The organism is Citrobacter telavivensis (assembly GCA_009363175.1).
Lineage (GTDB): Bacteria > Pseudomonadota > Gammaproteobacteria > Enterobacterales > Enterobacteriaceae > Citrobacter_A > Citrobacter_A telavivensis.
In genome coordinates, this window is record CP045205.1 from 4,372,682 (window position 1) to 4,429,868 (window position 57,187).

Genomic DNA, 57,187 nt, shown 5'->3' on the forward strand with positions numbered 1-57,187 from the left:
TTTCCTGCTAACTATTCAGCAATTGAATATTAACTGGTATTAACACTGACGTGTTGGCGGGTTTTTAATGATTTGTGCCGTTAAACAGCGAGGGGTTATCAATTTATGCTACTAAGAAAGTACGCGCCAGCATAAAAACCGGCGCGTCATTATCACGGAGTTAAACAGTAAACTGGCGGAACAATGCTTTCCCTTTCAGGAGACGGATACCGAGCCAGCCACCGCAAAGGGAAAGTAAAAGCGCACCACAGACCGGCAGGATAATCCACAAGCGCCAGTCAGGTTCCCACGGGAAGTCAAACACCCGGGTTTGCAGCACCGCCAGCGCGGTTTCTGCGCCAATGGACGCCACCAGCCCGGAGACCATCCCCAGCATGGCGAATTCGCACCACAGCGTAGTACGCAAGAGTTTCTTACCCGCGCCTAATGTACGCCAGACCACCAGTTCCTGATGGCGCTGACGCATACCGACCTGCACCTGCGCCAGTAACAGCAGCATGCCGCAGGCGGTCACCAGCACGACCATCACTTCCAGCGCCCGACTGACCTGCTCCAGCACCTGCCCCACCTGTTTAAGGATCGCGCCGATGTCTAACAGGCTGATGGTCGGGAACTCACGGTTAAGCTGCGTCAGCATGCCGTTGCCGTTCTCCCAACGAAAGCTGGTCAGCCAGCTCTGCGGCTGTCCATCCAGCGCGCCGGAGGGGAAGATAAAGAAAAAGTTAGGTCGCAGGCTCTCCCAATCCACCCGACGCAAACTGGTTACCTTTGCGCTGAACTCCTGGGTGTCGCCCATAAAGGTTACGCTGTCGCCAAGTGAGATGTTCAGTCGTTTTGCCAGCCCCTCTTCCATCGACACCTCGCCTTTTGCTGGCGGCCAGTTGCCGGCGGTAATCGGGTTGTGGTCAGGACGACTCTCCTGCCAGGTCAGGTTCAGTTCGCGATTCAGGGACTCATCCTGCCCGCCTTCGGTTGGCGTATTGTTTATCGCCGTCAACCGCGCCCGCACAATCGGATAGAACGCTTCCGGGATCACCTGATGCTCTGAGAGAAAGGCCTTCACCTGTGGCACCTGTTCAGAGGCAATGTTGATCAGAAAATAGTTGGGACTTTCCGGCGGAAGCTGCTGCTGCCAGCGATCCAGCAGATCGCCGCGTAATACCAGCAGCAGCGCCAGCAGCATAAACGACAGTGAAAACGCCGACAGCTGGCTCAGGGTCGACCACGGCTGACGCAGCAGGCGACTGACCGCGAGGCGGAGCGGCAGCGCCGATAGCGTCATTCCACGCAGAACGTTCAGCAGCATCCAACCCAGCACGCCACACAGCAGCGCCAGTACCACTGCTCCCGCCAGCACCGCCCACAGCAACGGACTTCCGCCCATTAATCCGGCCAGTAACAGCACCACCACTACGGTCACGATCGGCAAATAGAATTTCAGCGGCCAGACGTTTGCCACCACGTCACGACGCAATACGCGCAGCGGTTGGGTGGCGAGCAACAAGCGATACGGACGCAAACCGACCAGCAGTGAGATCACCGTCATGGTCCCCAACGCCCAGATCCACGGCCAGAAACTGGCAGGCGGCAGCGCGGCAGGCAGCACCGGTTTGAGCAGCACCATCAGCATCTTTTCAAATAGCAGGCCGATCGCCCCACCCGTCACGGCGGAAAGGACCAGCACCATTAGCCACTGCCCGACAATCAGTTTTCGCAGTTGCGCCCTGCCCGCACCGAGCGTTTTCAGAATCGCCACCAGATCGTAACGGCTGCGACAGTAGTGATTCATCGCCACCGCTACCGCAGCGACGGCCAGCAACAGCGTTAATAGCGCCGAAAGGAGGAGAAACTGTTGCGAACGCTCGAGGGATTTCCCCAGTGCGCCTTCATCCTGCTCAAGTCCGTACCAGCGATGTTCCGGCTTCAGCTGCGGTAGCAACCACCTTTCGTAGCCATCAAGCTGTTGCGGCGTACCGCCAAATTTATAGCGCCATGTAACGCGACTACCAGGCTGTACGGCACCGGTTTTTGCAACGTCCGCCGTATTCATTAACAGGCGCGGGGCCATCTGGAAGGGGTTAAAGCCGGAGTCCGGCTCCTGCACCACTTCACCGGCAATGCGCAGCGTGGCGTCGCCGACATCAATGGTGTCGCCGGTTTTCAGATTCAGCAACGCCATCAACCGCGGTGCCAGCAGTACCGTTCCCGGCAGCGGTTTGAGTCCCGGAGGGTTGGTTTCCAGCTCGCCGTACATCGGATAGATGTCATCGACCGCTTTGACATTCGCCAGCTGTGGCGTGTCACCGGCAAAGGTCATCGTGGCAAAGGTCAGTTGCTCTCCCACCTTCAGACCGCGCTTACGCGCTTCATCAATCCACGCCTGCGGCACCTCGCGCGAGCTGCGCAGTGCCCGGTCGCCCGCCATAAACTCACGACTTTGCTGACTTAGCCCTTTTTCCATACGATCGCTGATATTGCCCAGCGCCAGCACGCAGGCCACCGCCAGACTCAGTGCCAGCCAGACAATCAACAGCGATGGCGAGCGCCATTCGCGCCAGAACCAGCGTGCGATCATGCCTCCTCCTGCAACTGTCCGTTCACCAGCCGCAATCGTCGGTTACAGCGCGCCGCCAGTTGCGGATCGTGAGTCACCAGGATGAGCGTGGTGCCATGCTCGCGGTTAAGCGAAAAGAGCAGATCGGCAATTTTCTCGCCGGTCTGCCGGTCGAGGTTACCCGTCGGCTCATCGGCAAACAGTACGTCCGGGCGGCCATTAAAAGCGCGCGCCAGCGCCACGCGCTGCTGCTCACCACCGGAAAGCTGTGCCGGAAGATGGTCCAGACGCTTACCCAGTCCCAGTTGCTCAAGCAGTGCTTTCGCCCCCGCTTTACTTTGTCCGCTGTTTTCGCCGCGCAGCAGTGCGGGAAGTTCGACGTTCTCCAGCGCGTTCAGCGTGGGAATCAACATAAATGACTGAAAGACAAAGCCAACATGCTGCGCGCGCAGTTGGGCCCGGGCCTCCTCATCCATCTGGTGTAACGGTTTACCCACCAGATTGACTTCGCCGTCGGTACCGTCATCCAGTCCAGCGAGGATCGCCAGCAGCGTGGATTTCCCTGAACCCGACTCGCCAATCAGCGCAATGGTCTCAGCGCGTTTGACAACCAGTTCAACTCCGGTAAGGATGGAAAGCTCGTGCTCCCCCTGACCGACGGACTTCTTAAGATGATGAACTTCAACAATGTTTTCCGCTGGCATTTGCCTATCCTGTTCCTGATCCTGTTTACCTGTCGGGCCGCTGCGGCTGACACGTTGTTAATTCTCGGCGACAGCCTGAGCGCCGGATACCGAATGTCCGCCAGTGCCGCCTGGCCTGCGCTGCTCAACGATAAATGGCAGAGCAAAACCACCGTGGTGAACGCCAGCATCAGCGGCGACACCTCCCAGCAAGCGCTGGCGCGTCTGCCTGCGCTGCTCAAGCAGCATCAACCGCGCTGGGTGCTGGTTGAGCTGGGCGGCAACGATGGGCTGCGCGGCTTTGCGCCGCAACAAACCGAACAGACGCTGCGTACCATCGTGCAGGACGTTAAGACAGCGAACGCCGAGCCGCTACTGATGCAAATTCGCCTGCCCGCAAACTACGGTCGTCGGTATAATGAAACCTTCAGCGCGCTCTATCCAAAGCTCGCCAAAGAGTTTGATATTCCTCTGTTACCCTTTTTTATGGAAGAGGTCTATCTAAAACCGCAATGGATGCAGGATGATGGTATTCATCCTAACCGCGACGCCCAGCCGTTTATCGCCGACTGGATGGCGAAGCAGTTGAGTCCTTTAGTAAAACACGAGTCTTAATTCAACGGAGATCCTGACAGGTAAAGTTATGCAAAAATCGGTCTTAATAACAGGATGTTCCAGCGGCATCGGCCTGGAAAGCGCGCTTGAGCTAAAGCGTCAGGGCTTTCAGGTTCTCGCCGGCTGCCGTAAACCCGACGATGTCACGCGCATGAATAACATGGGATTCACCGGCGTATTGATCGACCTCGACTCTCCCGAGAGTGTGGATCGCGCCGCTGACGAGGTGATCGCCCTGACCGATAACTGCTTATACGGGATCTTTAACAATGCCGGATACGGCGTTTACGGTCCGCTGAACACCATCAGCCGCGCACAGATGGAGCAGCAATTTTCCGCCAATTTCTTTGGCGCGCACCAACTCACCATGCGCCTGTTACCGGCCATGCTGCCACACGGCGAAGGTCGGATCGTGATGACCTCCTCGGTGATGGGGTTGATCTCAACGCCTGGGCGCGGTGCCTACGCGGCCAGTAAATACGCGCTGGAAGCCTGGTCAGATGCGTTGCGCATGGAGCTGCGTCACAGCGGAATTAAAGTCAGCCTGATTGAACCCGGCCCCATCCGCACGCGTTTTACCGAAAACGTTAACCAGACCCAGAACGACAAACCGGTGGAAAACCCTGGTATTGCCGCACGTTTTACGCTCGATCCTGAAGCTGTCGTCGCCAAAGTGCGCCATGCTTTTGTCAGCGATAAACCCAAACTCCGTTATCCGGTCACGCTGGTGACCTGGGCCGTCATGCTGCTCAAACGCCTGCTGCCGGGACGCCTGATGGACAAAATTTTGCACGGATGAGTTGAAGCGTGCGCGTCAGCCCCCATGTAAAAAAGAAATCGACACAAGAGAGTGACTCCATGTCCACACAGAATATTGTCAACATTAACGAATCGAACCTGCAGCAGACCTTAGAACAGTCGATGACCACGCCGGTCCTGTTCTACTTCTGGTCAGAACGCAGCCAGCACTGCCTGCAGTTGACGCCGGTGCTGGAAAGCCTCGCTGCGCAGTACAACGGTCAGTTTATTCTGGCGAAACTCGACTGCGACGCCGAGCAGATGATCGCCTCTCAGTTTGGTCTGCGCGCCATTCCGACCGTCTATCTGTTCCAGAATGGTCAGCCGGTTGACGGCTTCCAGGGACCGCAGCCGGAAGAGGCGATTCGTGCCCTGCTCGACAAAGTGTTGCCGCGTGAAGAAGAGTTGAAAGCGCAACAGGCCATGCAACTGATGCAGGAAGGCAACTACATTGAAGCGCTGCCGCTGCTCAAAGATGCCTGGCAACTCTCTAACCAGAATGGTGAAATCGGCCTGCTGCTGGCGGAAACACAGATCGCCCTCAACCGCTCCGAAGACGCGGAAGCCGTGCTGAAAACTATTCCGCTACAGGATCAGGACACCCGCTATCAGGGGCTGGTTGCGCAGATTGAACTGTTGAAACAGGCGGCGGATACGCCGGAGATTCAGCTATTGCAACAGCAAGTGGCGGAAAATCCGCAGGATGCCGGACTGGCAGCGCAGCTGGCGCTGCAACTGCATCAGGTCGGACGCAATGAAGAAGCGCTGGAACTGCTGTTCAGCCATCTGAAGAAAGATCTCGCCGCCGCAGACGGTCAGGCGCGTAAAACGTTCCAGGAAATTCTTGCCGCGCTCGGTACCGGCGATGCGCTGGCGTCAAAATATCGTCGTCAGTTGTACGCGTTGTTGTACTGATCTTTGTTGCCCGATGGCGCTACGCTTATCGGGCCTACAACCCGAACGCATCCGTAGGCCGGATAAGGCTTCAGCCGCCATCCGGCACTCTCCGTCACGATTTCCTCAAATGCGTCACCACCAACTGGTGGCGCGCGTTGTAAAACTTCCGATAGGTTAAATAGCAGGCAATAATGGTCGACAGACTCGCCGTTGAAAGCAGCATAAACGTCACCATGATCTGATATTTAATGGCCTTGACCGGATCGATACCGGCAAAGATCAGCCCCGACATCATCCCCGGCAAACTCACCAGTCCGACCGTTTTCGCGGAGTCGATCGTCGGGATCAGCGAGGCGCGAATGCTGTCGCGGATCAATCCGGCAGACGCCATTTTCGGCGTCGCGCCGAGGCTGAGTTTCTCCTGAATCTGCTGCTGTTCGCTGCTGAAACGCTGACCGAGATTGTTGTAGCACAATCCGACGGCCACCATCGCATTACCGGCGATCATCCCGGAGATGGGGATCACCTGCATCGGGATAAATTCGATCGAACCCGACAGCACCAGCACCGCCAGTGTTAACCCCGCCCCCGTCGTGATGGCAATAAACGAAGAAAGAAACGCTTTATCAATATACTTACTGCGTTTCTGCGCGTTATAGGCGGCGTTAAAACAGATAAACAGCACCATCAGTAACGTCAGGACGGCATGGTTAACCGCGAAGATATATTTCAGTACATAGCCGACAATAATAAGCTGAACGACGGCACGCGCGACGCTCCAGAGAATATCTTTCTCCAGCGCCAGTTTCTCTTTGTGGCTTATCAGCATCGCCACCACCACCAGCATCATCGCTAATGCCAGTGACTCGTTGGTAATATTATGTTCATTCATTTCGTGCTTCCTGCATTTCTCCGGCATGCGGCATCAGGGTGATTATTTCATCCGCATGATTAATTTCGTCTTTATCGTGAGTCACCCACAGTACGCCTGTCTGCTTATCGCGAGCATAGTGATGAATAATCTCATTTACATTGCGCTTATTGCTTTCATCCAGCGCGCTGGTGATTTCATCAAGCAGTAAAACCTGCGGCAGAAACTGTAAATTACGGATCAGGGAAATGCGCTGCTTCTCCCCGCCGGAAAGTTCGTTGATATTTTTCGCCAGAATCGTCTCCGGCAACTGAAAGCGGGCCAGGTCAGCAAGAAAAGCCCCGGCGTCAGGACGCTGATGCCGGATCTGCCAGGGAAAGATCAGATTATCGTAAACGGTATCGCCAAACAGCGCGGGCGTCTGGGCGCAATACGAGACGTGCTGGCGGTAGTTTTCCGGGTTAAGCGTGGTGATGTCCTCCCCGGCAAAGAGGATCTCGCCGCGAGTCGGGCTGAGCAACGACGCGATAATCTTCAGTAAAGTACTTTTTCCGCAGCCGGAAGGTCCGGTTATTAATTTAAATTCACCAGGGCGTAAGTTAAAACTGATGTTATTCAGAATGTTCGTTGTCCCGACCTGGTAACCCACATTGTTTACCTGCAACAAAATGCTATTTTCACGCATTGTCTATCCTGTTTTCGCGTTTTATCGCAAAATAGTGTATCCCTCTAATTAACGAGAGGGGAACTCTCTTTAATGAATCAGGTATAATTTCAAGAGTAACGTCGCCAGTCACGACATCATGGACAGTTCAACAGGAGGTTTTTCAATGCTTATCGTTATTCCTATTCTCATTTTTGTCGCGCTGGTGATAGTCGGTGCCGGCGTGAAAATTGTCCCCCAGGGATACCAGTGGACGGTGGAGCGTTTCGGACGCTACACCCGCACGCTGCAGCCAGGCTTGAGCCTTGTCGTTCCGTTCATGGACCGTGTTGGTCGTAAAATTAATATGATGGAACAGGTGCTGGATATTCCCTCGCAGGAAGTTATCTCGAAAGATAACGCTAACGTTTCGATTGATGCGGTCTGTTTTATTCAGGTCATTGATGCGCCAAAAGCCGCGTATGAAGTCAGTAACCTGGAGCTGGCTATCATCAATCTGACCATGACCAACATCCGTACTGTACTGGGCTCCATGGAGCTTGATGAAATGCTCTCCCAGCGCGACAACATCAATACGCGCCTGCTGCATATTGTCGATGAGGCCACCAACCCCTGGGGAATCAAAATTACCCGTATTGAAATTCGCGACGTTCGTCCCCCGGCTGAACTGATCGGCGCAATGAACGCGCAAATGAAAGCGGAACGTACCAAACGTGCCTATATCCTTGAAGCCGAAGGGGTCCGCCAGGCGGAAATCGTCAAAGCCGAGGGTGAAAAACAGTCGAAAATTTTGATCGCCGAGGGCGACCGTCAGTCGGCATTTTTACAGGCAGAAGCCCGCGAACGTTCCGCCGAAGCGGAAGCGCGCGCCACCAAAATGGTGTCTGAAGCGATCGCCTCCGGCGATATTCAGGCGGTGAACTACTTTGTGGCGCAGAAATATACCGAAGCGCTACAGCAAATCGGCTCGTCCAGTAACAGTAAAGTGGTGATGATGCCACTGGATGCCAGCAGCCTGATGGGCTCCATTGCCGGGATCGCTGAACTGATCAAGGACAGCGCCAGCGAACGGAAAAAATAATGATCGAGATGATTGTGGGATATCCCCATATTTTCTGGCTCAGCCTCGGCGGTCTGCTTCTGGCCGCTGAAATGCTGGGCGGCAACGGCTATCTGTTATGGAGCGGCGTAGCAGCAGTCATTACCGGCATTCTGGTCTGGCTATTGCCCGTCAGTTGGGAATGGCAAGGCGTTATCTTTGCCGTCCTAACGCTGCTTTCCGCCTGGCTTTGGTGGAAGTGGATGGCGAAACGCGTTCGCGAACAAAAGCCAGCGGATAGTCAACTTAACCAGCGCGGCCAGCAACTGGTTGGTCGCCGGTTTGTGCTGGAATCCTCGCTGGTTAATGGCCGTGGACACATGCGGGTTGGCGACAGTTCGTGGCCGGTCAACGCCATTGAAGACTTGCCCGCCGGAACCCACGTTGAAGTGATCGCCGTTGAGGGCATCACGCTCTATATCAGACCCCTTCCCCGATGAAACAGATGACAGGAATCGCATGATGGTCAGGAAGACGCCTCTGGCATTAAGCTTTTGCGCATTACTGGCGAGTGCCCCGCAGGTATTCGCCTCGTTTGATATGGCAGACTGTACATGGAGCGACGCGCGCTGCCTGCTAAAAGGCGACCCTATTCTGACGCCTGATAATGATTCCCGTGACAACCTGTTGCGCCTGCTGAGTGAAGCAAAGTCACTTGCAGTGCCCGTTCAGTCGATGCCTGCCGATATCACCCGCTCACGCGATTTCTATTTTGCCTATCACCCGCAGTGGGATGACATTGATGTCCGGACAGACTCTCCGGCACAAACGCAGAACGCAGCAGACCCGATCGTCCAACAAATGGCCACGCTGCAGGTGGAGCCAATCGAATTCAAGCACGACGGTGAGCAGGAAAACCGTTTTGTCTCCAATAATGCCGACAGCGTCAGCCAGTTTTTTGCCGCGCTGCTGAACGATGACGCGCTAACGGCGGAACAAAAGCAGTCGCTGGCACAGGCGCGTCTGGGGCTCTATTCCGGGGCCAGCGCAGAGCAAATTACGGGGTCCCTCGCCACGCTCCCGGCAGATTCACCTGCCCCGCTGTATAAAACCTACCTGACCGGAGCGGCCCATTTTTACGCGGGCGAGTACGACAGCGCGACGCAGGCCTTCACGCCACTGCTCACCAGCGATCGCCCGTGGCTGGCGGAAACCGCGCAATATATGCTGATGCGCACGGCGCTGAACAAAAGCAGCCAGAACAGCGTCGGCGAATATGGCGACTTTGATATCGCGCGAATAAACCGTGAAGACGCTTTACTTGCGCAAAAAGAGGCGCAGACCTATCTCCAGCATTGGCCAGAAGGCCGCTATGCGGATTCCGCGCGTGGCATGCTGCGCCGCATCCATTGGTATTTGCAGGACTGGACAACGCTTGCAGGATTATATGAACAGGCGTTCCAGCAGGTCACCGATGCGCAAGCATTGCGGGAGCGGGTTATTGAATACGATAACGTCTATGGCATGCAGTTTTACGATCAATCCGTTCAGGATGCGTTCGCCGATGCCCCCCTCGTCAGCTACACCGAGATGCTGCGCGCCCTTCGCCTGAACAGCTACCGAAAGCCAACCCTGACGCAGGCCAAACTTGACGCCAGCAAACCGGTTTTTGACAAGCGCGGAAAACTGCCGCTGTGGCGCAATTTACAACTCAACCTGTGGCTGGCGACAGATAACTATGCCGCTATTCTTCAGGCAGTCACTCCGGCGAAAAAACTGCCGCCTCACGATATCCTCGCCTTCAGCGAACAGGTGCTCTACGGCGACGCGCTGATGGGACAAAAGCAGTGGTCAGCGGCGCGCGATTTCTGGTCGACGCTACTGAAGCTCAGCCAGGATAACGAACAGCAGCAGTATGTGCAGGCAAAACTGGCGGCCACGCTGGTTTACAGCGGCAACGTGGCGGCGATTTTTGCCCCGGACAGCGCGGTCACCAGTTTGCGCTACCGCTCCCGGGTACTGAAAACTGTGGCTACACCTGAACAGTTGCGCCAGCAGGTCAGCCAGGGGCCGAATAACGAAGAGCGCACTATTGCGCTGCATACGCTGCTGGTGCGCGATCTCACTGAAAACCGCTTTAGCGACTGGCTAAAAGACCGAAAACTCGCCAGCGCCATCACGCAACCGGTTATCGGTGAGGCATTCGACGATGTCAATCTGAGTACGTTTGACTGGAACGGCGACGCCGCTGAAGCCGGTTACGTGTGCCGCAGCCTCAATGACACCGTCGGCACGCTGAGCAAGACGCCCGACGACGCCCATGCGCTGAACTGTCTGGGCGAGTTTTTCCGTACCTCGCAAACGCATGTCGACTTGTGGAAAGACAACGCAGGCAACGGCGAGCTGGAAACCGCTATCCAGCAGAAAGACCCTGTCGGACAGTTTAACCGCCAGCGTTATTATCAGCAGGTCATCGCCTCGCCGAAGGCCGAGCACGAAGACAGAAGCTATGCGCTGTATCGGGCTATCATGTGTTACGCCCCGTCCGGATCGAATGAGTGTGGCGGAGAAGAGGTGGACAAACAGCAGCGTAAAGGCTGGTTCACACAATTGAAAACGCAGTATCCGGGCAGTCCGTGGGCGCAAAAACTCAAATACTACTGGTAATTGCGCTACTGGCGGGACAGGCGCAGGCGGCTGAGACGGTTATCGCCCGCGAACACCCGGCCTTCTGGCTCTGGTCAGGCGTGAAAGCCAGCGATGAACTGAGCGCTGCTCAGACGGTCTATCTGCATCAGGGTGAAGTGTTAGTGCGGGCAAAGGGCGTGGCCTTTCAGCGTCTGGGACTTCCCGTCAGCCGTCTGACGTTTCCGTCCATCTGGCTTACCGTGCGTTTCACCACGCTCGACGTACCGGACGCGATTCCGGCACGCATCGTGCGACTGATGCAGCGCTGGCAGGCGGCGGGAAATCAGGTTGTGGGACTGCAGGTCGATTTTGATGCTGCGACGCATCAACTGGCCGACTATGCCCGCTTTCTGCGGGCATTGCGCCAACAGTTGCCCCCCGACTTTGCCCTTGGCGTGACCGGACTGCTGGACTGGGCGAAAACGGGCGACGTCGCGACGCTGAACGCGCTGCCGATCGATGAACTGGTGGTACAGAGCTATCAGGGACGACGCACGGTGGCGAATTATCAGGACTACCTGCCCGCTCTCGCCCGATTGCGTATTCCGTTTAAGCTCGGGCTGGTACAGCACGGCAAGCGGGACAGCCAGGCGGAAGCACAGCTACGCGCATCCCCCTGGTATCGCGGCACGGTCGTCTTTATGCTCAACCCCGACGCGCGTTAAGCCTGCGCCTTGTGGTGGCAGCAGCCAGAAAGGTTTTCGATAATCGGGCATTCCGCGCTGTCATCACCCGGGCACGACTCCGCCAGGGCCAGTAACTGCACGCGCATTGACTGTAATTCGCTGATATGGCGCTCAATTTCCGCCACTTTCTCCAGCGTCCGCTTTTTGACGTCCGCGCTGTGACGACCCGGATCGTTGAACAGGTTCACCAGCTCGCCACACTCTTCAAGGTTGAATCCGACCTGGCGTGCCTGGCGCAGCAGCGTCAGCTCATTCAGATGCTGTTGCCCGTACGTGCGATAGCCGTTTTCACCCCGTAATGGCGGCGTGACCAGCCCTTTTTCTTCATAAAAGCGGATCGCTTTACTGGTTAAGCCGGTTTTTTTTGCTACATCGCTGATATTCACAAATCCTCCGCACCTTACGCTGTGGCATGGCGTCATTATAACGTACTTGTTGCTGACACCACACACCCATCCCTGTTGATGCCAATAACCTCTTCTCATTTCATTGCTTATGGGCAATACCACTGCCACTTTCACGTGTTGTCCGTAGCCGCCGCTCGTTCGCAGTTGATAGACAGTGAAGAACATCCTGGCTGGTGACCTTTTTCTGTAACAATTGCCTGTCATAAGTGATCGCTTTCTCAATTTTCACTCTTTCATCTTTCAATTCTACGCGGGTAGATTTATTAATCTGCGGTAAAAATATAATATCTACGCGAGTAGAACATGAAGAGTACAAACCTGCGACTCATGTCGACAGATAACTTCAAGGAGTTCTTATGAACACGCATTCATCCTCTGTTTCCCTGACGGATAACCCACAGGCAGCTCAGGAGCGGCTGGAAACCCCCGAAGGACGCCGCGAGTTTTGGCGAGCTACATTTTCCTGCTGGTTAGGCACCACAATGGAGTATGCCGATTTTGCCCTGTACGGCCTTGCCGCGGGCATTATCTTTGGCGATGTCTTTTTTCCGGAAGCAACACCTGTCATGGCGTTACTTTCCAGCTTTGCCGCCTATTCTGTTGGGTTTATTGCTCGCCCTATCGGTGCATTGCTGTTCGGCTGGATAGGCGATAAACATGGTCGGAAGATTGTCATGGTTATCACCATTGGATTGATGGGCATGTCGACCATGCTAATAGGGTTAATCCCCAGCTACGCCCAGATTGGCGTCTGGGCACCGGTATGTCTGGTTATCCTTCGATTTTCTCAGGGCCTGGGAGCCGGCGCGGAGCTTTCTGGCGGTACTGTAATGCTCGGTGAATATGCTCCCGTTAAACGCCGTGGGCTGGTTTCTTCGATTATCGCTCTGGGCTCGAACAGCGGAACATTACTGGCTTCTCTGGTTTGGCTCATCGTTCTGCAAATGGACAAAGATGACTTACTGAGCTGGGGATGGCGTATTCCTTTTCTTTGCAGCATTCTTATCGCCGCTACCGCATTATTAATTCGTCGCCATATGCGTGAAACGCCCGTCTTTGAACGTCAAAAAGCCCTCCTGCAGGCCGAGCGAGAAAAGGCGCTTCGCGAGGGAAAAGCACAGCAACAGCAAGATACACGCAGCTTCTGGAAACGGACCCGGGCGTTCTGGACCATGGTTGGATTACGCATTGGCGAGAATGGCCCCTCCTACCTGGCTCAGGGATTTATCATTGGCTATGTCGCTAAGGTGCTGATGGTGGATAAATCTGTGCCGACCGTGGCAGTGTTTATCGCATCGGTTCTGGGATTTGCCATTATTCCTCTGGCGGGTTGGCTGTCCGATCGATTCGGCAGACGTATCATCTATCGTTGGTTCTGCTTGCTACTGATCCTGTATGCCTTTCCGGCATTCATGCTGCTGGATTCTCGTGAGCCGTGGATTGTTATCCCGACGATCATTACCGGGATGGGGCTCGCTTCACTGGGTATTTTCGGCGTGCAGGCTGCATGGGGCGTTGAGCTTTTCGGCGTCACGAATCGTTATACCAAAATGGCATTTGCAAAAGAGCTCGGTTCCATTATGTCTGGCGGGACAGCGCCACTTGTCGCCTCTGCGCTACTCTCGTTTTACGGACACTGGTGGCCAATCGCTCTCTATTTCGCCCTTATGGCCGCAATTGGACTGGTGACCACGTTCTTTGCACCGGAGACCCGCGGGCGGGATCTCAACTTACCCGAGGATGCAATTTGAGGTCAAAGAACGTGATATGCGCGTTCTTTACCAAAGATTTTTGGGTCATAACGCCTTATGCTGTCTGGAAAAAATCACTCTGAACGCAATCAGGTAGGTGCCTCGTGACTCAATCACATTCGCAACGCGTAACACGTTCTGACGTGGCAAAAGAAGCGGGAACGTCCGTCGCTGTCGTTAGTTACGTTATTAATAATGGTCCGCGCCCCGTTGCCGAAGCGACCCGGCAACGTGTTCTACAGGCCATTAAGAAAACCGGTTATCGACCCAATGGCATCGCGCGTGCGCTGGCGTCAGGGAGTACACAAACTTATGGGCTTGTCGCGCCGGACATCTCGAACCCGTTCATCGCCTCTATGGCTCATGCTCTGCAACACGAAGCCTTTGCTGATGGCAAAGTACTCCTGCTGGGCGACGCAGGCGACAGTAGCTGCCGTGAACGTGAACTCATTAATAATATGCTGCACCGCCAGGTTGACGGGCTGATCTACACCAGTGTTGATCGTCATCCTTATATCAATTTGATTCAGGAGAGCGGTACCCCCTGCGTCATGCTCGATCGCGTGGATCCTGGACTTAACGTCAGCGTTATCCAGGTTGATGAACAAATGGCGGCGATGCAGGTAACACAACATCTGATTGATCACGGATACCGCGATATCGGCATCATCTGTGGTCCGCGTGAAATGTTGAATACTCAGGATCGTATCCGGGGCTGGCAGCAGGCGCTGGAAGCATCATCGTTAATGGTCAATCCCTCATGGATTATTTCGACCAACTATACCCGCGCCGGAGGTTACGAGGCGACAAAACGCATGCTTCAGCGCCAACTGCCGCGCGCGCTGTTCGCAACGAATGAACAGCAGGCTCTCGGTTGTTTACGCGCCCTGGCAGAACACGGGCTGCGCGTACCTCAGGATGTTGCTCTGGTCTGCTTTAACGCAACACAAGAATCGGCTTACAACGTCCCTTCCTTAACCGCCGTCCGGCAACCTGTCGATAAGATGGCCCGTGCGGCAATAGACATGCTGAAAAATTGGGATGGAGAAGTTCGCCGCGTTGAATTTGAGTTTTACTTACGAACAGGAGAGTCGTGTGGCTGCCAGGGACATGAAGTACACCCCGAGACAAAGTGAAAATGAATCGATGCGTATAATTATTGACTGCGATCCGGGCAATGGCATTCCCGGCGCTAATATCGATGATGGTCTGGCGCTGGCGCTGGCCATTGCCGCGCCGCAAATCGCGCTGGAGATGATCACCACTGTCGCCGGAAATACGCCGGTAGACGTGGGATATGCCGTTGCCAAAGATCTCATTACGCAACTGGACATTCCCGTCGCTGTCTACCGTGGTGCTTCGCGTGCGCTGCGGGAAGATCCGCAGCCTTGGCGTAAAAAACTGGATCATGGTGTCGATCAGTTTGGCTTACGACAACTCTGGTCAGATGTTCCTGCCCCGGCATTGTGCCAGAAGGTAAAACCCCACGCGCCTGAGGCAATGGGTGAACTCATCTGTAATAATCCTGGCGAGATCACGCTGGTTGCTACCGGTCCACTCACCAATGTGGCCATTGCCCTGCAGCTTTACCCGCAGATGGTTCACGCGGTCAAAAATATCGTCGTTATGGGTGGCGTATTCAATGTTCCGGGCTACCTGAAAGATACCAATTTTGGTCTGGACCCTGAGGCGGCTCATGCGGTACTCACCAGCGGTGCGCCAGTCACGCTGGTCCCGATGGATGTGACAACACAAACCCAAATGCTTCACGCCGATTTGGATCGTCTGGCAAAAACAGAAAACGGGCTTAGCCGTTATCTGGCGCAAACCATTCGCCCGTGGATCACATATTCTATGCAAACCCGCAATCTGCCTGGATGTTGGATCCACGATGTTTTAACCGTTGCCTGGTTACTGGATCCCTCTCTTGCAACAACGGCTGAAGATTATCTGGATGTCTCTCTGGAAGGCATTACACGCGGTATGACTTGCCGCTATGGACGTGACACATTACGCCTCAATGTCGGGATCCCTGAACCAAAAGGTGCGCAGGTAAAAATTCTGCAGAGCATCGATAATCCGCGGCTTATTTCGCTGATAGAGCACTATATCCAGACCTACGGCGCATAGCGTTACGGGTCAGAAAAGGAGACCTTCGTATACGGTTCAAGGTGAGTTTTTTCCGGAGGAAATATGAATACGTTATCCTTCCTCTTATTCGGTGAAGGAGAATCTCTCTTAATTACACTGGGCAAAATTTGCGTCGCTTTTATCCTGGGGGGAATCATCGGTCTTGAAAGAGAATCGAAAGGGAAGCCTGTCGGATTTAAAACGTGCGTCATTATTTCAGTCGCCAGCTGCGTTCTGACAATCGTCTCTATTCAGTCAGCAGAATACTACGCTGAAATCTCGATGAATATACGTAGCGACCCGATGCGGCTGGCCGCACAAATTATCAGCGGCGTAGGCTTTCTCGGTGCGGGTGTTATCCTTCATCGCCATGATGACGCCATCTCCGGGCTAACAACCGCAGCCATCGTGTGGGCTTCCGCGGGAGTGGGAATTACCAGTGGAGCCGGTTTTTATATGTATGCTCTGCTTGCCACAGGTTTGTTCCTGCTGGCCATAAAACTCAGCTATTTTGTTATCTTTTTACAAACCAAAAACCAATTGCCTGGCAAAGTAAAAATTCGCGTTATTCTTGATAAAAAAGCAGGGCTGCAAACGCTGATAGAAAGTATTAATCAGCAAAAGAACATTATTGAAGCCATTACTATCCGCGATGTTAAAAAGGGGAAAATAGAGGTCAACCTTAAAGTCGTGATTAGAAAAAAAATGACCTTGCCGGAACTCTACAGCAACCTTTCTACGCTCGAACACGTTTGTGCTATCGCACTGGAACACTGAATACTCAGGAAAAAACAAACTCCTTGACCTTCCCCTTGCGGGAAGGTTTACCCTTAATAACAGTTAGTCAATCAAGGTACAACGGTCAACCCTTATTGACCCGTTATAGAGGAGTGAAGTGATGTCTCAAACCATCGACCTGACCCTGGACGGCCTGTCCTGCGGTCACTGCGTCAAACGCGTAAAAGAGAGTCTTGAGCAACGTCCGGACGTGGAACAGGCGGAGGTCACCGTGACCGAAGCGCACGTTACCGGTACCGCCAGCGCCGAAGCGCTAATCGATACCATCAAACAAGCTGGTTATGGCGCAGAGTTAAGCCACCCAAAGGCTAAACCGCTGACGGAGTCATCAATCCCGTCGGAAGCGCTGGCAGCGGTCCCTCCTGAGCTTCCGGCAGCGACGGTTGAAGATGACAGCCAACAACTGCTGTTAAGCGGCATGAGCTGCGCCAGCTGTGTTTCCCGGGTACAAAATGCGCTGCAAAGCGTTCCTGGGGTCACGCAGGCACGGGTAAACCTTGCGGAACGTACTGCGCTGGTGATGGGCAGTGCGTCCGCTGCCGATTTAGTCCAGGCGGTGGAAAAAGTGGGCTATGGCGCAGAGGCGATTGAAGACGATCTCAAACGCCGCGAACGCCAGCAGGAAACCGCCGTCGCGACGATGAAACGCTTCCGCTGGCAGGCGATTGTCGCCCTGCTGCTAGGTGTGCCAGTGATGGTCTGGGGGATGATGGGCGATAACATGATGGTGACCGCCGACAACCGCAGCCTGTGGCTGGCGATTGGTCTGGCGACGCTCGCTGTAATGGTCTTTGCGGGCGGCCATTTTTATCGCAGCGCGTGGAAGAGCCTGATGAACGGCACCGCCACGATGGATACTCTGGTCGCCCTCGGCACCGGCGTGGCCTGGTTGTACTCGATGAGCGTCAATCTGTGGCCACAGTGGTTCCCGATGGAAGCACGCCATCTCTATTATGAAGCCAGTGCAATGATCATTGGTCTGATCAACCTCGGACACATGCTGGAAGCGCGGGCGCGTCAGCGCTCGTCTAAGGCGCTGGAAAAATTACTCGATCTCACGCCGCCAACGGCGCGGGTGATTACACAAGAGGGTGAGAAGAGCGTGCCGCTGGCAGACGTTCAGCCGGGTATGCTGTTGCGCCTGACCACCGGTGATCGCGTGCCGGTTGACGGTGAAATCACTCAGGGCGAGGCATGGCTGGATGAAGCGATGCTCACCGGCGAACCTATCCCGCAGCAAAAAGGGGAAGGCGACAGCGTGCATGCCGGTACCGTCGTGCAGGATGGCAGCGTGGTGTTCCGCGCCAGTGCGGTAGGCAGTCATACCACCCTGTCGCGCATTATCCGCATGGTGCGCCAGGCGCAGAGCAGTAAACCGGAAATTGGCCAGATGGCCGATAAGATTTCCGCCGTGTTTGTCCCGGTCGTAGTGCTGATCGCGCTGGTGAGCGCGGGTATCTGGTACGTCTTTGGTCCGGCCCCACAAATTGTCTATACCCTGGTTATCGCCACTACGGTACTGATCATCGCCTGTCCGTGTGCGCTGGGTCTGGCGACACCGATGTCGATTATTTCCGGTGTGGGTCGTGCGGCTGAGTTTGGCGTACTGGTGCGTGATGCCGATGCGCTGCAACGCGCCAGCACGCTGGATACGGTAGTCTTCGACAAAACCGGGACGCTGACCGAAGGCAAACCACAGGTGGTTGCAGTTAAAACCGTTGGCGGCATTGACGACGCGCAGGCGCTACGGTTGGCTGCGGCGCTTGAGCAGGGCTCCAGTCACCCGTTGGCGCGGGCGATTCTCGACAAAGCCGGTGATAGCGCACTGCCTCAGGTTAACGGTTTCCGCACCCTGCGTGGATTAGGCGTCAGCGGCGAAGCGGAAGGTCATACGCTGCTGCTGGGCAACCAGGCACTGCTGAACGAGCAGCAGGTTGACACTCACGAACTGGAAGACGAGATTTCTGCCCAGGCTTCTCAGGGCGCCACGCCGGTGCTGCTGGCGATTGACGGCAAAGCGGCGGCGCTGCTGGCCGTACGCGATCCGCTGCGTAGCGACAGCGTGGCGGCCCTTCAGCGACTGCACCGCGCCGGATATCGTCTGGTGATGTTAACCGGCGATAACCCGACGACGGCCAACGCCATCGCCAAAGAGGCGGGGATTGATGACGTGATTGCTGGCGTCCTCCCGGACGGTAAGGCCGATGCCATTAAGCGTCTGCAAAGTCAGGGGCGTCAGGTGGCGATGGTCGGTGACGGCATCAATGACGCACCGGCGCTGGCACAGGCCGATGTCGGGATTGCAATGGGCAGCGGCAGTGACGTGGCAATTGAAACCGCCGCGATCACGCTGATGCGCCACAGCCTGATGGGCGTGGCGGACGCGCTGTCTATCTCCCGAGCCACGTTGCGCAATATGAAGCAGAACCTGCTCGGCGCGTTCATTTATAACAGCATCGGGATCCCCGTGGCGGCCGGTATCCTGTGGCCGTTCACCGGAACGCTGCTGAACCCGGTGGTTGCCGGAGCGGCGATGGCGCTGTCGTCCATTACCGTGGTGAGCAACGCTAACCGACTGCTGCGCTTTAAACCGAAAGAGTAAGCGATGCCGGATGGCGCTGACGCTTATCCGGCCTACTGCGTTAATGTGAAACGACCAGGCCGGATGAGGTGCTTTAGCGCCGCCATCCGGCAATTCACACATTGCACCTTACCTGACCACGCGCTAGCATGGTTGTCTACTTAGGGAGGTCGCATGGATCTGTTTTACCGGGTAAAAACATTTTTCGCTGGGCTAACCGGCAATCGCTATACCTGGCCCGCCATTGACGTTTCGTTGCCCGGCAATCGCCACTTCCACCTGATTGGCAGTATTCATATGGGCAGCCGCGACATGTCTCCCCTCCCTGCCAGACTGCTTAAAAAGCTTCACAACGCCGATGCGTTAATTGTTGAGGCCGATGTCTCCGGCAATGACAGTCCCTTCGCCGACTTACCCGAGTTTACCGCGCTGGAAGAACGCCTCAGCGAGGAACAGTTGCGCAATCTGCATCGCGCGACCGATGAACTGGGGATCTCCCCGGCCCTGTTTTCGACGCAACCGCTGTGGCAAATCGCGATGGTGCTACAGGCCACTCAGGCGCAGCAGTTGGGGTTACGCCCGGAGTACGGCATTGATTATCAACTGTTGCAGGCCGCGAAGAAGGCAGAAAAACCGGTGATTGAACTGGAAGGCGCATCCAGCCAGATTGCGCTGTTATGCGAACTGCCGGATAACGGGCTGGCACTGTTGGACGATACGTTGACGCACTGGCACACCAACGCCCGGCTACTGCAACAGATGATGAGTTGGTGGCTGAAAGCGCCACCGCAGGACAACCACCTGACGCTTCCGAACACCTTCAGTCAGTCGCTGTACGATGTGCTGATGCATCAGCGTAATATCGCCTGGCGGGATCGCTTGTCGGCGCTGCCTGCGGGTCGCTACGTGGTGGCCGTGGGTGCACTACACCTGTATGGAGAAGGGAATCTGCCGGAACTGATGCGATAAAAAAGTGGCCAATATTTCTATTGGCCCGTCAAAGAGGAATTTCATCATTATTATTATGCCGCCGCTTAACGCGTCGGTGTATGTCGATTGTCGCTCAAACTCTGCATCCTGCCAACATAATTGCGCAAGATGGTACTATTTTTTAGACAATCATCAGAGGTACGCTTGACTTGTCATTTGGTTTAGCCAGGAAAAATTACTATGACACCCGCAGTTAAATTACTCGAAAAAAACAAAATTACGTTCAGGATCCATACCTACGATCACGATCCCGCCGAAACCAACTTCGGTGATGAGGTGGTGCGCAAATTAGGGTTAAATGCCGATCGGGTGTACAAAACGCTGCTGGTCGCGGTGAATGGCGATATGAAACATCTGGCGGTTGCGGTTACGCCGGTCGCTGGACAACTGGATTTGAAAAAAGTCGCCAAAGCGCTCGGCGCAAAAAAAGTCGATATGGCCGATCCGCTGGTGGCGCAACGTACAACCGGATATCTGGTCGGCGGCATTAGCCCGCTGGGACAGAAAAAACGCCTGCCGACGCTTATCGATGCACCAGCCCAGACGTTTGACACCATTTTTGTCTCAGGCGGCAAACGCGGACTGGACATTGAACTGGCGGCGGGAGATTTAGCCACTATTCTGGAGGCTAAATTCGCCGATATCGCCCGCCGGGACTAAGCGATTTTAGAATGATGGCCTGATGGCGCTACGCTTATCAGGCCTGGAAACCGCACTGGCCTGTAGGCCGGATAAAGTGCCAGCACCGCCATCCGGCACTCCGCCCTGTTATTGCCAGTTGGCTTCCCCCTTCGGCTCATACGTACTGGCATCCAGCGGTGAATTTTTCTGAATGTATTCCTTCAGCACTTCCGCATCGATAAACCCGGTGTTGACGTACCCCGGTTTGTTATCAATACGCGGATAGCCGTCGCCCCCCGTCGCGTTAAAACTGAGCGTCGCCATACGGTAGGTTTTCGCCGGGTCAACCGGCTCGCCGTTAATTTTCAGATCGTTGAGCTTGCCGTCTTTCGCGACAAAACTGACGTTAGCAAACTGCGGATAAGCACCGGAATCCGGCTTCATCTGCGCCACGGCCGTCAGGTAGTCCGTCACGTCCTTGCCGTTCATATCGGCATACACCACCACGTTGCCGAACGGTTGTACCTTCAGCACGCTTTTATAGGTGATATCCCCGGCTTCGATCGAGTCACGAATCCCACCGCCGCTCATGACGCCGAAATCCGCACCGGTGCGCGCCATTTGTGCAGCCAGAATAAGATGTCCCATGTTGGTCTGCACAAAGCGGACCTTGCTGCGATCGCCTTCCAGTCGGTCATTCACCGCACCGATTTTCACATCCAACTGGGCTTTTCCTTTATTCTGGAACGGTGACAGCAGCGAGAGCATCTGCGCATTCTCAGCGATTTCCGGGGTGTAAAGTACGTGCTCACTTTTCCCGTCTTCCCAGGTCACTTTCTTCTTCAGGTTCACCGGGATCAGCTGATAGTTGACCATTTTCATCTCGCCGTTACGGAACTCAAAGTCCGCACGACCAACATATTTTCCCCACTCGTGAGCCTGCACAATCCAGATCCCGTTCTGTTTGTCCGGCGCGCACGGCGTACCAGGCACATAATCCACCTGTTTCTTGTTTTCTTCTGCCATGCACACCGGGTCCTGTGAGTGACCACCCACAATCATCGCCAGCGCTCCGGCGGGCAGACTACGCGCCATTTCGACGTCGCCAGGCGCGTTCGAGCCGTGGTTGCCGTTGTCATAGTGCCCCATGTGGGTGGTTGCAATAATGACGTCAGGCTTTTCATTCATCTGCAGTTCCTGAATCACCACCTTTGCCTCTTCCGCTGGCTTGCGGAATTCAATGTCGGTGAAAAATTCAGGGTTGCCGATCTTCGCCGTGTCATCGGTGGTCAGACCGATAACCGCGATTTTCAGATCCTGGCGCGTAAAGATGGCCCAGGGTTTAAACAGGCGCTCGCCGGTACTTTTCTGGTAGATGTTGGCCGAGAGGAACGGGAACTTCGCCCACTTCTCCTGCTGACGCAGGACGGTAAGCGGATTATCAAATTCGTGGTTGCCAACCGCCATCGCGTCATAGCCAATCAGGTTCATCCCACGAAAGTCAGGCTCAGCATCCTGTAGATCTGATTCGGGAACGCCGGTGTTGATGTCCCCACCGGACAACAGCAGGACGCTGCCCCCTTCGGAAGCCACCTCGCGACGGATCCCGTCCACCAGCGTTTTTTGCGCCGAGAGACCGTACTCACCGTATTCGCTGCGCCAGAAATGGCCATGGTGATCGTTGGTATGCAGGATGGTGATTTTATAGGTTTTATCTTTTTCATAAGCCTGAGCAGGCTGACTTGCCAGCGTGAATGCGGCGAACAGTGCTAACGCCACACCCCGTTTCAAAAATTTCATGTTTCTCTCCCTGACTCCATTTCAACCGCAGAAATTACAATTATCTGAAATAATAGTCGAATAAGTTTTCAGAATTGAGACTTCCTTCAAACCTCGTCCGCAGGTATGTTAGTCAGGTAATAATCACAATGACGATATTCCCCTACATCGCAAATCAGACAGAAGTGACTTTCTATGGCAATGAGTGAACAAACCCAGCCAGCACCTGGTGCGTCTGCGCCAGTCGCTAAAGCGCGTACGTCGTTCGGCATTTTAGGCGCGATCAGCCTTTCTCACCTGCTTAACGATATGATCCAGTCGTTAATTCTGGCGATCTATCCGCTATTACAGTCCGAATTTTCACTGACCTTTATGCAGATAGGGATGATCACCCTGACCTTCCAGTTGGCCTCTTCGCTACTGCAACCGGTGGTCGGCTACTGGACCGATAAGTACCCGATGCCATGGTCGCTGCCAATTGGCATGTGCTTTACGCTGAGCGGTCTGGTGCTGTTGGCGCTGGCGGGCAGTTTCGGTACCGTGCTGTTGGCCGCGGCGCTGGTCGGGACCGGCTCTTCGGTATTTCATCCGGAATCCTCCCGTGTGGCGCGCATGGCCTCGGGCGGACGTCACGGCCTTGCCCAGTCCATCTTCCAGGTGGGCGGTAACTTCGGCAGTTCCCTCGGCCCCTTGTTGGCGGCGGTGATCATCGCCCCTTACGGCAAAGGTAACGTGGCCTGGTTTGTCCTCGCCGCCCTGCTGGCGATTGTGGTACTGGCGCAAATCAGCCGCTGGTACGCCGCACAGCATCGTATGAGCAAGGGCAAACCCAAAGCGACAGTTATCAATCCACTGCCGCATAATAAGGTCGTCCTCGCTGTCAGCGTCCTGCTAATCCTGATTTTCTCGAAATACTTCTATATGGCGAGTATCAGCAGCTATTACACCTTTTATCTGATGCAAAAATTCGGATTATCGGTACAAAACGCGCAATTTCATCTCTTTGCCTTCCTGTTTGCGGTCGCGGCAGGAACGGTAATTGGCGGGCCTTTAGGCGATAAGATTGGTAGAAAATATGTGATTTGGGGCTCTATCCTCGGTGTCGCGCCGTTTACGCTGATTTTGCCTTATGCCACCCTGCACTGGACCGGTATTTTAACGGTGATCATTGGTTTTATCCTCGCATCCGCATTTTCCGCCATTCTGGTCTATGCTCAGGAGCTGCTACCGGGTCGTATCGGCATGGTTTCTGGTCTATTTTTTGGCTTTGCCTTCGGGATGGGTGGCCTGGGAGCCGCTGTGTTAGGCCTGCTCGCGGACCATACCAGCATCGAATTAGTCTATAAAATCTGTGCTTTCCTACCACTTCTGGGGATACTGACCATATTCTTACCTGATAACCGACATAAAGCCTGAGTTTCCTGCGGCTAAAGCTAAACTTTAGCCGCACGCTACGCCTGTAACCATAAGCCTTTGCTCTGTCTCCTGCCCATTCGTTTTCCGATCCGTGCCTTTTTCGCCTCAAATTGCAGTTTTCTTCAAAATTCAACAATTATTCATAAACATAATAATCAAAATTGTCATAAACTATTACCTGGAATTTTGGAAATCAGCTACCAAAGGAGACGGAATGCATCACGCCACCCCGCTTATCACCACCATTGTTGGCGGCCTTGTGCTCGCTTTTATACTCGGCATGCTTGCCAACAAACTGCGTATTTCTCCTCTGGTGGGATATCTGTTAGCGGGCGTTCTGGCCGGACCTTTTACCCCAGGCTTTGTGGCTGATACGAAACTTGCGCCGGAGCTTGCTGAGCTTGGCGTTATTTTGCTGATGTTCGGCGTCGGTCTGCACTTTTCACTGAAGGATCTGATGGCGGTAAAGTCGATAGCCATTCCCGGCGCGATCGCTCAGATAGCCGTGGCGACGCTGTTGGGTATGGCCCTTTCCGCCATGATGGGCTGGTCACTGATGACCGGTATCGTCTTTGGTTTATGTCTTTCAACCGCCAGTACCGTGGTGCTGCTGCGTGCGCTTGAAGAACGACAGCTGGTCGACAGTCAACGAGGGCAGATTGCCATCGGCTGGCTGATTGTTGAATATTTGGTGATGGTGCTGACGCTGGTACTGCTGCCCGCCGTGGCCGGGATGGTGGAAAAAGGCAACGTCGGTTTCGCCTCTCTGGCGGTCGACATGGGCATTACCATTGGTAAAGTTGTCGCCTTTATTGCCATTATGATGCTGGTGGGTCGCCGTCTGGTGCCGTGGATTATGGCCCGCAGTGCGGCCACCGGCTCCCGCGAGCTGTTTACCCTTTCCGTGCTGGCACTGGCATTGGGTATCGCTTTCGGCGCCGTGGAACTGTTCGACGTCTCCTTCGCGCTGGGCGCATTCTTTGCCGGGATGGTACTGAATGAATCGGAACTGAGCCACCGCGCGGCCCACGATACCCTGCCGCTACGCGACGCGTTTGCCGTCCTGTTCTTTGTCTCCGTCGGCATGCTGTTTGATCCGCTGATTCTGATCCAACAGCCGCTGGCCGTGCTGGCAACGCTTGCCATCATTATCTTTGGTAAGTCTGTCGCCGCCTTCTTCCTGGTGCGTCTGTTTGGTCACTCGCCGCGTACCGCGCTGACCATCGCCGCCAGCCTGGCGCAGATTGGTGAGTTCGCCTTTATTCTCGCCGGTCTGGGGATGGCGCTGAACCTGCTGCCGCAGGAAGGGCAAAATCTGGTGCTGGCGGGGGCGATTCTGTCAATTATGCTCAACCCGGTGCTGTTTGCCCTGCTGGAAAAATACCTGGCAAAAACCGAAACGCTGGAAGAACAGACGCTGGAAGAGGCCATCGAGGAAGAGAAGCAAATTCCGGTGGATATCTGCAACCATGCGCTGCTGGTCGGCTTTGGTCGCGTTGGCAGTCTGCTCGGCGAAAAACTGATGGCAGCAGGTATGCCGTTAGTGGTTATCGAAACGTCACGCACGCGCGTGGATGAGCTGCGTGAACGTGGGATCCGCGCGGTGCTGGGAAATGCTGCCAATGAAGAAATTATGGCTCTGGCGCACCTGGATTGCGCCCGCTGGCTGATCCTTACCATCCCGAACGGCTATGAGGCCGGCGAAATTGTTGCCTCTGCCCGCGAGAAGTGCCCGAATATTGAGATTATCGCCCGTGCGCATTATGACGATGAGGTGGAGTACATTACCGAACGCGGCGCCAACCAGGTGGTGATGGGCGAGCGCGAAATCGCCCGTACCATGCTGGAACTGCTGGAAACGCCGCCTGCGGGTGAAGTGGTGACGGGGTGACCGTCGTTGCATCGGCTCGTAGGCCTGATGGCGCTTCGCTTATCAGGCCTACGTGATTACACAGATAATGGTAGCAGTAGGCCGGATAAGGCGTTTACGCCGCCATCCGGCATAATGACTTAACGATCCCAGTACGACTCTTCGAGGCTATCCTCACGCTCCGGCAGCCCACGCGTCAGACGCGGGGAGTGCTGGTTCAGTACCTGATAACTCACACGATTGGCATATTTGCACACCTGGGCTAATGACGAATAGGTCAGCCAGGTGAACGTATGCTTGCTGGAATTCGGTACATTCGAACGGTGGTAGCTGTTGGCGGTAATATCGTGCAACAGCGCCGCCAGCGCACCGTCGCCTGCGCCGTTGGTATTCATGATCTTTTCCGGGCCGCCCATATACGGAGCGATATGAGAATAGACGCGCAGCGGATTACGACAATCTTTATGACGCATGGCGCGGCTAAATTCATACTGATTGAATTCGGCAATGGCCCCCGGCAGTAGCGGATGCTGGGTTTTGCGTTTGGCTTCCTCTTCGGTAAAACCCGCCATGTACAGCCCTACCGGTCCGGCAGTACACAAGACCAGATCGACCCAGTCCAGCGCTTTGTCAGACGCCAGCAGCGGATCGTTTTCACCGGTCAACGCTTCGGCTTCTTCTTCATTCATCGCCAGAATTGAGACGTTCTCTTTCAGGAAATCCTGCCACCACTGCGGGTTATCGGCGATAACAAATTTGGTCCCGAGCGTCAGCACGACCGGCACATTGTGCTTTTTGGCATACTCAATGGCCTTCATGGTGGCTTCCGGCATCGGCTCTCCCGGCTTACAGCGCACCAGATAGGACGTCAGCACCAGCGCTGACGCCCCGGCAATCACTGATTCAGGAATGCTTTCTGCACGTAGCTGATTCATGTGCCCAGGGCTGATGGCAAAGGTACGCTCGCCGGACTCGCCAATCAGGGTAAAGCAGCGGCCAATCGGCCCGTCAACGCCCTGCAGATAGTTGAGGTCAGTACGACTGGAGGTGTTGCACAAGTAGCGGTAGGCGTAACTGCCAATTTCAATGTTGCTGCACATTACGCCCAGCAACACCGAGCGGTCATCGGCCAGCACGGAGTAGTTGTGCATGGTGTTACCAATGGTCCCGCCGGCAAACTGATGGGTTACCAGATTGTCACGCACCAGTTCCCGATACAACGCCTCCGCCACATCATCCTCAATCACCAGTGAATGCCCGGCGCTCAGCCCATAACGTTGCACAAACGTATCATCCACTTTCGCTTCAATATCCACCAGCGTTTGGTCAATCCCCACCACCCATGCGGCGCTGGTTTCATTTTCAGTCTGGATTTGTTGCAGCAGCGGATCGCGTGCGTTGACGGGGAAATAGTGTTTGGATTTGCGTTTACCGGGAAATTTCATGACTGTTTTTACGGGTGGCTAACGGAGCGGTGAATGGTAGCACATTCCCCTTGCGACGACAGAGTTTCAATATCGGACGAACGGATCGCAGTTTCCACGGCGGAAGTTTTTACAATGGGCCGATTTCACAAGGAGCGTTTTATGAAACCGGAAAACAAACTTCCCGTACTGGCGCGCATTTCAGACGAGATGAGAGCGGTGCTGAATGTCCGACAGGACGATCTGCCGCCCTGGCCGTCCGCCGATGACGTGGCAGCCATGCGCCAACACTACATTCTTGAGCGCCGCTTCTGGAACGCGGACGCACCGCAGATGCCAACGCGTGAATATGGCATCCCCACGTGCTGGGGAGAGGTGACAACACGCCTGTACAGCCCAGCGCCAGACAGTCAGGCAACGCTGTTCTATCTGCACGGCGGCGGTTTTATTCTCGGCAATCTGGATACCCATGACCGCATCATGCGCCTGCTGGCAAGCTATACCCGGTGCACGGTCATTGGCGTCGACTATTCGCTCTCGCCTGAAGCCCGCTTTCCGCAAGCCATAGAAGAGACCGTTGCCGCCTGTCAGTTTTTTCATCAGCAGGCGGACGACTATCAGTTAAATATGACGCGAATTGGATTTGCTGGTGATTCCGCTGGCGCGATGCTGGCGCTCGCCAGCGCGCTGTGGCTGCGCGATAAGCACATCTCCTGCGGCAACGTAGCCGGGGTGCTGTTGTGGTATGGCCTGTATGGCCTACAGGACTCGGTGAGCCGTCGGCTGATGGGCGGCGACTGGGATGGCCTCAGCCGCCAGGATTTGGAGATGTACGAAAAAGCGTATCTGCGTAATGTCGACGATCGCGAGTCGCCGTACTATTGCCTGTTCAACAACAACCTGACGCACGAGGTGCCGCCCTGCTTTATCGCCAGTGCGGAGTTTGACCCGCTGATCGACGACAGTCGTCTGCTCTTCCAGACGCTGGCGGCGCACCAGCAGCCCTGCGAATACAAAATGTATCCCGGCACGCTGCACGCCTTTCTGCACTATTCGCGCATGATGAACGCCGCCGATGACGCATTACGCGATGGCGCACGTTTCTTTACTCAGCAGATTAACGCAGCACGTTAGCGATACGCAGCCGTCAGTTTCAGCATCATATCGATATGTTCCGGTGCGGCATTCAGCGCCGGAATATATTCATACTTTTTGCCGCCCGCTTCGAGGAAGACTTCTTTATTCTGCACCGCAATTTCTTCCAGCGTCTCCAGGCAATCTGCCGCGAAGCCCGGACACATCACCTGAACATGTCCCGTCCCCTTCTCACCTAACATCTTCAGCGTTTCGTCAGTGTAAGGCGTCAGCCACGGCTCACGACCAAAGCGGGACTGGAAGGTCATCATCACTTTTTCCGGCGGCAGGCCGAGTGCGGAGACCAGTTCACGGGTAGTGTCGCGACAGCGCTGCGGATAGTCGTCGCCTTCGTCAGCAAAACGCTGGGGGATACCGTGATATGACAGCAGCAGTAAATCCGGTTCACCGTGTTCAGCAAACGAGGCACGCGCACTGCTTGCCAGCGCGTCGATATAGGCGCTGTCATCGGCATAATCGCGAATAAACGACAGACCCGGAATACGGCGTTTACGTTCCAGAATCCGCGCCAGTTCATCCCAGACGGCGGCCACGGTTGAGCAGGAATATTGCGGGTACAACGGCAGCACGACAATGTGATCAACGTGGTTCGCCAGCAGCTCGTCCACTGCGCTTTCCAGCGACGGCGAGCCGTAGCTCATGCCCAGCGCAACCGGCGTATCCGGTAAGCGCGCGGCAAGCGCCTGCTGCTGTTGACGGCTGTAGACCATCAGCGGCGAGCCGCCTTCCATCCAGACAGACTGATAAAGCTTTGCCACGCGCGGGGCGCGCAGCGGCAAAATAACGCCGCGCAGCAGCGGCCACCACAACACACGAGGCGTATCGACGACGCGTTTATCGCTCAAGAATTGCCGAAGATAGCGTGTTACCGCCGCCGGAGTGGGGGCATCGGGGGTCCCAAGATTAGCCAGCAGGATACCGGTTTTCGTCTGACGCATTACCGCCTCTTATCGATTCAAATTGTTGATAATTGTAGCGGAAAAGCGAGTAAGAAGAACTAATTGCTGCGAGAGGTAAGACGAGAACTTGCCTGATGGCGCTAACGATGCCGGTAGGTCGAATAAGGTGTTTACGCCGACATCCGGCACCCATTGCCTGATGGCGCTGTGCTTATCAGGCCTACAAAGCAGGAATACAGTTGTAGGCCGGATAAGGTGCTTGCACCGCCATCCGCCACCCATTGCCTGATGGCGCTGCGCTTATCAGGCCTACAAAGCAGGAATACAGTTGTAGGCCGGATAAGGTGCTTGCACCGCCATCCGGCAGAACGGCCTTAGCCGAGGATTTTTTCCAGCGCCGCGCGCACTTCAGCGACGGCCTGAGTCCCGTCAACTTTCGCGTATTGGGTGTTACCCGCGGCCGCTTCTTTCTGGTAGTAACCAATCAGCGGCGCCGTCATCTGATGGTATTCCACCAGACGTTTACGCACGGTCTCTTCCTGGTCGTCTTTACGGGTGGTCAGCTCTTCGCCGGTCACATCGTCTTTACCTTCCACTTTCGGCGGGTTGAATTTGATGTGGTAAACACGGCCAGACGCAGCGTGCACGCGACGACCCACGATACGGTCAACGATCAGCTCATCCGGTACGTCGAATTCGAGAACATAATCCACCACGATGCCCGCTTCTTTCATGGCGTCAGCCTGCGGAATCGTGCGTGGGAAACCATCTAACAGAAAACCGTTACGGCAATCTTCCTGCGCGATACGCTCTTTTACCAGCGCGATCACCAGCTCATCGGTCACCAGCTTGCCGGCGTCCATGATGTCTTTCGCTTGTTTGCCCAGCTCGGAGCCAGATTTCACGGCGGCACGCAGCATATCACCGGTGGAGATTTGCGGAATACCATACTTCTCCATGATGAACTGAGCCTGAGTTCCTTTACCCGCGCCCGGAGCGCCAAGCAGAATGATACGCATTACGAAAATCCCCTTAAAGGTTGTCGATATTTTTAAAAAAGCGCTAAACGATACCACCATCACGCATTTGTCTCAAGGAAGCGGGGTAAGGCTGAAACGGTTAATGAGGGGAAAATGCGCGAAAAAAAGCCGGATGGCGGTGCAAGCACCTTATCCGGCCTACAAAAGCAGCTTTAACCGTAGGCCAGATAAGCGTCAGCGCCATCCGGCCTACAAAAGCAGCTTTAACCGTAGGCCAGATAAGCGTCAGCGCCATCCGGCCTACAAAAGCAGATTTAACCGTAGGCCGGATAAGCGTCAGCGCCATCCGGCCTACAAAAAACAGCTTTAACCGTAGGCCGGATAAGCGTCAGCGCCATCCGGCACTACAAGCCGTTATCAGGAAACCAGCAGCTGGTTCATACGACGGATGAACTGGTTCGGATCTTCCAGCGTGCCGCGCTCGGCAAACAGCGCCTGATCCAGCAGCAGTTCAACCCACTCGTTGAACTTCGCGTCGTCCTCGGTATCTGCGGTGCGTTTCACCAGCACGTGATCCGGGTTGAGTTCAAAGATGTATTTCACTTCCGGCACGTTCTGACCCGCCGCCGCAAACAGTTTCGCCATCTGCGTGCTCATTTCGTCCGCATCGGTGGTGACAATCGCTGGCGTATCGGTCAGACGATGCGTCAGACGCACGTCTTTCACGCGGTCGCCCAGCAGGTTTTTCACGCGCTCAACGAACGGTGTCAGCGCTTTTTCCGCTTCTTTCGCGCTTTCATCTACCTCATCGGCCAGCTTGTCGATAGACTCGTCCGCTTTGGCGACGGACTGGAACGCCTTACCGTCAAACTCGGTCAGGTAGTTCATCATCCACTCGTCAATGCGATCGGAGAGCAGCAGCACTTCGATGCCTTTCTTACGCAGCAGTTCCAGGTGCGGACTGCTCTTCGCCGCCGCATAGCTGTCGGCGGTGATGTAATAAATCTTCTCCTGCCCTTCTTTCATGCGGGAGACGTAGTCTTCCAGAGAGACAGTCTGCGCAGAAGAGTCGGTATGCGTCGACGCGAAACGCATCAGTTTGGCGATGGTTTCCTGGTTAGCGTGGTCTTCCGCCGGACCTTCTTTCATCACCAGACCGAACTGCTGCCAGAAGGTCTGGTATTTTTCCGCATCGTCTTTCGCCAGTTTTTCCAGCATCTGCAGAACACGTTTGGTCAATGCGCTACGCAGATTGCGGGTTACCGTGCTGTCCTGCAGAATTTCACGAGAGACGTTCAGCGGCAGATCGTTAGAATCGATCAGACCGCGCACAAAGCGCAGGTAGTTCGGCATAAACTGCTCGGCGTCGTCCATGATAAAGACGCGCTGAACATACAGCTTCAGGCCGTGCTTGTGATCGCGGTTCCACATGTCCCACGGTGCCTGAGACGGGATATACAGCAGGCTGGTGTACTCCTGCTTCCCTTCCACACGGTTGTGGCTCCAGGTCAGCGGATCGGTAAAATCGTGCGCGATATGCTTGTAAAACTCGTTGTACTCGTCGTCTTTGATTTCCGACTTGTTACGGGTCCACAGCGCCTGCGCTTTGTTGATTTTCTCCCAGGAAACGACGGTTTCGCCGTCTTTCTCTTCCTGTTTTTCAATCTCAACCGGCAGCGCGATATGGTCGGAATATTTGCTGATGATGGAACGTACACGCCAGTCATCGAGGAACTCGTCTTCCCCTTCACGCAAATGCAGCGTGATTTCCGTTCCGCGCTCGTCTTTGGTGATATCGCCAACGGTGTATTCACCTTCACCCGCCGACTCCCAGAACACGCCATTCTCCGGCTTGTCGCCCGCCGCGCGGGTGCGGACGGTCACTTTATCCGCCACGATAAACGCGGAATAGAAGCCCACCCCAAACTGACCGATCAGTTGGCTGTCTTTCGCCTGATCGGAGCCCATAGATTCGAGGAAAGATTTGGTCCCGGACTTCGCAATGGTCCCCAGGTGATCGATAACGTCATCACGGTTCATCCCCACGCCGTTATCGGCAATGGTCAACGTACGCTTATCTTTATCGAAGGAGACGCGCACACGCAGTTCACCGTCACCTTCATAGAGGTCCGGGTTCGACAGCGCGCGAAAACGCAGCTTGTCTGCCGCATCGGAGGCGTTAGAGATAAGCTCACGCAGGAAGATTTCTTTATTGGAATACAGAGAATGGATCATCAGATGCAGAAGCTGTTTTACCTCTGACTGAAACCCACGAGTTTCTTGTCCTTTCATGTAGATCTACCTCAACAATGCCATTTTTAATGGTAAAAAACACGTTGAGAGGGAAATGGGGACAACCGTGGGGGATTTCAAGCGGAGGTCGCGAGTGCAACCTCCGTTTGGTCAGAATTTAATCTTGTGACGTCCTGCCAGAGAATGCGACAGCGTGGTGCCGTCCACCATCTCCAGTTCACCGCCGACCGGCACGCCGTGGGCGATACGGCTGGCATCAACGCCATATTGCGCGCAGAGCTCAGCAATGTAGTTCGCCGTGGCTTCCCCTTCAACCGTCGGGTTAGTCGCGAGGATCACTTCACTGAGCTGCTCTGAAGAGAGGCGCTGCTCGAGTCTGTCGAGACCGATATCATCCGGCCCGATACCGTCGAGCGGTGACAAATGCCCCATCAGCACGAAGTAGCGCCCGGAAAACTGCCCGGTCTGCTCAATCGCGTAGATATCCGCTGGACTCTCGACCACGCAAATCTGGCCGTTTTCCCGACGACGCGGATTCGAACAGATATTGCAGACATCCTGCTCGGTGAAGGTGCGGCAATCGGCACAGTGGCCGATTTCCGACATCGCTCGGGTGAGCGCTTGCGCCAGGCGCATCCCGCCGCTGCGGTCACGCTGAAGCAGCGTAAACGCCATGCGCTGCGCCGACTTCGGGCCAACGCCCGGCAGACAGCGCAGTGCTTCCATAAGCTGAGTTAACAGCGGGCTGGTTTGCATCAGAACGGCATCTTAAAGCCTGGCGGCAGTTGCATACCGGAGGAAACAGAGGCCATCTTCTCTTTCTGGGTCTCTTCAATGCGACGGGCAGCATCGTTGAATGCGGCAGCAACCAGATCTTCCAGCATATCTTTGTCATCTTCGAGCAGGCTTGGGTCGATCTCCACACGACGGCAGTTATGCGCACCGTTGATGGTCACTTTCACCAGACCCGCGCCGGATTCACCGGTCACTTCCAGCTTGGCGATTTCTTCCTGCATCTGCTGCATTTTTTCCTGCATCTGCTGGGCCTGCTTCATCAGGTTACCCAGACCGCCTTTACCAAACATAGGCTTCTCTCTCAATCACGTTAAGGGATGACAATCATAAGCGTCGCTTACGATCAAATGGGGCGGATACTCTCTTCATCCAGATCCGCATCGAAGAATCGACGCAGGGTCTGGATGTTGTTATCCGCAACTATCGACTCGCGCGCCTGCGCAAGTTTCTCTTCATAAATCGCCTGACGCCACTCCAGCGGCGTTCGCACCGCCGGATTATCATCTTCTACGATGGTCAGTTCAACCGCTGATCCCGCAAGCGCACTCAGCGCTTCCGCCAGCTTTTGCTGCGCACCGCTGGAATTCAGGTGCCGCTGACTGGAACGTAAATGCAGACAGACCGCATTACCATTTTCTTCTTTCCAGGCATTGAGCGCGACCTGCTCAACCAGTTTTGGCAGTGAAAGCTGACTCACCTGCGCCGCCCACGGGTCGCGTTCAATCGCTTCCGCCGCCAGCTTGGCTGCAAGTTCCGGCGTTTTCTCATGCTCCAGCGCTTTCTTCAGCGCCTTCGGCGTCGCCACCACCTCTTTCACTTCAACAACGGGCGTCGTCGCCTTCCAGCGATAAGCTTCTTTCTTCGCTGGCGTTTGTTCGAGTGCAGACGGCGCAGGACGAGCCTGCACACGTTCTGATACCGAAGCCAGTCTTTCCAGCGCAGCGTTATTCACCGGCCGCGCGCGGGGTGCGGCTGCCGGTTCACTCTTTTTTGCTTTGGTTGCTCCCTGCGCACGTTGCAGCTGGTTGCGCGCCGCCAGTACCTGACTGGTGGATTCCGGCAGGGGCACTGCCGGGGTTTGCTGCGCGGGTGCTGACTGCTGTGGCACCTGCGTCGGCGTCATCACCGCCGTTGGCGCAACAGGGGCAAACGATTGTCGCGGAACCTCGGGTTCCGCAAGCGGCATACGCGGGTGAAACGCCAGCGCCCGCAATAAGGTCATTTCAACGCCCATGCGCCTGTCCGGCGCGTACGGCAGTTCTTTACGGCCAATCAGCAGCGTCTGGTAATAAAGCTGGACGTCCGCAGGCGGCACGGTGCGCGCCAGTTCACGCATGCGCACTTCAATCGCCGCCATGTCGCTGCCCAGCGCAGCAGGAGAGAGCTGAACCAGCGCGATACGATGCAGCAGGCCAAGCATTTCGACCAGCAGCGCTTCCCACTCAATACCTCGCGCAGCGGCCTCGTTGACCAGCGTCATCACCCTCTCGCCGTCGGCGGCTATCACCGCTTCAACCAGCGACAGAGCCTGATCGTCATCCAGTGTGCCGAGCATCGCACTCACCGCCTGGGTGGAAACCTGACCATCACCGCTGGCAATCGCCTGATCCGTCAGACTCAGCGCATCACGCAGGCTGCCATCCGCCGCACGGGAAAGCAGTTGCAGCGCGCGCGGCTCGTGGGCGATCTGCTCTTCGTTAAGAATGTGCTCAAGCTGATGGCGGATCTGATCAACATCCAGCGCCTTGAGATGGAATTGCAGACAGCGGGACAAAATGGTCACCGGCAGCTTCTGCGGATCGGTCGTCGCCAGCAGGAATTTGACGTGTGAGGGAGGCTCCTCAAGCGTTTTGAGCAGTGCGTTAAAACTGTGGCGAGACAGCATGTGCACTTCGTCGATCAGATAGACTTTGAATCGGCCGCGCGCTGGTGCGTACTGGACGTTATCCAGCAGATCCCGGGTATCTTCAACTTTGGTGCGCGAAGCGGCATCGATCTCAATCAAATCGACAAACCGCCCCTGCTCGATTTCACGGCAGTTATCACACACGCCGCACGGCGTGGCGGTAATGCCGGTTTCGCAATTCAGCCCCTTTGCCAGCAGACGGGCAATAGAGGTTTTACCGACACCCCGGGTACCGGAAAAAAGATATGCGTGGTGAATACGCCCTAACGACAAGCCGTTCGCCAGTGCGGTTAGCACATGTTCCTGGCCGACGACGTCAGCAAAGGTTTGTGGGCGCCATTTTCGGGCTAAAACCTGATAACTCATTGGCTGGCTCTGAAACGCTGGAAGGTGGATTCATAGGGGGGAATGCTAACACAACCTCGCCCATTCAGCGAGGTCATGTCTCTTGCTATTGCTTCAGACGTGGACAGCCTGAATCAGTGTCCCGGGAAGGGAACCAGGCTATAGCAGTTGATGCCCTGTTGCGCCAGGCGCTGTTCGCCACCGAGGTCAAACAGATTGATGATGAACGCCGCGTCGGTCACTTCGCCACCCAGGCGACGGATCAGTTTCACGGTCGCTTCAATCGTGCCGCCGGTCGCCAGCAGATCGTCAACCACCAACACTTTGTCACCCGCCTGGATCGCATCAACGTGGATTTCCAGCTGATCGGTGCCGTATTCCAGTTCGTAGCTTTCAGCGATCGTTTCACGCGGCAGTTTGCGCGGTTTACGCACTGGCACAAAGCCAACGCCCAGACCCAACGCTACCGGCGCGCCAAACAGAAAGCCGCGTGCTTCGGTACCGACAACTTTGGTAATGCCTGCATTTTTGTAACGCTCAACCAGCAATTCGATGCTGAGCGCGTAAGCTTTCGGATCTTCCAGTAAGCTGGTGACATCACGGAAAAGAATGCCCGGTTTCGGGTAGTCCTGAATGCTTTTAATGCTATTTTTGAGAAACTCAAGCTGCTGTGCAGTCGCGGTCATAAGTTTGTGCCTGATTAATACGGTGTTACTTCACGGCGCACTATACACCTCATCCTTCAAGCTGCCTCTTTGTTGGCTGCCTTCATTCATCCCAGTCACTTACTGATGTAAGCTCAGAGATTCATTCAGTTGCCGCCTCGATGTACCTTGAATGACAGTGTGTATATAGAATAGAAGGTCAACATTAATTTGACCCGGCGCGCCTGTGCTCGAAAACGGTCGAATTTACTGGCTACCGCCCGCAATTGCAACCGCGATTATTGCGCTTCAGTGCTTTTGTTGCTTTTCGTCAATCACCGGTATTCGCCACATAAATATCAGCAGACAGACCAGGATCACCAGCAGCAGGATCCGCACCCACCACATCGGCGTCAGCCACAGCGATATGGCGAAGGTAATGAGGATCATCACGATCGCGCGGGGCTTAACGCCAGCCGGCATGGCCTTATATTTCTGCCAGAATCGCAAATAGCTGCCAAACCACGAGCGGTAGAGTAACCAGTCATGGAAACGCGGCGATGAGCGGGCAAAACACCAGGCTGCCAGTAAGATAAACGGTGTCGTCGGCAATACAGGCAACACGACGCCCAGTGTCCCCAATACAACCGCCAGCCAACCCGTGATGATTAAAAGGATTCGTTGCATAATAAAGGCATATCGCAAACCAGAACGCTACTTTAGCATAACAGTTATCATTTTCATCGGAGTGTTAAATTGAAAACCGCCATGCTGCTGCAAAAGCTGGACGATCAGCTCGCTCTCCTGCGCCAACGCTGCGCGCCGATGGCGCAGCATGCCACACTCAGCGCCCGCTTCGATCGTCATCTTTTTCAGACCCGCAGCACCCTTATTCAGGCCTGCCTCGAAGAAGCAGAAGGCCATCTTCAGGCGTTGCGTCAGGCGGTTGAGCAGCAGCAACTACCGCAGGTTGCCTGGCTTGCGGAGCATCTGGCGTCGCAACTGGAAGCTATCTCCCGCGAAACCGCCAGTTGGTCACTCCGGGAGTGGGACAGCGCCTCGCCGGGCCTGGCACGCTGGCAGCGCAGGCGCATCCAGCATCAGGAATTTGAACGACGTTTGCAGGAAATGACCGCGCAACGCAAGGCGAGACTGGCTCAGGCCACCCGCCTGGACGAGCAACAAACGCTGCAACGCGAAGTGGAAATCTATGAAGGTCGTCTGGCGCGCTGTCGTAAGGCGCTCGACAATATTGAACGTGTTCTGGCGCGTTTAACCCGCTAATCCCTGGAGACGCTATGTCACTTGAAAACGCCCCGGACGAGGTCAAACTGGCCGTCGATTTGATTGTCCTGCTGGAAGAAAACCAGGTCGCCCCCGCCACGGTGCTGAAAGCGCTGGAAATCATAAAGCAGGATTATGAAAGGAAAATAGAACAGCTCACTTCAGCACAGAAGTGAGCTGCCTTTTGACGACGTGAGGGGTTAGCCCACCGCAGGCGTCGGATCGTCGCCTTTGATCTCGCGTTTAACTTCCGTCACCTCATCGCCCTTCTCATTGCGCAGATGCACTTCAAGCTGGTTAAAGGCAATATCAATGTTGTTTTCACGGCACAGGCGATCGATAGACCGGTTCAGTTCATCAACCGTATGGCTACGATCGCGCAGTTCGCGCACGTACAGACGCAGCTCGTGATCCAGAGTACTGGCGCCGAAGGTGGTGAAGAAGACCGCCGGCTCGGGATCGTGCATCACTTTCGGATGCTCCAGCGCGGCCTGAAGCAGGACTTTCTTCACTTTATCCAGATCTGAACCGTAAGCCACGCCGAGGCGGATCACCAGACGGGTGGTGGTATCAGACAGCGACCAGTTGATCAGGCGCTCGGTGACAAACGCCTTGTTCGGGATGATCACCTCTTTGCGATCGAAATCGGTAATGGTGGTCGCACGGATACGGATCTTGCTGACGGTACCAGAGAACGTGCCGATCGTTACCGTATCGCCAATCCGCACCGGACGTTCGAACAAAATGATCAGACCCGAGACAAAGTTACCGAAGATCTCCTGCAAGCCGAAACCGAGACCGACCGATAAGGCCGCCGCCAGCCACTGCAGTTTATCCCACGACACGCCGAGCGAACCGAAGACCGTCATCGCCCCTACGGCAATGATGATGTAGTTAAGAATTGTGGTGATGGCGTACGACGCCCCCTGACGCATTTTCAGACGCGACAGCACCAGCACTTCCAGCAGACCCGGCAAGTTGCGGATCAATGCCCAGGCCACCATCGAGGCGATAATGGCAAACAGCAGGCTGCCCATCGTCACGCTTTTCACTACCGCAGCACCCGCTTCGGTGCCGTTGTAGTGCCAGAGCGTGATGCTGTCGAGATAGCTGAACACGGTGATCAGATCGGACCAAATTGCCCAGAACATTACCGCGAACAGTGAAACCATCAGCAGCATCGTGATACGCAGCGTTTGCTGGTTCACCTGCTCCAGCGCGATGGTTGGCTCTTCCTGCGGCTCCGCCCCTTCGGCCCCTTCCTTCACCAGATTCTGACGACGCGCCAGCGCACGACGCCAGGCAATACGCCGCGCCGCGACGCTTAACCCGCGCAGCACCGTCTGGTAGAGCAGGTTCCAGATGATGACCAGATAAACGGTCTCAATCCAGCGGCCCGACAGTCGCAGCGTGGTGTAGAAGTAACCGGTTGCCGTCAGCACCATCAGCGCAATCGGGATGATTGACAGGATAGTGATCGTCACCAGGCGCAGACCATGCGACTCTTTATCCCGCCAGCTTTCGCGGCACATCGGCCACACCAGAAACGCAATCAGCAGCAGGTTGAGGAAAATCATCGCCTGCCCCAGCACATCGTCCATCAGATGCAGTGGAGAAAGTTCAGCCACCACGGACCAGAAGTGCAACGGCAGCAGCGCCAGGCTGATGCGCACAATCTGGCGACGCCAGTGGCTGGTCAGTTGCGCTGGCATACCGAAATGGCGAATCGCCACCCCGTCTTTTTCGAGCACTTTCCAGCACAGGCCGAAGACCAGCCAGAAGATTGCCAGCTTTTTACTGAATGCCCACAGCAGATCGCTGATGTTCAGTTGCATGGTCAGCAAAATCAGGCCGGCGGCCAGGATCAGCAGGCACACCGGCAGCGCGCGGATCAGGTCGATCAGAATCGCTTTCGGCGTGTTCAACTGGCTGTCATTGCGCAAAGACCCCACTGCAGCAGCGAGTTTCTGTTGATACGCTTTCAGCCACTTCAGACGCCAGCGAATCAGCCCGGCAATCAGCAGTAGCGGCAGCCCGGCCAGGAAGGCGATAAACACCGCCGGCCACGCTTTTTCCCAGTTCACCGTAATTTTCATCGACTTGAACTGATCTTTCAGCGACTGCGGGAAGGCTTTGATCCAGTCCCAGTCCATTGGCCGGTTACTGTTCACCCAGAAGATTTGCTGGGTCAGGATCTCTTTCAGGCTTTTCGAGACGCTCATTAACTGCTGCTGATTTATTTGCAGGTTAATGGCCATCATGAGCTGATTACCCAACTGCTTGTTGAGTTGATCCAGCAGTTCGCGGCGCATATCGACAACCTGCAACAGCGCGTCGTGGACTTCGTCATTCACTTCATTACTGTGGCCTTCTTCCAGCTTGGCCACGAATGCATCGTTCTGGAACAGCGCGTCACGCTGTTGGTTGACTTCGAACTGCTCCAGACGCAGGTCCGCAATGCGGTTGGTCATATCTGAGAGTTCATCTGCCGACGGCAGAGTTTGCTGCTGTTGATAGAGAATACGCGACAGCAGCAGGCTGCCTTTCAGCACCGCGATTTGTTCTTTGATGTTGCGTTCGGATTGCAGCGCACGGTCCAGCCAGTTTTTGACCTTGATGTTCTGCTGCATCAGCGAATTGCCATTTTCCGTCGCAGTGATCAGGCGCTGGCTGAGCTGATGGTTGATTTCCAGTTCCTGTTTCACCAGCGGATTGGCCTGGATCCGCGCGGTTTCATCCGGCGAAATGGCCTCCTGCGCCGTCTTTTCCGTTAAGGTCAGACGTTTGTTATTCACCGCCTCCTGCAGTAACTGCAATTGATGCTCAAGCCGGTTGCTGTTTGCGGTGACGTAATCGCGCTGCTTTTGCAGGGTGTCCTGCAACACCGTATTGCCTTCCAGGCTTTTACGTTGTTGATCGATTTGGGCATTCAGTAGCGTCTGCTGCGCCTGTAAAAGCACCTGCTGAGTGGGCCGCAACGCCGCTTCGCCCACATTGGTGCCATCCAGTCGGTTACGGATCTGCTGAAGTTGTTGAGAGGCCGTGTACATCGCATTTTGTACACGCTCGGGCTGCGTTTGCAGAGATACCAACTGGCTGTTATAGGTGGCGAGATCGTTTTGCGCGTTCTGTAAATCATCCAGTACCTGCGCCACGCGCAGTTCTAACTGGCGTAATGAAAGCGTACTGAGCGTCTTACGCGTTTCATCATCATTATCCACATCGCTGAGCGCATTCAGGGCTTCTGTCGCCTGACGCATTTTTTCCGGCGCCTGTGCCACGCGCTGACGTAGCTGAGTCGTCTCGTCTTTCACCCGCTCGATTTTTTCCAGCGTTGCGATGGTCTCGAGAAGATCTTGCTGAACCAGTTTATCCTGCGCGGAAAGGTCTTTCTGCTTATTGAGCGTATCCAGTTGGCTTTGAACGTCCGCCTTCGACGGCAAATCGCTGTTTGACGACGCGCGGGCAAGCGCCAAAGACTGGCAGGACAGCATCAAGATGAAAACAGCCACCGTGATGAAAACAAGGTGCTGTACACGTTTATAGAGCTGCAACATAGTCATGTGAATGAAGGTTTCTGAACCGAAAAGACGACCGAAGATAGTCAACGCGCAAGAATATCACGGCTCTGTCAGACAGAATAGCGGCAGAGAAACCGTCCAGGATAATTCCTGGAGTCGCATCAGGCCGTAGCGTCAGGCCCTGCCGACCGCAGTGTGGGACAAAATGTTAACATTTCCAGTAACACGGCAACGTAATCCCGCGCTTCTTTTTTGAGATCAAAAGATTGCGGGGCGAAGAGCCAGTTTTCCATCAGGCCTGAAACCGTGGCGCGCATCATCACCGCCGCCCGGCGCGTAAGCAAATTTTCAGGCAACATTTTTGAATTAATACAATGCGTTAATGTTTGTTCGATACGATCATAGCTTTCGAGACAGATGTTTCTTTGCGCTTGCTGAACTATAGTCATTTCTCCCACAAATTCACATTTGTGGAATATAATCTCCATCAATAAACGTCGCCGTTCTTCTGTCACGGTAGATTCAAGGAGATGAACGAGTATTTCTCTTAACACTGATAGTGGATCGTCGGGGAATTTTGCCTGATACTCAGTCTCAAGCTCACCAATACTGGATTCTGATAGTTCCCAGATTTCACTAAATAAATCCGACTTGTTTTTGAAATGCCAATAGATTGCACCGCGAGTGACGCCAGCGGCTTTTGCAATCTACGCCAGCGAGGTGGAAGATACCCCTTGCTGTGAGAACAACCGTAGCGCTACATCCAGGATGTGTTGTCGTGTTTCCTGCGCTTGTTGTTTGGTTTTTCGTGCCATATGTCGGTGAATTTACAGGTGTTAGATTTACATACATTTATGGATGTATGTACCATAGCACGACGATAATATAAACGCAGCAATGGGTTTGTGGACTTTTGACCATTGATCAATTTGAAATCGGACACTCGAGGTTTACATATGAACAAAAACAGAGGGTTTACGCCTCTGGCGGTCGTTCTGATGCTCTCAGGCAGCTTAGCGCTTACAGGATGTGACGACAAACAGGCCCAACAAGGGGGCCAGCAGATGCCAGAAGTTGGGGTTGTGACGCTCAAAACCGAACCTCTACAGATCACAACTGAACTCCCAGGTCGCACCAGTGCTTTCCGTATTGCGGAAGTTCGCCCTCAGGTGAGCGGTATTATCCTGAAGCGTAATTTCGAGGAAGGTAGTGATATCGAAGCAGGAGTGTCTCTCTATCAGATTGATCCTGCGACTTATCAAGCCACTTATGAAAGCGCGAAAGGCGACCTTGCGAAAGCGCAGGCCGCTGCCAACATCGCTCAGGTAACGGTTAACCGTTATAAAAAGCTGCTGGGAACGCAGTACATCAGTCAACAAGATTACGATCAGGCGCTGGCCGATGCGCAACAGGCGAATGCCTCCGTGGTTGCCGCGAAAGCCGCGGTCGAAACGGCGCGCATTAACCTGGCATACACCAAAGTGACCTCTCCGATTAGCGGCCGTATTGGTAAATCTGCCGTGACGGAAGGCGCATTGGTGCAGAACGGTCAGGCGACAGCGCTGGCAACCGTGCAACAGCTCGATCCTATCTATGTTGACGTGACGCAGTCGAGCAACGACTTCTTGCGCCTGAAACAAGAACTGGCTAACGGAACGCTGAAACAGGAAAACGGCAAGGCGAAAGTCGAGCTGGTGACCAGTGACGGTATCAAATTCCCACAGACCGGTACGCTTGAATTTTCAGACGTAACCGTCGACCAGACCACCGGTTCTATCACCATCCGCGCCGTCTTCCCTAACCCGGATCACACCTTACTGCCGGGGATGTTTGTCCGCGCGCGTCTGGAAGAAGGGACCAACCCTACTGCGTTACTGGTACCGCAACAAGGCGTAACCCGTACGCCACGTGGTGATGCGACTGCGCTGGTTGTGGGTGCTGATGACAAAGTGGAAACCCGTCAAATCGTTGCCAGTCAGGCGATTGGCGATAAATGGGTGGTCACTGACGGACTTAAATCTGGCGATCGCGTCATTATCTCTGGTTTGCAAAAAGTTCGCCCTGGCGTGCAGGTAAAAGCGCAGGAAGTAACATCTGACAATCAACAACAAGCCGCGAACGGTGGCAAGTCAGAGCAAACAAAGTCTTAACTTAAACAGGAGCCGTTAAGACATGGCTAAGTTTTTTATCGATCGCCCTATCTTTGCATGGGTTATCGCCATCATCATCATGCTGGCAGGGGGTCTCGCGATCCTCAAATTGCCGGTGGCGCAGTATCCGACGATTGCGCCACCTGCAATCACGATCTCTGCGAGCTATCCTGGTGCTGATGCGAAAACGGTTCAAGATACCGTGACGCAGGTTATCGAACAAAATATGAACGGTATCGATAACCTGCTCTATATGTCCTCAACCAGTGACTCTTCAGGTACCGTTCAGATTACGATTACCTTTGACTCCGGTACGGATGCGGATATCGCCCAGGTTCAGGTGCAGAACAAGCTGCAGTTGGCAATGCCGTTACTTCCGCAAGAAGTACAGCAACAGGGCGTGAGCGTTAAGAAATCCTCCAGTAGCTTCCTGATGGTTATGGGGATGATCAGTACTGACGGCTCAATGACGCAGGAAGATATCGCTGACTATGTCGGTGCAACCGTAAAAGATCCTGTCAGCCGTACCAGCGGCGTGGGTGACGTCCAGTTGTTCGGTGCCCAATATGCTATGCGCATTTGGATGGATCCGACCGAGCTAAACAAATACCAGTTAACGCCAGTAGACGTTATTGCGGCAATCAAAGCGCAAAACGCCCAGGTTGCAGCCGGTCAGCTCGGTGGTACGCCACCGGTAAAAGGTCAGCAACTTAACGCCTCCATTATTGCTCAGACACGTCTGACCTCGACCGAAGAGTTCGGCAAAATCTTGCTGAAAGTGAATCAGGATGGTTCTCGGGTTCGCCTGAGTGATGTCGCGCGTATTGAACTTGGTGGCGAGAGTTATGATGTCATCGCGAAATACAATGGGCAGCCAGCATCCGGTTTGGGGATCAAACTGGCAACAGGTGCAAACGCGCTGGATACGGCAAACGCAGTCCGCGCGACAATCGCGAAACTGGAACCTTTCTTCCCGCACGGTCTGAAAGTCGTTTACCCTTACGATACAACACCTTTCGTTAAAATCTCGATTAACGAAGTAGTGAAGACGCTGGTTGAAGCTATCGTACTGGTATTTATTGTTATGTACCTGTTCCTGCAAAACTTCCGCGCAACGCTGATTCCGACAATCGCCGTTCCGGTCGTTCTGTTAGGCACATTTGCAATACTCGCGGCATTTGGTTTCTCAATAAATACGTTGACCATGTTTGGTATGGTTCTCGCCATAGGTCTGTTGGTGGATGACGCCATCGTGGTGGTCGAGAACGTCGAGCGTGTCATGTCCGAAGAGGGGCTACCACCGAAGGAAGCCACGCGAAAATCGATGGGCCAGATTCAGGGCGCACTGGTCGGTATCGCGATGGTATTGTCAGCGGTATTTATTCCAATGGCCTTCTTTGGTGGTTCAACCGGGGCCATTTATCGCCAATTCTCTATTACCATCGTTTCGGCAATGGTGCTTTCTGTTCTGGTGGCGATGATCCTGACGCCCGCGCTTTGTGCCACCATGCTTAAGCCGGTTGCCAAAGGCGATCATGGAGAAGGCAAAAAAGGCTTCTTCGGCTGGTTTAACCGCATGTTCGATAAGAGCACGCACCACTACACCGACAGCGTAGGCAACATCCTGCGCAGTACGGGTCGTTACTTGCTGCTGTATCTGATCATCGTGGTCGGCATGGCGTTTCTGTTCGTCCGTCTGCCAAGTTCCTTCCTGCCGGATGAAGACCAGGGGGTATTCCTGACCATGGCGCAGCTTCCGGCTGGCGCAACGCAGGAACGTACGCAAAAAGTCCTTGATGAAGTAACGGACTATTATCTGAAGGACGAAAAAGCCAACGTTAATTCTGTGTTTACCGTAAACGGCTTTGGATTCTCAGGTCGTGGTCAAAACACCGGTCGTGCTTTTATTTCTCTCAAAAATTGGGAAGATCGTCCTGGTGAAGAAAACAAAGTGCCCGCCATTGCAGGACGTGCAAGTGCGCACTTTGCCTCCATTAAAGATGCAATGGTGTTTGCCTTTAACTTGCCAGCAATTGTGGAACTGGGGACCGCTACCGGTTTTGACTTCCAGTTAATTGACCAGGCTAACCTGGGGCATGACAAACTCACGCAGGCACGTAACCAGTTGTTTGGCGAGATTGCAAAGCATCCCGATCTGTTAGTCGGTGTTCGCCCTAACGGTCTGGAAGATACCCCGCAGTTTAAGATTGATATCGACCAGGAAAAAGCACAGGCTCTGGGCGTTTCCATTAGCGATATTAATACCACGCTGGGTGCCGCATGGGGCGGAAGCTACGTGAATGACTTTATCGACCGTGGTCGTGTGAAGAAAGTTTACGTGATGTCCGAAGCGAAATACCGCATGCTGCCAGACGATATTGGTAACTGGTATGTGCGCGGCAGTGATGGTCAGATGGTGCCGTTCTCCGCATTTTCATCATCTCGTTGGGAGTACGGTTCACCGCGTCTGGAACGCTATAACGGTCTGCCGTCGATGGAGATCTTAGGTCAGGCGGCGCCGGGTAAGAGTACCGGTGAAGCGATGGCAATGATGGAAGAGTTGGCCAGTAAGCTGCCATCCGGCATCGGCTATGACTGGACGGGGATGTCCTATCAGGAACGCCTGTCCGGTAACCAGGCCCCTGCCCTGTATGCCATCTCGCTGATCGTCGTCTTCCTGTGTCTGGCGGCGCTGTATGAGAGCTGGTCAATCCCGTTCTCGGTTATGCTGGTGGTTCCGCTTGGGGTTATTGGTGCCCTGTTGGCGGCCACTTTCCGCGGACTGACCAACGACGTTTACTTCCAGGTGGGCCTGCTCACAACCATTGGGTTATCGGCGAAGAACGCGATATTGATCGTCGAATTCGCCAAAGATCTGATGGATAAAGAGGGCAAAGGCCTGGTAGAGGCAACACTGGAAGCGGTACGTATGCGTTTACGTCCGATCCTGATGACCTCTCTGGCGTTCATTCTGGGCGTTATGCCGTTGGTTATCAGCTCTGGTGCCGGTTCCGGCGCACAGAACGCCGTAGGTACAGGCGTAATGGGCGGGATGGTCACCGCGACGGTTCTGGCTATCTTCTTCGTTCCGGTCTTCTTTGTGGTGGTGCGCCGCCGCTTCAGCCGGAAAAGTGAAGATATTGAGCACAGCCATTCCGTAGAACATCACTGATACTCACCAGATAAAAGGCCGCGCAAGCGGCCTTTTTTTCGAATGAAATCAGCACAAGGCCTTATTGATACTTTGTTGACTTTTGGTTGCGGGTAATAAAGGTTATAATACACAAGAAGATGAAGGCTATTTCTGGCCATTTGGCTTAGGGCTTATTCCCGGCTTAATAACTCATTATTAAGACAATTCCTGGGGATAAGTCTGTATCTGGTTTCGCGCCTGGGCGAACAAGGTGGATGGAAAGAGAAGATAATCTGATGAATTGCAAAATAATCGCGTAATTATCTCATTCCTGAATGGGCTGGCGACATGCTATAATGGGAAAAATGCACAAACCTTCACATTCTCTCGTATTACGTTAATTGTAATTTTTCGTAATATAACGATGAAATCTTTTTTAGAGTAGATTATAGTTAAATCATCAGGCGTCGAAGGCAAGTTCCAGGTCAGTTTAGTTGTACCCATCCCGAAAGGTGTTCGGTTAGTTCAAGCCACTAAGAAGGGGATGCGTTATGGATGAATACTCACCCAAAAGACATGATATAGCACAACTTAAATTTCTTTGTGAAACGCTCTATCACGACTGTCTTGCAAACCTTGAAGAAAGCAATCATGGCTGGGTTAACGACCCAACCTCGGCAATCAACCTTCAACTCAACGAACTGATAGAGCATATTGCAACCTTCGCACTTAATTATAAAATTAAGTATAATGAGGACAATAAGCTGATTGAGCAGATTGATGAATATCTGGACGACACATTTATGTTGTTCAGCAGTTATGGCATTAATGCGCAGGATCTGCAGAAATGGCGGAAATCCGGTAATCGCTTGTTCCGCTGCTTTGTGAATGCCACCAGGGCTAATCCTGTTAGTTTGTCTTGTTAAAAACTATTACAATCATAGGTAAGATTTATGTCCGATAAACCATTAACTAAAACTGATTATTTGATGCGTTTGCGACGCTGTCAGACAATTGACACGCTTGAGCGCGTGATCGAGAAAAATAAATATGAATTGTCTGACAATGAATTGGCTGTATTTTACTCAGCCGCCGATCACCGTCTTGCAGAATTGACGATGAATAAACTTTACGACAAGATCCCCTCCTCCGTCTGGAAATTCATTCGTTAATTTGATTACTGTCGCATCAGGAAATACGGACGTTTTCCTGGGGAACATTTTTCATCCTCACAATAACAATAGAACGACTATTGTGATTTGCGTCACAATACCAATCAGGGAACGTTCCCTGGCCATCACTGACCTTCTACTGTAGTACCTCACCGGTGAACAGTCAGAGAGCGCAGGATGAGTGACGAGAAACAGAAAATGATAGCGGGTGAGCGATATCGCCCGGCAGATGAAACCCTGCGCCATGACAGGTTGCAGGCGCGTCGATTCGTTCACCGCTACAATCTCACCGCCCCGGATGAAAAAGCCGAACGCCTGGCAATCCTCCACACCCTGTTAGGCCAGTGCGATCAGCCCTACATAGAGCCGCCATTTCGCTGTGACTACGGTTACAATATCTTTCTGGGTAAAGACTTTTACGCCAATTTCGACTGCGTCATGCTCGACGTCTGCCCGATTCATATTGGTGATAACTGTATGCTGGCTCCCGGCGTCCATATCTATACCGCCACACATCCGCTGGATGCGACAGAGCGCAATAGTGGACTGGAATTCGGCAAGCCCGTCACGATTGGTAATAATGTCTGGATTGGTGGGCGTGCGGTCATTAATCCCGGCGTCAGCATTGGTGACAACGTGGTTGTCGCCTCCGGCGCGGTGGTGACCAAAAACGTACCGGCTAACGTGGTGGTGGGCGGTAATCCGGCACGGATTATTAAAACACTGTAAACGGAATTGTAACTGTTATGCTAAATTGTGATTGATCTGTTACTTTCTTCACGCTAATCGCCCACTTAAAATAGGGCGTTCCCCTGTAAGTAGCGAAAATCACGAAGGCAAAAAATGACAGAAATACAACGCCTGCTCACCGAAACCATCGACGATCTGAACGTTCGCGAGAAGCGCGATAACAAGCCCCGCTTTAGCATCAGCTTTATTCGCAAGCATCCTGGTTTGTTTATTGGGATGTACGTCGCCTGGTTTGCCACGCTGGCGGTCATGTTGCAATCAGAAACGCTGGTAGACTCTGTCTGGCTGCTGGTCGTGCTGTTTGTCGTCCTCAACGGCTTTTTCTTTTTTGATGTCGCCCCGCGCTATCGCTATGAAGATATCGACGTGCTGGATTTCAGGGTGTGTTACAACGGCGAGTGGTACAACACCCGGTTTGTACCTTCAGCGCTGATTAGCACCATCCTTCACTCCCCGCGTGTCGATGATGAATGCAAAGCGCAATTACAGAAAATGTTGACGCGTAAGGGCGAACTGTCGTTTTACGATATCTTTACCCTTGCCCGTGCAGAAGCCACGCCATAACCCATTCGTGTTGCCGGATAGTCATTTCTCCTATCCGGCCCTCTCCTTTCTTTAACGCCGTTTTTTTCTTCCCTGTACCGCTTTAAAACGCGGGTTGCTTTTACAAATCACATATAAACGCCCTTTGCGCTTTACTATCTGACAGTCAGGATGGCGCTGCTTTGCGCTACGTAATGAATTCAAGACCTGCATGTTATCCTCATCAACCTCATTATATATGTTATAACATAACATTGCTTTATCGCTGAACGCGCTGCGGTTCAATCCTTTCTGTCTTTATATCGGTTCTTTCGTGGCGAAAACGGTAAAAATCCACGCTTCCATCAAAAACCCGGCAGATTAACGACATCATTTACAGGGCTTTTTTCGCGATCGGATATACTTTCCCTACAATGCGTTATTAAGGATATCTGCGTGAGAACACGACATCTGGTCAGTCTGGTGACGGGAGTGCTTATCCTCTCCGTATTGCTTCCGGTTGGGCTGAGTGTCTGGATCGCTCATCGCCAGGTCGAAAAGAAATTCATTGAAGAGTTGGATACCTACTCAGCGCGCGTCTCTGAACGTTCAGAGCGTGTGGTGACCCAGGCGAAACAAGCATTACAGCAGATTAACGCCGTGAAGAGCGTGCCGTGCTCACGTGAACACTTACTGGCTATGCGGCGGATCTCCTTCAGCTATCGTTATGTCCAGGAAGTGCTGTATCTGCAAAACAACGCGCCACGCTGCTCATCCCTGGAGCAGGAAAGTCAAACCGCCGCATTCCCTCCGCCCATGAAAATCACCAACGACGGCTACCGCGCATGGTTTACCGCGCAAAACGATCTGGGATTCAAGCGCTACATGGCGGCGTTGGGCTATGGCGACTACATTGTGATGATCGATCCCGCCTCCTTTATCGACGTAGTCCCTTTTGGCGCCTGGCAGATTGATGTTGCGATTATCGGCGCAAAACACAATACCGTCATTGCCAGCAGTGGCGCGCTTGCACCGAATATCCTGCAATTTACCCAGGAAACCACGCCTCGCCATCTGGAAAGTCATGGCATTATTTATGAGATTCGCCCCTTCCCGGAAATGGGCATTACCATCGTCAGTTGGGCGTCCACTCTTCCGCTACAGAAAATCTGGTACCAGCAGGCGCTGATCTGGGTTCCCGCCGGTATCCTGATAGGGCTGCTGGCCGCCGCCTTTATTCTGCGCATTCTGCGTCGTCTCCAGTCACCACATCACCGATTGCAGGATGCCATTAACAACCGCGACATTAAGGTTCATTACCAGCCCATCATTTCGTTATCGACAGGAAAAATAGTGGGGGGCGAAGCGCTGGCGCGCTGGCCGCAAACCGACGGCAGCTACTTGTCACCTGACATTTTCATCACTCTGGCCCAACAGACCGGTCTCACCGAACAACTCACCCGCTTAATTATCGAAACGGTATTTGAGGATATGGGGAAATGGCTGAAACAGCATCCCGATCAGCATATTTCCATTAACATTGAGGCTGCGGATCTCGCCTCTGAAAAACTCCCGACGCTGCTCAGTAAACTGCTTAACCGGTATCAGCTTGCCCCTTCGCAGATTGCTCTGGAACTGACGGAGCGGGGATTTGCCGATCCGAAGACCAGCTCACCAATCATTTCCCGTTACCGCAAAGCGGGACATGCTATCTATATTGATGATTTTGGCACCGGCTATTCGAGCCTTAGCTATTTGCAGAATCTGGACGTGGATATCCTGAAAATCGACAAATCATTTGTCGATGCGCTGGAGTACAAAAACGTGACGCCACATATCATTGAAATGGCCAAAACGCTGAAGTTGAAAATGGTCGCAGAAGGGATTGAAACGGCAAATCAGGAGGACTGGCTGCGCCAGCACGGCGTCCATTACGGACAGGGTTGGTTGTACAGCAAAGCGCTGCCCAAAGAGGCGTTTATTCTGTGGGCGGAAAAACGCTTATAACGCAGAGATGGCTGGCGGCACGCCGCACAGCCAGTCACGCTAGTCGTCGATAATAGGAGAGAATCCGCCATAAATCATGCGTTTACCATCAAACGGCATCGACTCGCCGAACGCTTTCATGCGCGGATCGGACATCATCTTCTGATTCGCCGCATCCCGCACTTCTTTCGACGGGTACTCAATCCAACTGAATACCACTTCTTCGTGTTCCTCGGCTTTCACCGCCATGCGAAAATCGGTGACGTTGCCATCGGGCACATCGTCGGCCCAGCATTCCACAATGCGAAGCGCACCAAACTCCTTAAACAATGGTGCTGCTTTTGCCGCCATCGCCTTATAAGCCTCCTTGTTTTCGGCGGGTACGGCAAGGACAAACCCATCCACATACTTCATGAGAAAAACCTCCGAAGTCCACTGCGCGGCAAGCCAATTCCAGCCGCGTCAGTCGTGAGTAAGTGTAGTCGCCCTCTCCTTTCTATGCTGTCTGAATCCGCGCCCGGGGTTTATAGCGAAACCACGGCAGACAGAGTTGGATCAACGGCCCAATCGCCAGCGCATACAGCACGGTGCCAACGCCAAGCGTGCCGCCGAGCAGCCAGCCGCTTAATAAAACAGAGACTTCTATCGCCGTACGGATGGTACGCACCGACCATCCCGTGCGGGCGTGAATGCCGGTCATCAGGCCGTCTCTTGGCCCGGCACCAAAGCCTGCGCCAATGTACATACTCGTCGCCAGGGCATTCACCACCACGGCGGCCACCAGCATGAGGCTGCGCACGAGGAGGGAGGAGAAATCCGGCATCACCGCCAGCGCGGCATCGGCGGCAAGTCCGATCACAATCACATTGCTGAGGGTGCCCAGCCCAGGACGTTGACGCAGGGGGATCCACAGCAAAAGTACCAGCGCCCCGACGATAATCATCACCACGCCAATTTTCATCGACAACAGGTTTGCCAGCCCAAGATGGAACACGTTCCACGGATCGGCACCTAAATCCGCGCGCACAAACATCGCGGTTGATACCCCATACAGAGCCAGCCCAAAGTAAAGTTGAACCAGACGACGCCCCATTTTCACCCTCCCCGTTCAGATAGCATTCATCTTCTCTATAATTGGCATTATGATTAATGACCAGTTTTGAAAAAGTGGACTGCAATGTCATCACGTCGTTATGGAAGTCAATCTCTCCAGCGTCTGCTCGGGCACTGGCAGGACAGCACATCAAGAACCCCGCTCTGGCGGCAACTGGCAGAAGCGCTGCGTCTGCTGATCCTCGACGGACGTCTGGCGCTCGACAGCCGTTTGCCCGGAGAACGTGAACTGGCAGCGGTCCTCGACGTCAGCCGGACCACCGTGGCCAGCGCACTGGCGCAACTGCGGGAAGAGGGATATCTGGAAAGTCGGCACGGCAGTGGCTCGCGCGTGATTCTGCCGGGTCATATTCGCGAAGTGCCGACGCGAGCCGGTACGACGATGGCGCTGGATCTCTCCACCGCCGCCCTCAGTGCCGGACCCGAAATCCATCAGGCTTATCAGCAGGCGCTGTTTGCGATGCCGCCGCATTTACTGACGTCGGGATATCAGCCGCAGGGATTGCCCTGCTTACGTGAATCGCTCGCCCGTCATTACTGTGCGCGAGGTCTTCCGACAACGGCGGATGAAATCATGGTGGTTAACGGCGCGGTCAGCGGTCTGGCACTGATTCTGCGCTTACTGACCGGTCCCGGCGATCGTGTGGTGGTCGATCACCCGACGTACCCATTGGCCATTGCCGCCATTCAGGGAGCCTCCTGTCGACCGGTAGGCGTTTCCTTACCCGCAGAGGGTTGGGATACGGATGGACTGGCCGCAACGATCGCCCAAACGTCACCGAGAATGGCCTATCTGATGCCGGATTTTCACAATCCCACCGGGCGGTGTATGAATGATGAGACGCGACAAGTCATCGCAGATATCGCTGCCCGTACGCGTACGACGCTGGTGATCGACGAAACGATGGTGAATCTTTGGTACGACGCCCCGCCGCCTCCGCCTTTGGCGGCGTATCATCGCGATGCCCCGGTGATCATGCTGGGTTCGGCGGGCAAAAGTTTCTGGGGCGGACTGCGTCTGGGCTGGGTTCGCGCGCCATCACGGACCATCGCCGCGCTGGTGCAAACGCGGGATACGGTTGATCTGGGCTCGCCGGTCATCGAACAGCTTGCCACTACGTGGTTGCTGGATAATGCCGATTCATTTTTGCCGCAGCGCAGACAACAGTTAGCCGCACGGCGCGCGCTCTGCGATACGCTGATGCACAGGCACTTTCCCGAGTGGCGCTATCAGCAACCGCAGGGCGGATTATCTTTTTGGGTGGAATTACCGGATACGCTGGCGACGCTCTTCGCCACACGGGCGGAAAGCGTCGGGATTCAACTGGGTACGGGCACTCGCTTTGGGCTCGCGGGGGCGTTTGATCGTTTCTTACGCATGCCGTTTGCCTTGCCGGAAGCCACCCTGCGCGAGGCCTTTAACACCCTGGAACCGCTCTGGAAAACACTGCGTCTACAGTCCAGTAGCGGTAAGGTGCGTAAGATTATTTAATGCTGGCGGGGAACCGGGAAACCTTTAAGGGAAATAATAAAGTTATCACCCTCTTTCTTTATTTTGGCGCCAGCATCGCACCAGTCTGAGGCAATGCGGAAAAATTCATCGCTGCCGACGTTCCAGCTCAGGCAAACATGCTTAACATAACCCGAGCGGAGCAATTCACAGGCTTCGCCATAGTTACTGGCGATGGAGAGCGTTTGCTGTTTCATTTTTTCTTCTTCAGTAGTCTGCGCAATGCTTTGATTTCTTTAGGAGTCAGTGGCTCAACAAAAGACTCTTCCGTATGTTGGCTATCGATATCGCCAGCCGAGACCCCCGCCTCTGCCGCCGCGTCGAAGGCTATCAGCAGCAGTTTTTCTGTCGTGATGCTTAAATTCTCATTATTCACTTCAGCGTAATGACGAAGTTTTTCTTTTAACGTTTCATCAATTTTGACATTCAGTACTGCAGTAGCCATCGTAAAAATCCTTGTGGACAGGCAAAACACGGCTCCGGCGACGACAGGATCGCCACGGCGTGATAAGAGAATGGAGCGCCAGGATTTAACATCCCAAAGACACTCTGCCAGCATTTGATGACAAAAAAATGACAAAACCATGACAACAACAAGAAGAGAAACGAAGATGTGATGCCGGACGGCAGAAATGGGTGGGGGCCCTGCCAGCTACATCCCGGCACACGCGTCATCTGCCTTGGCTGCTTCCTTCCGGACCTGACCTGGTAAACAGAGTAGCGTTGCGGGAGAACCAACAGAGCCCCCATTGAGAGCGTTGTTAACCAACGCGCAGGCGCATTATCACTGCTGCCCCCTGTAATTGCAAGCCATCGGCAGTCAGATGCTGGTTTCTTGCGCAATGGAACTTCCCGCGCCCGCCATTCCAGATTATGCTGAAGGATTACCGCAGGAAGAAACCATGGATAGACAAGACACTTTCCCTCAACGCGTCTGGCAAATTGTTGCCTCCATTCCCGAAGGCAGCGTCACCACTTATGGCGACGTCGCGATGCTCGCGGGCTCTCCGCGCGCGGCCAGGCAGGTTGGCGGCGTGCTCAAACGTTTACCCGAAGGCAGCACTCTGCCCTGGCATCGGGTGGTGAATCGGCACGGCGCAATTTCGCTGACCGGTCCCGATCTACAGCGGCAACGGCAGGCATTACTGGCGGAAGGTATTATAGTGTCCGGGAGCGGGCAGATCGATTTGCAGCGGTATCGCTGGAATTATTGACCCTCTCCAGATGGAGAGGGTCAGACAGGCCTTAGTACTGCGTCGGGGCAGGCACTGCGGAAGACGGGTTCACCTGCGTCGGCGAGGTTGAAGGCACAGTGGTCGCTGCCCCATCGCTTGCCTGAACAGGCACTGCCGTCTGCTGGACCGGCACCAGGGTCAGATCGGCTTTCGTGCCGCCCTGGTTGATGACCGGCTGAACGGTATCGGTAATAAACACCAGTTTGTCATTCACCGTAATCGCCGCACTCAGCAGAATACGAGCGTTCGGCTGCACGTCAGCCGGATTAAACGGCAAGACGAAGCTGAATGGCGCCTGTTTCCCTTCGGTACGAACCGCTTTCTGGGACAGCACTTTCGACGGTGCATCGGCCAGCGACGCATCCGACAGAGTCACGGTCAGTACGGCGTCTGGTGGCAAGGCCACTTTCTGACGGATCCATACGGTACCCGAGACATTAGGTTGCGCAATCGCAGGCTGCGCGGCCGTTGCTGAAGTGTTTGGGTTCGGCGCTGGCGTCTGGATATCAGCGCTTTTATCCGCGCAGGCGGCCAGAGCAACTGCTACCGCTAAACCACTTACCATGTGCATGAGCTTCATTAAATTCTCCTTATCATCTCTGCACCAGCGGGTTTTCCTCCCGCCGGAAGAGTGGTTAACAAAAACGTAACGTAGCTAAGTGTGGCACACATCACTTATTTTTGCCTGGAATTGGTCTGTTTTTCAGACTATTGCACCCATCGGACCACTTCTAAAATTGCGTTATACTCTGCCTATCTCGCTTCGGCGTCGTTGTTACCTGGAGAGCATGTATGAGTCAGGCACTGAATAATTTGCTGACATTGTTGAATCTGGAAAAAATTGAGGAAGGACTCTTTCGGGGCCAAAGTGAAGACTTAGGGTTGCGTCAGGTATTTGGTGGACAGGTCGTTGGTCAGGCGCTGTATGCGGCGAAAGAAACGGTACCAGAAGAACGCCAGGTCCACTCGTTTCACAGTTATTTTTTACGCCCCGGCGACAGCCAGCAACCCATTATTTACGATGTGGAAGTTCTGCGCGACGGTAACAGCTTCAGCGCCCGCCGCGTTGCCGCCATCCAGAACGGAAAACCCATCTTTTATATGACCGCCTCGTTCCAGGCGCCAGAAGCCGGTTTCGAACATCAGAAAACCATGCCGCACGCTCCCGCGCCGGAGGGGTTAACATCAGAAACCGACATTGCCCGGACGGTAGCACACCTCCTGCCGCCGATTTTAAAGGATAAATTTCTCTGCGATCGCCCGCTGGAAGTGCGCCCCGTTGAATTTCATAACCCGCTAAAAGGCCATGTGGCAGAACCTACGCGCCAGGTATGGATCCGCGCGAACGGTGCGTTACCCAACGACATCCGCGTCCATCAGTATCTGTTAGGCTACGCCTCCGATCTCAATTTCCTGCCCGTGGCCCTGCAACCTCACGGTATTGGTTTCCTGGAAAAAGGGATTCAGATTGCCACGATCGACCATTCCATGTGGTTCCACCGCCCGTTTGATTTGAACGAATGGCTGCTTTACAGCGTGGAAAGCACGTCGGCCTCCAGCGCGCGTGGATTTGTTCGCGGCGAGTTCTACACGCAGGACGGTAAACTGGTGGCGTCGACCGTTCAGGAAGGGGTGATGCGCAATCGCAACTAAGAAAAAGCCGGATGGCGTGGGCTTCGCATCCGGCGGTATCCGATGGTTGCCCGGTTAACCTCACCGGGCATTTTTCTGTTATGCGTTGTAGGCATTCTCGCCGTGGCTGTTCACATCCAGCCCTTCGCGCTCTTGTTCTTCCGGTACGCGCAGACCTACCGTCAAATCCGCCAGCTTGTAACCGATGAAGGCCACAACGCCAGACCAGACGATGGTGATGGCGATGCTCTCAAGCTGCACCAGCAACTGATGTCCCATCGTTACCCCTTCAGCGAAGCCCACGCCGCCCAGCGCGCTTGAGGCAAAGACCCCGGTCAGAATACAGCCGACAATCCCGCAGACGCCGTGGACACCAAACACATCGCACGGGTCATCAACACGCAGCAGACGTTTGAGCATGGTCACGCCCCACAGTCCGGCCACTCCTGCCACCACGCCGATGATTAACGCACCGCCGACGCCAATGTAACCACAGGCAGGCGTGACGCCAACCAGACCAGCAATCGCCCCTGAGCACGCGCCCAACAAAGACGGTTTACCGCGCAGCGCCCACTCGCCGAAGATCCAGCCGAGAATCGCGGCGGCCGTCGCCACAACGGTGTTCACAAAGGCCAGCGCGGCAATCTCGTTCGCCGTCCCCGCCGAACCGGCATTAAAGCCAAACCAGCCAATATAGAGGATCGCCGTACCGGTAAAGACCATCGGCAGGTTATGCGGTTTGAACGCCTCTTTGCCAAAGCCTACACGTTTGCCAATAAGGTAGGCGCCGACCAGGCCGGCAATCGCGGCGTTGATATGCACCACCGTACCGCCCGCAAAGTCCAGCGCACCGTGCGATCCCAGCAGGCCGCCGCCCCATACCATATGGGCAATCGGAATGTAGGAAAGCGTCAACCAGACCACCACGAAGATAAGAACC

Annotated in this window: 53 protein-coding genes, 1 other RNA gene, 2 pseudogenes and 1 other annotated feature (1 of these 57 only partly in view); of the genes and pseudogenes, 30 read left to right on the plus strand and 26 right to left on the minus strand. The window is 54.5% G+C overall.

Annotation, left to right across the window (positions count from 1 at the left end; all coding sequences use genetic code 11):
• Positions 1-160: 160 nt before the first annotated feature.
• Together GBC03_23390 and GBC03_23395 are read right to left on the minus strand one after the other, a co-directional pair.
• Positions 161-2,575 carry an FtsX-like permease family protein gene (locus GBC03_23390; protein QFS72934.1) on the minus strand — a complete coding sequence of 805 codons (2,415 nt, stop codon included), beginning with the start codon at positions 2,573-2,575 and terminating at the stop codon, positions 161-163.
• A complete protein-coding gene (locus GBC03_23395) occupies positions 2,572-3,258 on the minus strand; it encodes an ABC transporter ATP-binding protein (GenBank protein ID QFS72935.1) in 687 nt (228 codons plus the stop codon). Before GBC03_23395 ends, GBC03_23390 begins: the two co-directional genes overlap by 4 nt.
• Here GBC03_23395 and tesA point away from each other — a divergent pair.
• The 3 genes from tesA to cnoX are packed head-to-tail and all read left to right on the plus strand — an operon-like array spanning position 3,229 to position 5,565.
• Complete coding sequence (gene tesA, locus GBC03_23400) at positions 3,229-3,852, plus strand: multifunctional acyl-CoA thioesterase I/protease I/lysophospholipase L1 (GenBank protein QFS74109.1); 624 nt, start codon at positions 3,229-3,231, stop codon at positions 3,850-3,852. The genes GBC03_23395 and tesA overlap by 30 nt on opposite strands.
• Positions 3,853-3,880: 28 nt before the next feature.
• The gene (locus tag GBC03_23405) at positions 3,881-4,651 is read left to right on the plus strand and encodes an SDR family oxidoreductase (protein ID QFS72936.1); all 771 of its coding nucleotides are present in this window, start codon (positions 3,881-3,883) and stop codon (positions 4,649-4,651) included.
• Between the two features lie 59 nt (positions 4,652-4,710).
• On the plus strand, positions 4,711-5,565 hold the full coding sequence (gene cnoX / locus GBC03_23410) for a chaperedoxin (protein QFS72937.1): 855 nt from the start codon (positions 4,711-4,713) through the stop codon (positions 5,563-5,565).
• 94 nt (positions 5,566-5,659) lie between these two features.
• Here the strand turns inward: cnoX and fetB are convergent, their stop codons facing one another.
• Positions 5,660-6,439, minus strand: a complete 780-nt coding sequence (gene fetB / locus GBC03_23415; GenBank protein QFS72938.1) for an iron export ABC transporter permease subunit FetB — start codon at positions 6,437-6,439, stop codon at positions 5,660-5,662.
• A complete protein-coding gene (gene fetA / locus GBC03_23420; GenBank protein QFS72939.1) occupies positions 6,432-7,103 on the minus strand; it encodes an iron ABC transporter ATP-binding protein FetA in 672 nt (223 codons plus the stop codon). The genes fetB and fetA overlap by 8 nt, the downstream gene beginning before the upstream one ends.
• Positions 7,104-7,248: 145 nt before the next feature.
• Between fetA and GBC03_23425 the strand changes: the two genes are divergently transcribed.
• The 4 genes from GBC03_23425 to GBC03_23440 are packed head-to-tail and all read left to right on the plus strand — an operon-like array spanning position 7,249 to position 11,474.
• Positions 7,249-8,163, plus strand: coding sequence for an SPFH/Band 7/PHB domain protein (locus tag GBC03_23425; protein QFS72940.1), 915 nt, complete (start codon positions 7,249-7,251; stop codon positions 8,161-8,163).
• Positions 8,163-8,621 (plus strand): NfeD family protein, encoded by a 459-nt coding sequence (locus tag GBC03_23430; protein QFS72941.1) that lies wholly within the window; start codon positions 8,163-8,165, stop codon positions 8,619-8,621. Before GBC03_23425 ends, GBC03_23430 begins: the two co-directional genes overlap by 1 nt.
• A 22-nt stretch (positions 8,622-8,643) precedes the next feature.
• A complete protein-coding gene (locus GBC03_23435) occupies positions 8,644-10,788 on the plus strand; it encodes a hypothetical protein (GenBank protein QFS74110.1) in 2,145 nt (714 codons plus the stop codon).
• Complete coding sequence (locus GBC03_23440; protein ID QFS72942.1) at positions 10,758-11,474, plus strand: DUF3142 domain-containing protein; 717 nt, start codon at positions 10,758-10,760, stop codon at positions 11,472-11,474. The genes GBC03_23435 and GBC03_23440 overlap by 31 nt, the downstream gene beginning before the upstream one ends.
• Here the strand turns inward: GBC03_23440 and cueR are convergent.
• Positions 11,471-11,881, minus strand: a complete 411-nt coding sequence (gene cueR, locus GBC03_23445) for a Cu(I)-responsive transcriptional regulator (protein ID QFS72943.1) — start codon at positions 11,879-11,881, stop codon at positions 11,471-11,473. The genes GBC03_23440 and cueR overlap by 4 nt on opposite strands.
• Positions 11,882-12,258: 377 nt before the next feature.
• On the opposite strand from cueR, the gene GBC03_23450 reads away from it, so the two are divergent.
• The 7 genes from GBC03_23450 to ybaK all read left to right on the plus strand — a co-directional run bounded on the left by GBC03_23450 (position 12,259) and on the right by ybaK (position 20,812).
• Positions 12,259-13,653, plus strand: a complete 1,395-nt coding sequence (locus GBC03_23450) for an MFS transporter (GenBank protein ID QFS72944.1) — start codon at positions 12,259-12,261, stop codon at positions 13,651-13,653.
• Between the two features lie 104 nt (positions 13,654-13,757).
• Positions 13,758-14,789, plus strand: coding sequence for a substrate-binding domain-containing protein (locus tag GBC03_23455; protein ID QFS72945.1), 1,032 nt, complete (start codon positions 13,758-13,760; stop codon positions 14,787-14,789).
• Positions 14,764-15,783 carry a nucleoside hydrolase gene (locus tag GBC03_23460; GenBank protein ID QFS74111.1) on the plus strand — a complete coding sequence of 340 codons (1,020 nt, stop codon included), beginning with the start codon at positions 14,764-14,766 and terminating at the stop codon, positions 15,781-15,783. Before GBC03_23455 ends, GBC03_23460 begins: the two co-directional genes overlap by 26 nt.
• A gap of 63 nt (positions 15,784-15,846) precedes the next feature.
• Positions 15,847-16,560, plus strand: coding sequence for an MgtC/SapB family protein (locus GBC03_23465; protein ID QFS72946.1), 714 nt, complete (start codon positions 15,847-15,849; stop codon positions 16,558-16,560).
• A gap of 121 nt (positions 16,561-16,681) precedes the next feature.
• Positions 16,682-19,183, plus strand: a complete 2,502-nt coding sequence (copA, locus tag GBC03_23470; GenBank protein ID QFS72947.1) for a copper-exporting P-type ATPase CopA — start codon at positions 16,682-16,684, stop codon at positions 19,181-19,183.
• A 153-nt stretch (positions 19,184-19,336) separates the two neighbouring features.
• Complete coding sequence (locus tag GBC03_23475; protein ID QFS72948.1) at positions 19,337-20,131, plus strand: hypothetical protein; 795 nt, start codon at positions 19,337-19,339, stop codon at positions 20,129-20,131.
• Between the two features lie 201 nt (positions 20,132-20,332).
• A complete protein-coding gene (gene ybaK / locus GBC03_23480; GenBank protein ID QFS72949.1) occupies positions 20,333-20,812 on the plus strand; it encodes a Cys-tRNA(Pro)/Cys-tRNA(Cys) deacylase YbaK in 480 nt (159 codons plus the stop codon).
• A 108-nt stretch (positions 20,813-20,920) separates the two neighbouring features.
• On the opposite strand, the gene ushA is transcribed toward ybaK, so the two are convergent.
• A complete protein-coding gene (gene ushA / locus GBC03_23485; GenBank protein ID QFS72950.1) occupies positions 20,921-22,573 on the minus strand; it encodes a bifunctional UDP-sugar hydrolase/5'-nucleotidase in 1,653 nt (550 codons plus the stop codon).
• 174 nt (positions 22,574-22,747) lie between these two features.
• On the opposite strand from ushA, the gene GBC03_23490 reads away from it, so the two are divergent.
• Complete coding sequence (locus GBC03_23490; GenBank protein QFS72951.1) at positions 22,748-23,968, plus strand: MFS transporter; 1,221 nt, start codon at positions 22,748-22,750, stop codon at positions 23,966-23,968.
• 214 nt (positions 23,969-24,182) lie between these two features.
• Positions 24,183-25,859, plus strand: a complete 1,677-nt coding sequence (locus tag GBC03_23495) for a Kef family K(+) transporter (protein ID QFS72952.1) — start codon at positions 24,183-24,185, stop codon at positions 25,857-25,859.
• 119 nt (positions 25,860-25,978) lie between these two features.
• On the opposite strand, the gene GBC03_23500 is transcribed toward GBC03_23495, so the two are convergent.
• Entirely contained in the window at positions 25,979-27,283 is a 1,305-nt protein-coding gene (locus GBC03_23500; GenBank protein ID QFS72953.1) for an inosine/guanosine kinase, read from the minus strand.
• 141 nt (positions 27,284-27,424) lie between these two features.
• Between GBC03_23500 and GBC03_23505 the strand changes: the two genes are divergently transcribed.
• A complete protein-coding gene (locus tag GBC03_23505) occupies positions 27,425-28,396 on the plus strand; it encodes an acetyl esterase (protein ID QFS72954.1) in 972 nt (323 codons plus the stop codon).
• On the opposite strand, the gene GBC03_23510 is transcribed toward GBC03_23505, so the two are convergent.
• The 3 genes and pseudogenes from GBC03_23510 to GBC03_23520 all read right to left on the minus strand — a co-directional run bounded on the left by GBC03_23510 (position 28,393) and on the right by GBC03_23520 (position 30,335).
• On the minus strand, positions 28,393-29,355 hold the full coding sequence (locus GBC03_23510; protein ID QFS72955.1) for a ferrochelatase: 963 nt from the start codon (positions 29,353-29,355) through the stop codon (positions 28,393-28,395). The genes GBC03_23505 and GBC03_23510 overlap by 4 nt on opposite strands.
• Positions 29,321-29,505, minus strand: a pseudogene (locus GBC03_23515) (hypothetical protein). Before GBC03_23515 ends, GBC03_23510 begins: the two are co-directional and overlap by 35 nt.
• Before the next feature lie 185 nt (positions 29,506-29,690).
• On the minus strand, positions 29,691-30,335 hold the full coding sequence (locus tag GBC03_23520; GenBank protein QFS72956.1) for an adenylate kinase: 645 nt from the start codon (positions 30,333-30,335) through the stop codon (positions 29,691-29,693).
• Between GBC03_23520 and GBC03_23525 the strand changes: the two genes are divergently transcribed.
• Positions 30,325-30,666, plus strand: coding sequence for a hypothetical protein (locus tag GBC03_23525; GenBank protein ID QFS72957.1), 342 nt, complete (start codon positions 30,325-30,327; stop codon positions 30,664-30,666). The two genes, GBC03_23520 and GBC03_23525, sit on opposite strands and share 11 nt — an antisense overlap.
• Before the next feature lie 47 nt (positions 30,667-30,713).
• Here the strand turns inward: GBC03_23525 and htpG are convergent, their stop codons facing one another.
• The 6 genes from htpG to GBC03_23555 all read right to left on the minus strand — a co-directional run bounded on the left by htpG (position 30,714) and on the right by GBC03_23555 (position 36,926).
• On the minus strand, positions 30,714-32,588 hold the full coding sequence (gene htpG, locus GBC03_23530; protein QFS72958.1) for a molecular chaperone HtpG: 1,875 nt from the start codon (positions 32,586-32,588) through the stop codon (positions 30,714-30,716).
• A 111-nt stretch (positions 32,589-32,699) separates the two neighbouring features.
• The gene (gene recR, locus GBC03_23535) at positions 32,700-33,305 is read right to left on the minus strand and encodes a recombination protein RecR (protein QFS72959.1); all 606 of its coding nucleotides are present in this window, start codon (positions 33,303-33,305) and stop codon (positions 32,700-32,702) included.
• Entirely contained in the window at positions 33,305-33,634 is a 330-nt protein-coding gene (locus tag GBC03_23540; protein ID QFS72960.1) for a YbaB/EbfC family nucleoid-associated protein, read from the minus strand. Before GBC03_23540 ends, recR begins: the two co-directional genes overlap by 1 nt.
• Before the next feature lie 53 nt (positions 33,635-33,687).
• Positions 33,688-35,616: a DNA polymerase III subunit gamma/tau gene (locus GBC03_23545; protein QFS72961.1), complete on the minus strand. Its 1,929-nt coding sequence runs from the start codon at positions 35,614-35,616 to the stop codon at positions 33,688-33,690.
• Positions 34,291-34,355: a sequence feature (DnaX frameshifting element), on the minus strand. Its footprint overlaps the gene before it by 65 nt.
• A 113-nt stretch (positions 35,617-35,729) precedes the next feature.
• Positions 35,730-36,281 (minus strand): adenine phosphoribosyltransferase, encoded by a 552-nt coding sequence (locus GBC03_23550; GenBank protein ID QFS72962.1) that lies wholly within the window; start codon positions 36,279-36,281, stop codon positions 35,730-35,732.
• A 267-nt stretch (positions 36,282-36,548) separates the two neighbouring features.
• Positions 36,549-36,926 (minus strand): DUF454 family protein, encoded by a 378-nt coding sequence (locus GBC03_23555; GenBank protein QFS72963.1) that lies wholly within the window; start codon positions 36,924-36,926, stop codon positions 36,549-36,551.
• Between the two features lie 81 nt (positions 36,927-37,007).
• Between GBC03_23555 and priC the strand changes: the two genes are divergently transcribed.
• Positions 37,008-37,523 carry a primosomal replication protein N'' gene (priC, locus tag GBC03_23560; GenBank protein ID QFS74112.1) on the plus strand — a complete coding sequence of 172 codons (516 nt, stop codon included), beginning with the start codon at positions 37,008-37,010 and terminating at the stop codon, positions 37,521-37,523.
• Positions 37,524-37,537: 14 nt separating this feature from the next.
• Entirely contained in the window at positions 37,538-37,699 is a 162-nt protein-coding gene (locus tag GBC03_23565) for a DUF2496 domain-containing protein (protein QFS72964.1), read from the plus strand.
• Positions 37,700-37,723: 24 nt separating this feature from the next.
• On the opposite strand, the gene mscK is transcribed toward GBC03_23565, so the two are convergent.
• On the minus strand, positions 37,724-41,086 hold the full coding sequence (gene mscK / locus GBC03_23570; protein ID QFS72965.1) for a mechanosensitive channel MscK: 3,363 nt from the start codon (positions 41,084-41,086) through the stop codon (positions 37,724-37,726).
• Between the two features lie 119 nt (positions 41,087-41,205).
• Positions 41,206-41,859, minus strand: a pseudogene (gene acrR / locus GBC03_23575) (multidrug efflux transporter transcriptional repressor AcrR).
• A 141-nt stretch (positions 41,860-42,000) separates the two neighbouring features.
• Here acrR and acrA point away from each other — a divergent pair.
• From acrA to GBC03_23605, 6 genes are all read left to right on the plus strand, one after another.
• Positions 42,001-43,194, plus strand: coding sequence for a multidrug efflux RND transporter periplasmic adaptor subunit AcrA (acrA, locus tag GBC03_23580; GenBank protein QFS72966.1), 1,194 nt, complete (start codon positions 42,001-42,003; stop codon positions 43,192-43,194).
• Positions 43,195-43,216: 22 nt separating this feature from the next.
• Positions 43,217-46,366, plus strand: coding sequence for an efflux RND transporter permease subunit (locus GBC03_23585; GenBank protein ID QFS72967.1), 3,150 nt, complete (start codon positions 43,217-43,219; stop codon positions 46,364-46,366).
• 512 nt (positions 46,367-46,878) lie between these two features.
• Positions 46,879-47,253 (plus strand): Hha toxicity modulator TomB, encoded by a 375-nt coding sequence (gene tomB, locus GBC03_23590; GenBank protein ID QFS72968.1) that lies wholly within the window; start codon positions 46,879-46,881, stop codon positions 47,251-47,253.
• A 27-nt stretch (positions 47,254-47,280) separates the two neighbouring features.
• Entirely contained in the window at positions 47,281-47,499 is a 219-nt protein-coding gene (hha, locus tag GBC03_23595) for a hemolysin expression modulator Hha (protein ID QFS72969.1), read from the plus strand.
• A gap of 177 nt (positions 47,500-47,676) precedes the next feature.
• A complete protein-coding gene (locus GBC03_23600; GenBank protein ID QFS72970.1) occupies positions 47,677-48,228 on the plus strand; it encodes a maltose O-acetyltransferase in 552 nt (183 codons plus the stop codon).
• Between the two features lie 114 nt (positions 48,229-48,342).
• Entirely contained in the window at positions 48,343-48,813 is a 471-nt protein-coding gene (locus GBC03_23605; GenBank protein QFS72971.1) for a hypothetical protein, read from the plus strand.
• Positions 48,814-48,864: 51 nt separating this feature from the next.
• Here the strand turns inward: GBC03_23605 and GBC03_23610 are convergent, their stop codons facing one another.
• Entirely contained in the window at positions 48,865-49,005 is a 141-nt protein-coding gene (locus GBC03_23610) for a 50S ribosomal protein L36 (GenBank protein ID QFS72972.1), read from the minus strand.
• A gap of 222 nt (positions 49,006-49,227) precedes the next feature.
• Between GBC03_23610 and GBC03_23615 the strand changes: the two genes are divergently transcribed.
• A complete protein-coding gene (locus tag GBC03_23615) occupies positions 49,228-50,778 on the plus strand; it encodes an EAL domain-containing protein (GenBank protein ID QFS72973.1) in 1,551 nt (516 codons plus the stop codon).
• Positions 50,779-50,817: 39 nt separating this feature from the next.
• Here the strand turns inward: GBC03_23615 and GBC03_23620 are convergent, their stop codons facing one another.
• Positions 50,818-51,171 (minus strand): DUF1428 family protein, encoded by a 354-nt coding sequence (locus tag GBC03_23620; GenBank protein ID QFS72974.1) that lies wholly within the window; start codon positions 51,169-51,171, stop codon positions 50,818-50,820.
• An 82-nt stretch (positions 51,172-51,253) separates the two neighbouring features.
• Positions 51,254-51,850, minus strand: a complete 597-nt coding sequence (locus GBC03_23625) for a hypothetical protein (GenBank protein ID QFS72975.1) — start codon at positions 51,848-51,850, stop codon at positions 51,254-51,256.
• 84 nt (positions 51,851-51,934) lie between these two features.
• On the opposite strand from GBC03_23625, the gene GBC03_23630 reads away from it, so the two are divergent.
• The gene (locus tag GBC03_23630; protein ID QFS72976.1) at positions 51,935-53,362 is read left to right on the plus strand and encodes an aminotransferase class I/II-fold pyridoxal phosphate-dependent enzyme; all 1,428 of its coding nucleotides are present in this window, start codon (positions 51,935-51,937) and stop codon (positions 53,360-53,362) included.
• On the opposite strand, the gene GBC03_23635 is transcribed toward GBC03_23630, so the two are convergent.
• The 3 genes from GBC03_23635 to ffs form a co-directional block, all read right to left on the minus strand.
• Positions 53,359-53,577, minus strand: coding sequence for a hypothetical protein (locus tag GBC03_23635; protein QFS72977.1), 219 nt, complete (start codon positions 53,575-53,577; stop codon positions 53,359-53,361). The genes GBC03_23630 and GBC03_23635 overlap by 4 nt on opposite strands.
• Positions 53,574-53,825 carry a hypothetical protein gene (locus GBC03_23640; protein ID QFS72978.1) on the minus strand — a complete coding sequence of 84 codons (252 nt, stop codon included), beginning with the start codon at positions 53,823-53,825 and terminating at the stop codon, positions 53,574-53,576. Before GBC03_23640 ends, GBC03_23635 begins: the two co-directional genes overlap by 4 nt.
• Before the next feature lie 198 nt (positions 53,826-54,023).
• Positions 54,024-54,120, minus strand: an RNA gene (ffs, locus tag GBC03_23645) — signal recognition particle sRNA small type.
• A gap of 84 nt (positions 54,121-54,204) precedes the next feature.
• Between ffs and GBC03_23650 the strand changes: the two genes are divergently transcribed.
• Positions 54,205-54,594: a methylated-DNA--[protein]-cysteine S-methyltransferase gene (locus tag GBC03_23650; protein ID QFS72979.1), complete on the plus strand. Its 390-nt coding sequence runs from the start codon at positions 54,205-54,207 to the stop codon at positions 54,592-54,594.
• Positions 54,595-54,625: 31 nt separating this feature from the next.
• Here the strand turns inward: GBC03_23650 and GBC03_23655 are convergent, their stop codons facing one another.
• The gene (locus GBC03_23655; protein ID QFS72980.1) at positions 54,626-55,195 is read right to left on the minus strand and encodes a hypothetical protein; all 570 of its coding nucleotides are present in this window, start codon (positions 55,193-55,195) and stop codon (positions 54,626-54,628) included.
• Between the two features lie 212 nt (positions 55,196-55,407).
• Between GBC03_23655 and tesB the strand changes: the two genes are divergently transcribed.
• Positions 55,408-56,268: an acyl-CoA thioesterase II gene (gene tesB / locus GBC03_23660; protein ID QFS72981.1), complete on the plus strand. Its 861-nt coding sequence runs from the start codon at positions 55,408-55,410 to the stop codon at positions 56,266-56,268.
• A gap of 78 nt (positions 56,269-56,346) precedes the next feature.
• On the opposite strand, the gene amtB is transcribed toward tesB, so the two are convergent.
• A protein-coding gene (amtB, locus tag GBC03_23665; protein QFS72982.1) for an ammonium transporter AmtB crosses the window boundary here: on the minus strand, positions 56,347-57,187 show its 3' portion. 446 nt of this gene lie beyond the right edge of the window; the window shows 841 of its 1,287 coding nt (coding positions 447-1,287); its start codon lies off the right edge, out of view; the stop codon is at positions 56,347-56,349.

Coding starts and splice junctions, on each gene's coding strand:
- GBC03_23390 (QFS72934.1), bottom strand. CDS start 2,575: ATGATCGCACGCTGGTTCTGGCGCGAATGGCGCTCGCCATCGCTGTTG.
- tesA (QFS74109.1), top strand. CDS start 3,229: ATGAACTTCAACAATGTTTTCCGCTGGCATTTGCCTATCCTGTTCCTG.
- GBC03_23395 (QFS72935.1), bottom strand. CDS start 3,258: ATGCCAGCGGAAAACATTGTTGAAGTTCATCATCTTAAGAAGTCCGTC.
- GBC03_23405 (QFS72936.1), top strand. CDS start 3,881: ATGCAAAAATCGGTCTTAATAACAGGATGTTCCAGCGGCATCGGCCTG.
- cnoX (QFS72937.1), top strand. CDS start 4,711: ATGTCCACACAGAATATTGTCAACATTAACGAATCGAACCTGCAGCAG.
- fetB (QFS72938.1), bottom strand. CDS start 6,439: ATGAATGAACATAATATTACCAACGAGTCACTGGCATTAGCGATGATG.
- fetA (QFS72939.1), bottom strand. CDS start 7,103: ATGCGTGAAAATAGCATTTTGTTGCAGGTAAACAATGTGGGTTACCAG.
- GBC03_23425 (QFS72940.1), top strand. CDS start 7,249: ATGCTTATCGTTATTCCTATTCTCATTTTTGTCGCGCTGGTGATAGTC.
- GBC03_23430 (QFS72941.1), top strand. CDS start 8,163: ATGATCGAGATGATTGTGGGATATCCCCATATTTTCTGGCTCAGCCTC.
- GBC03_23435 (QFS74110.1), top strand. CDS start 8,644: ATGGTCAGGAAGACGCCTCTGGCATTAAGCTTTTGCGCATTACTGGCG.
- GBC03_23450 (QFS72944.1), top strand. CDS start 12,259: ATGAACACGCATTCATCCTCTGTTTCCCTGACGGATAACCCACAGGCA.
- GBC03_23460 (QFS74111.1), top strand. CDS start 14,764: ATGAAGTACACCCCGAGACAAAGTGAAAATGAATCGATGCGTATAATT.
- GBC03_23465 (QFS72946.1), top strand. CDS start 15,847: ATGAATACGTTATCCTTCCTCTTATTCGGTGAAGGAGAATCTCTCTTA.
- copA (QFS72947.1), top strand. CDS start 16,682: ATGTCTCAAACCATCGACCTGACCCTGGACGGCCTGTCCTGCGGTCAC.
- GBC03_23475 (QFS72948.1), top strand. CDS start 19,337: ATGGATCTGTTTTACCGGGTAAAAACATTTTTCGCTGGGCTAACCGGC.
- ybaK (QFS72949.1), top strand. CDS start 20,333: ATGACACCCGCAGTTAAATTACTCGAAAAAAACAAAATTACGTTCAGG.
- ushA (QFS72950.1), bottom strand. CDS start 22,573: ATGAAATTTTTGAAACGGGGTGTGGCGTTAGCACTGTTCGCCGCATTC.
- GBC03_23490 (QFS72951.1), top strand. CDS start 22,748: ATGGCAATGAGTGAACAAACCCAGCCAGCACCTGGTGCGTCTGCGCCA.
- GBC03_23495 (QFS72952.1), top strand. CDS start 24,183: ATGCATCACGCCACCCCGCTTATCACCACCATTGTTGGCGGCCTTGTG.
- GBC03_23500 (QFS72953.1), bottom strand. CDS start 27,283: ATGAAATTTCCCGGTAAACGCAAATCCAAACACTATTTCCCCGTCAAC.
- GBC03_23505 (QFS72954.1), top strand. CDS start 27,425: ATGAAACCGGAAAACAAACTTCCCGTACTGGCGCGCATTTCAGACGAG.
- GBC03_23510 (QFS72955.1), bottom strand. CDS start 29,355: ATGCGTCAGACGAAAACCGGTATCCTGCTGGCTAATCTTGGGACCCCC.
- GBC03_23525 (QFS72957.1), top strand. CDS start 30,325: ATGATACGCATTACGAAAATCCCCTTAAAGGTTGTCGATATTTTTAAA.
- GBC03_23520 (QFS72956.1), bottom strand. CDS start 30,335: ATGCGTATCATTCTGCTTGGCGCTCCGGGCGCGGGTAAAGGAACTCAG.
- htpG (QFS72958.1), bottom strand. CDS start 32,588: ATGAAAGGACAAGAAACTCGTGGGTTTCAGTCAGAGGTAAAACAGCTT.
- recR (QFS72959.1), bottom strand. CDS start 33,305: ATGCAAACCAGCCCGCTGTTAACTCAGCTTATGGAAGCACTGCGCTGT.
- GBC03_23540 (QFS72960.1), bottom strand. CDS start 33,634: ATGTTTGGTAAAGGCGGTCTGGGTAACCTGATGAAGCAGGCCCAGCAG.
- GBC03_23545 (QFS72961.1), bottom strand. CDS start 35,616: ATGAGTTATCAGGTTTTAGCCCGAAAATGGCGCCCACAAACCTTTGCT.
- GBC03_23550 (QFS72962.1), bottom strand. CDS start 36,281: ATGACCGCGACTGCACAGCAGCTTGAGTTTCTCAAAAATAGCATTAAA.
- GBC03_23555 (QFS72963.1), bottom strand. CDS start 36,926: ATGCAACGAATCCTTTTAATCATCACGGGTTGGCTGGCGGTTGTATTG.
- priC (QFS74112.1), top strand. CDS start 37,008: ATGCTGCTGCAAAAGCTGGACGATCAGCTCGCTCTCCTGCGCCAACGC.
- GBC03_23565 (QFS72964.1), top strand. CDS start 37,538: ATGTCACTTGAAAACGCCCCGGACGAGGTCAAACTGGCCGTCGATTTG.
- mscK (QFS72965.1), bottom strand. CDS start 41,086: ATGACTATGTTGCAGCTCTATAAACGTGTACAGCACCTTGTTTTCATC.
- acrA (QFS72966.1), top strand. CDS start 42,001: ATGAACAAAAACAGAGGGTTTACGCCTCTGGCGGTCGTTCTGATGCTC.
- GBC03_23585 (QFS72967.1), top strand. CDS start 43,217: ATGGCTAAGTTTTTTATCGATCGCCCTATCTTTGCATGGGTTATCGCC.
- tomB (QFS72968.1), top strand. CDS start 46,879: ATGGATGAATACTCACCCAAAAGACATGATATAGCACAACTTAAATTT.
- hha (QFS72969.1), top strand. CDS start 47,281: ATGTCCGATAAACCATTAACTAAAACTGATTATTTGATGCGTTTGCGA.
- GBC03_23600 (QFS72970.1), top strand. CDS start 47,677: ATGAGTGACGAGAAACAGAAAATGATAGCGGGTGAGCGATATCGCCCG.
- GBC03_23605 (QFS72971.1), top strand. CDS start 48,343: ATGACAGAAATACAACGCCTGCTCACCGAAACCATCGACGATCTGAAC.
- GBC03_23610 (QFS72972.1), bottom strand. CDS start 49,005: ATGCAGGTCTTGAATTCATTACGTAGCGCAAAGCAGCGCCATCCTGAC.
- GBC03_23620 (QFS72974.1), bottom strand. CDS start 51,171: ATGAAGTATGTGGATGGGTTTGTCCTTGCCGTACCCGCCGAAAACAAG.
- GBC03_23625 (QFS72975.1), bottom strand. CDS start 51,850: ATGGGGCGTCGTCTGGTTCAACTTTACTTTGGGCTGGCTCTGTATGGG.
- GBC03_23630 (QFS72976.1), top strand. CDS start 51,935: ATGTCATCACGTCGTTATGGAAGTCAATCTCTCCAGCGTCTGCTCGGG.
- GBC03_23635 (QFS72977.1), bottom strand. CDS start 53,577: ATGAAACAGCAAACGCTCTCCATCGCCAGTAACTATGGCGAAGCCTGT.
- GBC03_23640 (QFS72978.1), bottom strand. CDS start 53,825: ATGGCTACTGCAGTACTGAATGTCAAAATTGATGAAACGTTAAAAGAA.
- GBC03_23650 (QFS72979.1), top strand. CDS start 54,205: ATGCTGGTTTCTTGCGCAATGGAACTTCCCGCGCCCGCCATTCCAGAT.
- GBC03_23655 (QFS72980.1), bottom strand. CDS start 55,195: ATGAAGCTCATGCACATGGTAAGTGGTTTAGCGGTAGCAGTTGCTCTG.
- tesB (QFS72981.1), top strand. CDS start 55,408: ATGAGTCAGGCACTGAATAATTTGCTGACATTGTTGAATCTGGAAAAA.